Raw genomic sequence first — 55635 nt, 5'->3', positions numbered from 1 at the left:
GTGAGTACCTCGTCGATGTCGCCGACCGCTACTACCAGCTCCACGAGGGTCGGGACTCGACGCGGGAGGAGATCGAGCAGGCGCACGCGGAGATGCCCAGCGACGATCTCGCCCCGCCGGGTGGGGTGTTCCTGCTGGCGCACCACGACGGCGAACTCGTCGGTTGTGCGGGGCTGCGGCTGCTGGACGCGCGTACGGCGGAGCTGAAGCGGGTGTTCGTACGGCCCGCCAAGCGGGGGCTGGGCGGGGGCGCCGCCCTGCTCGCGGCCGTCGAGGCGGCGGCGGGCGCGCTGGGCGCCGGGCGGATCGTGCTCGATACCCGGCGCGATCTGGTCGAGGCGCGTGCGTTGTACGCGCGGCACGGGTATCGGGAGGTTCCGGCCTTTACGGAGGGGCCGTATGCCGAGGTGTGGATGGGCAAGGAGTTGGGCTGAGGCGGGTATGCGCCGGGGGCGCCGGGCGTGGGGGTGCGGTGTGTGTTGGGGTGCTGTGCGTCGGAGTGCTGTGTTCGGTTGGGTGCGGCTTTCGTCTCGCGCCTTCGGCGCATTTGAGCATGGGCCCGGGGGCGACGGCATCCGTTCGTCTCCGGGCGACGGGCTCGTGGGCTGACGGGCCGGTGGTCGGTGGGTCGGTCCGCCGGCGGGCGCGTGGGCCCGGGGGTCTGGGTACCCCTTCGTAAAAATGCTTGATGTGGCGCAACTACCTCATCAAGGGTCTACGGCCCGAAGCGCCCTACGTTCGCGGTGGGGGCGGGCGGCGGTGGTCGGGGCGGGGGCTGCCCTCTCTGGGTTGTTCCGCGTCGGAGCCGCACAGCTCGTGTGTCAGCTCGTTCACCAGCTTGGTCAGGTCGGTGGGGCGGTCGGGTGACCACCAGTCGCCCAGGAGTTCCGCGAGGGATGCCTCACGGGCCCGGTAGAGCCGGGTCGCGGCGTCGCGGCCGTCGTCGGTGAGGATCAGTTCCAGCCCGTAGCGGCGGCCCAGGCCGCGCTCCTCGATCTGCCGGGCCGCCTCGGTGATCTCCCGCAGCGGTACGGACGAGCGCGCGGCGAGCAGGGCGGGTTCGACCGAGCCGTAGTGGTGGATGCGCAGCAGCATCCAGCTCGCGGCCGGTCTGATGTCGAGGTCGGCGCGCCGGGTGATGTCCACGTAGATCTTCCGGCGGCCCTCCCGGCTGCCGAGCAGGGACAGCGCCCGCGCGCATTCGTCGCGCGAGGTGCGTTGGACGGGGTTGCTGGCCAGTATCTCGCTGCCGTCCGGCGCGGTGACGCTGCCGCGCAGCGGCTCCTCCCGGAGGTACCAGGCGAGGAGGAAGGCGACCAGCACGACCGGCACCGCGTACAGGAAGACATCGGTGATGGAGACGGAGAACGCGTGCCGCACCGCCGCTTGGTCCGCCGGGGGCAGCCGGCCGAGGGTCCGGGGGTCGGAGGTGAGGGAGCCGGGCGTGATCCCGGCCGGCAGACGCCGCCCGGCGAGCGCGGTGGCGATCTGCGGGCCGAGGTTGTTGGCGAAGATCGTGCCGAAGACGGAGACGCCGAACGAGGCGCCGATCGAGCGGAAGAAGGTCGCGCCGGAGGTGGCGACGCCCAGGTCCTGATAGCGGACGGAGTTCTGCACGATCAGCACCAGCACCTGGATGACCAGGCCGAGACCGCAGCCGAAGACGAAGAAGTACGCGCTCATCTCCACCAGCCCGCTGGACTCCCGCAGCTGGTGCAGGAGCAGCAGGCCGACGGCGGTGACCGCGGTGCCCAGGACCGGGAAGACCTTGTACCGACCGGTGCGGCTGACCAGGTGGCCGGAGACGGTGGAGGCGAGCAGGGTGCCGAAGACCAGCGGCAGCAGATGGAGGCCGGACATGGTCGGCGAGACGCCCTGCACGATCTGGAGGAAGGTCGGCAGATAGGTCATGCTGCCGAACATCGCGAACCCGACTATGAAGCCGATGACCGCGCAGATCGTGAAGGTGCGGCTGCGGAAGAGCGCGAGCGGCAGCACCGGCTCGGCCGCGCGGGTCTCCACCCGTACGAAGGCCGCCAGCAGCAGCAGGCCGACCACCGCGAGCCCGACGATCTGCCAGGAGCCCCAGCCGAAGGTGACTCCGCCCAGGGAGGTCATCAGCACCAGGGCGGCGGCGACCACGGCGATCAGGAAGGTGCCGAAGTAGTCGATGGTGTGCGGGGCGCGGCGCACCGGGATGTGCAGCACGGAGGCGACGACGAGGAGGGCGACGATGCCGATCGGCAGATTGACGTAGAAGACCCAGCGCCAGCTGAGATGGTCCACGAACACCCCGCCCAGCAGCGGCCCCAGCACACTGGCGGCGCTGAAGACGGCGCCGAAGAGGCCCTGGTAGCGGCCGCGCTCACGGGGCGGGACGATATCGCCGACGATGGCCATCGACAGCACGATGAGGCCGCCGCCGCCCAGCCCCTGCACCGCGCGGAAGGCGATGAGTTCCGCCATGTTCCTGGACAGCCCGCACAGCGCGGAGCCGATCAGGAAGAGGACGATCGCGGTCTGGAAGAGCTTCTTACGGCCGTACTGGTCGCCGAGCTTGCCCCACAGCGGGGTGGCGGCGGTCGAGGCGAGGAGATACGCGGTGACGACCCAGGACAGATGCTCCAGACCGCCGAGGTCGCTGACGATCGTGGGCAGCGCGGTGGAGACGATCGTCTGATCGAGCGCGGCGAGCAGCATGCCGAGCAGCAGCGCGCCGATGGCCACCAGGACCGAGCGCTGCGGCCCACCCTCTCCTGGGCCGCGGGTCACGGCGCCGGGGGCTCCGGGGGGCGGAGCCGGGCTGCCGGCGTCCCGCGCCATGGCTGTTCCTCCTCGATCCTCCGTCCCCTCCTCATCCTCACCCCATCCTCACCTTTATGCCCTGTTACGGCCCGCCGGGCCGGTCCGCACGGCGGGCGAACACCTGCGCGGAAGGGGATCGCCTGCGCATAATCGCAGCGACTCCAGGGAGGGAAAGTTCCGTGACGGCAGAGTCCTGCCCGCACTGCTTCGCACCGGCGCGCGCCAATGGCCGCCCCGGTTGTACGTGCGCCGAACGCGCCGCCGCGTCCGTCGCGACGGCAGGCGAGACCGATGACCAGACCCATACGCAACCCATCGCGACGCTCTCGGAGGAGCGCCCGGACGGACCGGATCCACGTGATCTGCGGCTGTTCGAGGAGGCCGAGAGGGCGGAGCGGGAGAAGGCGGAGAAGGGGGGCACCGAGGAGACGCGGATGATCGACCGCGTCGAGGAGAGACCCCGCGGGGACGAGGGCGGGGACGAGGACGAGGAGGCGGCCGGCGACGCCGACGGGCACGCCCCCGGCCACGCCCGTCACCGCAAGAGCAAGCGCAAGGTCGTGGCGACCGTGCTGGCGGGGGCTGCGGCCGTGGCCGTGGCCGGTTCGCTGGCGATCGGCACCGGGCTGCTCGGCGGTGACCAGAAGGACGACGGCGGCAGCGGCGGGAGCGACCACACGCTGGCCGACAGCACCGTCAGCCCTCCGGCCGAGGAGGAGCTTCCGGCCGAGGAGGCGGGCGCGCCGTCCGGCACCCCCTCGCCGAGTGCGACGCCCCTCCCCTCCGTGTCCGGCTCGGCGCGGGCGAGCGCGAGCCCCCGCGAGGACGGCCCCCCGGCCACCGCCCGCTCCTCGGCGTCGGCCTCCGCGACCAGCGAGGCGACCAAGCCCGGACCGAGCGCGTCCGGCGGCCCGACGGCCGACCCGTCCGAATCGCCCGAGCCGCCCGGCCCGCCGGTGCTGCATGAGGGCGACAGCGGGCCCGAGGTGGCCGAACTCCAGAAGCGGCTGACCCAGCTGCTGCTCTATATCGGCGTGGCGGACGGGGAGTACGACGCGGGGCTGCGGAGGGTGGTCTCCAGCTACCAGAACCAGCACGACATCACGGATGATCCGGACGGCGTCTACGGCGAGAACACCCGCCGCGACCTCGAATCCAGAACCGACGAGCCGTAGAGGGGCCCCGCCCCCACTGGCGCAGATGGGCCACGCTTTGTATCGTGAAGGAACAAAGTGGTTCCGCCCGCTCTCCCTGACCGGCGGGCGGAGCCGCTTGTCTCCTCGCTCATCCCGCGCCCGCGACCAGGAGTCTCGATGTCCCTCACCGCCCGCGCACTCCTCCTCGACATGGACGGCACCCTCGTCAACTCCGACGCCGTGGTCGAGCGCTACTGGCGGCGGTGGGCGGCCGAGCAGGGGCTGGACGCGGAGCGCGTACTCGCGATCGCCCACGGGCGGCAGGCCCACGCGACGATCGCGGCGCTGCTCCCCGACCGGCCGGTCGAGCAGAACCTGGCCGACAACCAGCGGATGCTGGAGGCGGAGACCACCGACCTCAACGGCGTCGTGCCGGTGCCCGGCGCGCCCGCGTTCATTGCCTCGCTGACCGGTCTGCCCCACGCCCTGGTGACCTCCGCCGACGAGGCACTCGCCCGCGCCCGCATGGGCGCCGCCGGGCTGCCGCTGCCGGAGATCCGGGTCACCGCGGAACACGTCGGCGCGAGCAAGCCGGACCCGGAGGGCTTCCTCAAGGGCGCGGCCGAACTGGGCTTCGCCCCCGCCGACTGCATCGCCTTCGAGGACTCGGAAGCCGGCATCGCGGCGGGCCGGGCAGCCGGAATGCGCGTGATCGGCGTGGGCCCACGCGCCGCGGCACACGCCCCGGACGTACACGTCCAGGACCTGGAGCAGGTGCGCGTCGAGGCACTCCCGGACGGCATGCTGCGAGTCCACGTCCAGGACTGACCCTCGGACCGCCACACCCCACGCCCGCGGGGGGCGCCGCCCCCGGGCACCGGAACGCACCGGACGCACGGCCGTCCGTACACCCCGGGCGTACGGACACCCCGGGCGCACGGACACCCCGGGCGCGCGGTCGCGCAACCGCCCGGACACGCGAACCCCGGACGCCGGACACCCAGGACCCGAGGTGTGCGGAAGCCCGGCCTTCGAACGCCACCCGGAAGCCCTTACGCCCAACACCCCGGGCACACGACCCGCAGATGACCCGGGACACCCGGGCCCGCGGGGGCGCCCCGCAGTCGCCGACCGCACGGACATCCGGACACCCCAGACGCACGGAATCTCGGGCACGTCGGAAACCCGGACGCCCGGAACCCCCGGACGCGCGAGCACGCGGACGCCGCACGGACACCCGGGATACCCAGGCCCGCGGACACCCATCCCGCCCGGGACACCCCGGACCTCCGGCCGTGCGGAGCCCCGGACACTCCTCACACCCGAGCGCCCGGACACCCCGGGACTCGCGGACACCGGGACCTCGGACGCACGGACATCCAGACACCCCGGACCTCCAGACACCCCGGACGCCCGGCCGCCCGGCCGCCGCGCCGCCGCGCCGCCGGGGCACCGGGCCACCGGGGCACCGGGCCACCGGACCGCCGGGCCACCGGACCACCGGGCCACCGGACCACCGGGGCACCGGGCCACCGGGCCACCGGGCCACCGGGCCACCGGGCCGCCACCGGGCCACCGGGCCACCGGGGTGCCGGGGTGCCGGGCCACCGGGCCACCGGGGTGCCGGGCCACCGGACCGCCGGGCCACCGGACCGCCCCGGGGTGCGGAGACTTCGGCACGCCGCCCCCACGCTCGGACGCACGGAACCCGGACGCCTCGGAAACCCGGACGCCCAGACACCCCGGAGACCCGGGCGGGCAGATCCCGTGCAGGCGCCCGGGGCACCCGGGCCCACGGAAACCCGCCCGCCGAGACGCTCCCAGGCGCCCCGGACGGCCACGCGCCCGGATATCCAGACGGCGCGAACCCCACCGAAGCTCGAAGGCCCGCGTGCCCCGTGGTGCCCGGGGCACGCGGGCGTGTAGCCGCCGTACGGGCACCCGGGGCACCCGACCGCGGAAACCTATCCGTGGGGACTCCCCGCGTGCCCCGGACAGCCACGCGCGGGTGCCCAGGCGCGAGGAAACCCCACCGGGCGCCCAAACGCCCGGCCAGCCCGGCGCCCGGGGGGCTCGCAGACGCCCCACGCCCCCGGATGCGCAGAAACCCCGCCCGGCGTCCGGGGCGCTGGGGTGTCCGGACACCCCAGCGCCCCGGACGCCCCCCCGAAACCAAGCCACCGTGGGCGCTCAGGCCGCGATGGCCTCGTACAGGCTGAAGGCGCCCAGGGCCAGCATCACCAGGGCCGCGATCTTGGTGATCAGTCGCAGGGGGACGTATCGCATCAGGGTGCGGCCGCCCAGGATGCCCAGTCCGGCGACGGCCCACAGGGCCAGCAGGGCGCCCACGCCCACGGACAGCGGGTCGTCGTAGCGGGCGGCGAGGTTCGCGGTCATGATCTGGGTCAGATCGCCGAACTCGGCCACCAGGATCAGCATGAAGCCCGCCCCGGAGACCTTCCAGAAGCTCTGGTCGGCGGGCTTGCGGACCTCCTCCTCGCCGTCGTCCTTCTTGAGGAGCAGCACCGCCGCTCCCCCGAGGAAGAGCGCCCCCACGATCGCCTCCAGCAGCCGGTGCGGCAGCAGGGTGAGCACACTGCCCGCCGCGATCGCGAGCCCGACGTGGATGGCGAAGGCGGCGGCCACGCCGACGAAGACGTACGACGCGCGGTAGCGGGTGCCGAGCATCAGCCCGGCCAGGGCGGTCTTGTCGGGCAGCTCGGCGAGGAAGACGACGCCGAAGACCACGGCGGCGACGGTGATGCTGAACACGGAATGGATACCTCGTAGATCGGGCCGCACCAAGGGCCCCGGGGAGGGATCGCTTCGGCACGGCAGCGTCGGACACTGCGGCCGAAGGTCTCGCTGGCGCACGACCTCCGCGTCCCGCGGTGGTTCCGTACGCTCCGGGCGCCGGCCCGCACCTCGAGGGGCGGGCAGTATGTCGACGGTCCGGCGAGGAGCTACTCCCCTTCTGCTGCCGACAAGGATACGGGAACCCTCCGGCGCGACGGCCCCCGGTCCACCGGAACCGGCCCACCCCCGCCGGGAAGTGTGACCAGTCCCACAGTCCGGGCGGGGCTCGCGGCCGGATCGCCGGGCCGGGCCGTAGATCGCCCGCCCGGTGGCCCGGGGCGCGCTGCCGCCGGGGCCCGGCAGTGACTCCACTCCGCCGTGGCGCGGCCCGCCGCCGGAAACGCCATCAGCGCCCACGCGCCCGGGGCCGGATCGCAAGGGTGGCCCCAACCGCCCTTTGAACCGTTCCTGGGCAGTGAGCGGGAGTGAGTCCGCTCACTGGCACGCCCCGAACGGTTTTGGGCGTACTGGTCGTCCGCTTTCGCGTCCCGGGCGGCGACACGGATCGCGTCCGTGGTCCGAGCCGGGTGGGCGGAGTCCCTCACGACCTGGCCATGTGGGTGCGGCCAGAGGCGACGGGGAGGCCCTGAACCATCTCTCTGGTGGAGCAGGGGCCCCGCACGCTGGCACCGCACCCGGCGTCCCAGATCGCACAGCCACGCTAACCCAACCCGCCTGTGGCGCCGCAAGGCCAGAAGCCGACCATCACACGATCGAGGTAAATAGCCTTATGCGCACTCCTGGTGAGCAGTTGTCAACCCCTTGCGTTGACATGACCGCGTCGTCACCCTGTTACCTGACGCCCACCCCACAGCAACCCGGCGTCGCCACCATGGCCGGGCACCAGCGGCCAACGACCCCCCACCCTCAAGGGAGTTCGCATGTCAGACATGCAGTGTCATCCCACTCGCCGTCGCGTCTACGCGCGTCGCGCCTCCGTCTTCGGCGGGTTCGTCGCCCTGCTGGGCACGCTCGTCCTGAGCGGGCCCACCGCCCAGGCGTCTCCGCCCGCCCCGCCCAGCGCCGCCACCGCCCGCACCCAGCTGGCCTCGCTGACCGTCAAGGCCGAAGGCTCGTCGGACGGTTACAGCCGCGACAAGTTCCCGCACTGGATCACCCAGAGCGGCTCCTGCAACACCCGCGAGGAAGTCCTCAAGCGGGACGGCGAGAACGTCCAGACCGACTCCAGCTGCGCGGCCACCAGCGGCACCTGGTACTCCGAGTACGACGGCGAGACCTGGTCCGCCTCCTCCGACGTGGACATCGACCACGTCGTGCCGCTCTCCGAGGCGTGGAAGTCCGGCGCGAACAGCTGGACCACCGCCCAGCGCCAGGCGTTCGCCAACGACCTGACCCACTCCCAGCTGATAGCCGTGACGGACAACGTCAACCAGTCCAAGGGCGACCAGGACCCCGCCGAGTGGCTGCCGCCCCGGAGCGCCTACCACTGCATGTACGCCCGTATGTGGGTCTCGGTGAAGTACACCTACGAGCTCACCCTCGACTCGGCCGAGAAGTCCGCGCTCAGCGGCATCCTCAACGGCTGCTGAGACCGCACACCGAACCGCACACCAACCGCACACCAACGGCGCACCGCCCGGTGGAACCGCCGCACCTCCTCCGTCGTTCCGTACCGTACGCATGACGTGCACATCGAAGAACGACGGAGGAGGTCCGGATGGCCGGGCTGCGCCTGGGACCACTGCTGCGCCATGTCGACTGGGAGACCGGCACCGGCGCGACCGTCTGGGTCGAGGCCGACCGCCCCTGTGAGGCCGAGGTGCGGTGCGCCGACGGTGCCGGCGGCACCGCCCGCACCTGGCGGATCGCGGGCCATCACTACGCGCTGATCCCGGTCGCCGGGCTGCGGCCCGGCGGGGAGACCGCGTACCGGGTGCTGCTGGACGGTGAGCAGGTCTGGCCGCTGCCCGACTCCCCCTTCCCGGACAGCACCATCCGCACCCCCGCCCCGGGTACGGACTCCCCCGGCCCCGCGCCCGTGCGCGTGGCCTTCGGCTCCTGCCGCTGGGCCGCGCCGCCCTCCGACGCCTCGCACGACCCGGTGGGGCCCGACGCGCTCGACACCCTGGCGCAGGCGCTGGCCCGCGCCCCGGAGCTGCCGCGCCCCGATGTGCTGGTGCTGCTGGGCGACCAGGTGTACGCGGACGAGACCTCCGCCGAGACCCGTGCCTGGCTGGCCGAGCGCCGCGATCTGAGCGAGCCGCCGGGCGAGCAGGTCGCGGACTACGAGGAGTACACCCGCCTCTATTACGAGTCCTGGCTGGACCCCGAGGTGCGCTGGCTCCTCTCCACCGTCCCCAGCTGCATGATCTTCGACGACCACGATGTCATCGACGACTGGAACACCAGCGAGGCGTGGCAGCGCCGGATGCGCGCGACCCCGTGGTGGCGGGAGCGGATACTGAGCGGGCTGATGTCCTACTGGGTCCATCAGCACCTGGGCAACCTCTCCCCCGCCGAACTGGCCGCCGACCCGCTCTACGCGGAGGTGCGCGCGGCGGAGGACGGCACCGAGGCGCTGCGGGAGTTCGCCGCCCGCGCCGACGCCGATCCGGCGTACACCCGCTGGAGCTACCGCCGCGACTTCGGCCGCACCCGGCTGCTGATGGTCGACACCCGCGCGGCGCGGGTGCTGGAGGAGGGCCGGCGGGCGATGCTCACCGACAAGGAGCTCATCTGGGTGCGGGAGCAGGCCATGGACGGGCTGGGCGGCGCGTCCGGCTTCCCCGGTCCGGGTCCGGAAGGGCCCGGGGCCCCCGGTCCGGAGGAGCCCGGGGTCCGCGGCGGCTATGACCATCTGCTGCTCGGCACCTCGCTGCCCTGGCTGCTGCCGCATTTCGTCCACGACGTGGAGGCGTGGAACGCCTCGGTGTGCGGCGGCAGACGCGGTGGGCGCTGGGCTCGGATCGGCGAGGACCTGCGGCAGCGTGGCGACTTGGAGCACTGGGCCGCGTTCCCCGAGTCGTTCGACGCGCTCACCGACACCATCGCCGCGGTGGGCGGCGCACCGGGGGCACCGGCCACGATCAATGTGCTCTCCGGCGATGTGCACCACGCCTATGTGGCCACCCCGGACTGGTCGCGGTGGCCGTCCCGGCCGCCCCGCAGCCAGGTGCGGCAGTTGACCTGCTCCCCGGTCCACAACAGCATCTACGCCTCGATCCGGCTCGGCTTCCGCTTCGGCTGGAGCGCGGCGGGCCGCGCCCTGGGCCGTGTCTTCAAGCGCCATGGGCGGGTGCCCCACTCCCCCTTGAGCTGGCACAAGACGGGCGGGCCCTGGTTCGGCAACCAGCTGATGACGCTGACCCTCCAGGGCCGCAGCGCCCATCTGCGGCTGGACCAGGCGCAGTCGGACCCGGCGGGCGGCGGGGCCCGGCTGGTGGCGGCTCTGGAGACGGACTGGGCGGGGTAGTCGGCCCCTTTGGGTGCCATTCCGTGGCATATGCCACGTGATACAGGCCACAACGGAGCGCTACGTTCCGGAGACCGGCTCGAATCGTGTCGAGCGAACGGCATGATGGGCGCGCATCCTTGCCTACACGCGTCACATCTGCCCCGGGAGACACAACCTTGGCCGGAGATCTCCACGCGATAGCCGTCGTCGGCGCCGGGCCGCGCGGCACCAGCGTGCTGGAGCGCCTGTGCGCCTCGGCCCCGGAACTGGCGTCCGGCACCCCGCTGACCGTGCATATGGTGGACCCCTCCCCGCCCGGCGCGGGACGGGTCTGGCGCACCGCCCAGCCGGACGAGCTGCTGATGAACACCGTGGCCTCGCAGGTGACCCTGTTCACCGATGCGAGCGTCGAATGCGGCGGACCGGTGCGGACCGGGCCGAGCCTGTACGAATGGGTCACGGCGCGCGGTCTGGCGCCCGGTCTCGGTCCGGACGACTACCCCAGCCGCGCGCTCTACGGCCGCTATCTGGAGTGGGTGTTCGGCGAGGTGGTGCGGGGCGCGCCGGACACCGTGACGGTCCGCACACACCGGGCCCGCGCCGTACGGCTGGAGGAGCGGGCCGACGGCGAGCAGGTGCTGACGCTGGACGACGGAAGCCGTCTGGCGAGACTGCGCGCCGTCGTCCTGGCGCAGGGCCATCTGCCGGCGGCCGCCGACCCCACGGAGCGGCGGTACGCGGCCCACGCGGAGCGGCACGGGCTGCGCTACTACCCGCCCGCCAACCCCGCCGATATCGACTTGTCGCCCATCGCCCCGGGCGAACCGGTGCTGTTGCGCGGTCTCGGCCTCAACTTCTTCGACCATATGGCGCTGTTGACGGCGGGCCGGGGCGGCACCTTCGCACCGAACGGCCAGGGCGGTCTGGTCTACCGGCCCTCGGGCCGCGAACCACGGCTGTACGCGGGGTCGCGGCGCGGCATCCCGTACCACGCGCGGGGCGACAACGCGAAGGGGCCGTGCGGCCGGCACACCCCGCTACTGCTGACCCCCGATGTGCTCGACCACTTCCGCAAGCGCGCGGACTCCGGCGATCCGCCGGACTTCCTCACCGAGATCTGGCCGCTGGTGGCCAAGGAGGCCGAGACGGTCTACTACGAGGCGCTGCTGGCCCTCCGCGCGCCCGACACCCACGCCCCGGCCGCCCCAGAAGCCCCCGAAGCCCCCGGGCCCGGCTCCGGCACCCCCGTCTCGTTCACCCCAGCACGCTTCAGGGGTCACTTTTTGGCCACCGGCCACGGCAGCCCCGAAGAGGCCACGGTGCTCTCGGAGTACGGCATTCCGGAAGCCGAGCGCTGGTCCTGGGACGCGGTGGCCCAGCCGCTGCGCGGACGCAGGTTCACGGGGCGTGACGACTTCCGGCGCTGGCTGCTGGCCTACGCCCACCAGGACGTGGCGCACGCCCGGCTGGGCAATGTCGAAGGCCCGGTCAAGGCGGCCCTCGACGTTCTGCGCGACGTCCGCAACGAGGTGCGGCTGATCGTCGACCACGGCGGGCTGACGGGGGCGTCCCGCCGTGCGCATCTGGACCGCTGGTACACCCCGCTCAACGCCTTTCTCTCGATCGGCCCGCCGCGCCGCCGGATCGAGGAGATGGCCGCGCTGATCGAGGCGGGCGTCCTGGACGTCCTCGGCCCACGGCTTGAAGTGACCTTGGAAAGTCCAGACCAAGGGGCCGCCATGGCTGGATTCGCCGCGCGGTCGGCCGAGGTGCCGGGTGCACCGGTGGCGGCCACGACCCTGATCGAGGCGCGGCTGCCGGAGCCCGATGTGCGCCGGACCGCCGATGAGTTGCTGAACCATCTGCTGGAGACCGGGCAGTGCCGTCCGCATCGGGTGGAGGGCTATGAGACCGGCGGCCTCGACGTCACCACCGCCCCCTACCGGCTGGTGGACGCCCACGGCCGCCCGCATCCGCGGCGGTTCGCCATCGGGGTGCCGACCGAGGGGGTCCACTGGGTGACCGCCGCGGGCGCGCGGCCGGGCGTGAACTCGGTCACCCTCTGCGACACGGACGCGGTGGCACGGGCGGTGCTCCGCGTGGTGACCACCGGGGAACCCCGTCAGGAAGGTGCCCCGATGTGCGCTGTGGGGCTCTGAGGAGCGGCTTCCAGGGCGGGACAAAAGGTGCTCCGGGGCCTCCACTTTGGCAGGAACTTGAACTTGCAACAAAAGGTGAGGGGTACCTAACCTGGCGGTTCCGCTGTTCTCCGTCCCCGGAGCAAGGAGCTCCCCACTCATGCCTTCTTCCACCCCCCGCAACCTCGGCGAGGCGCTCGACAACGCCAAGCCGTACGTCCTGTCCCTCTTCCGCATCGTGGTCGGACTGCTGTTCTTCTGCCACGGCGCCTCATCGCTGCTCGGCTGGTTCGGCGGCATCATGGGCACCGGCAAGACCATCGACGCCGGCACCTGGCCGGGCTGGTACGCGGCCGTGATCCAGCTCATCGGCGGCGCGCTGGTGATGCTCGGCCTCGGCAGCCGCAGCGCGGCCTTCATCTCCTCGGGCTCGATGGCCTACGCGTACTTCCATGAACACCAGCCCGAGAAGCTGTGGCCCATCCAGAACGGCGGCGAGCCCGCCGCGATGTTCTGCTGGACCCTGCTGCTGCTCGTCTTCACCGGCCCCGGCCCCTGGGCGCTGGACCGAATATTCGGCTCGGGCCCGGCTCGCGAGAGCGAGGCGGCGCCCGAAGCGCGGCGCGAGCCGTCCGTCGTCCGATAGATTCCGGTTCGCCGTATTCGGTATTCGGATCCGGCGTCACATCACCCATCGCGCCATGCGGGGCCGAACGCCCCGCATGGCGTGATTCGAACAACATCATCACAACCCTTACCGTTATCCTCTTCAGTCACAGGCGTACGCTGTATGGCTGTTACAGGCTGACGCCTGCCGCTTCCCGGCGACATGCGCAGCGGGGGGACCGGGATCGGGAGTCGAACGTTGTTGGAACATTTGGGGTCACTGACCAACACCCCATGGATTTACGCGGTGATCGGGGCATCCGTCCTGCTCGATGTCTTTCTGCCCGTTCTGCCCAGCGGAGTTCTGGTCATCACCGCCGCCACCGCGGCCGCCGGCACCACCGTTGACGCCGTCGGCGTGGTGCGCCAGGCGGGCGCGGCCGACTTCCCCGCCATGTTCGGGCTGATGCTGTGCGCCGCGACCGCCTCCGTCCTCGGGGACATGGTCGCCTACCGGCTGGCCTGGCGCGGCAGCGACCGGCTCGACCGCGCCATCGCCCGCTCCCGCAGACTCACCTCCGCCCAGGAGAAGTTGGGCACCGCGCTGGTGCGCGGCGGCGGTCCGCTCGTGGTGATAGCCCGCTTCGCGCCCGCGGGCCGCTCGGTCGTCAGCCTGAGCGCGGGCGCGGCCCACCGGAGGGTGAAGGAATTCCTGCCGTGGTCGGCGGTGGCCGGGCTCGCCTGGGCGGCCTACAGCGTGACCCTCGGCTATGTCGGCGGCCAGTGGCTCGGCGCCACCTGGCTGGGCACCGCGGTCTCGGTGCTGGCGCTGTTCGCGGCGGGCGCCGGTGCGGCGTATGTGATGAAGCGCCCGGCCGAGGGCGGGTCCGGCCCGCTCCCCGCGGCCCCCGCCGGGCCGCCCATGCCCCCGGCCCACCAGGCACGATAGGACCGTGTCGGCGACCGATTACGGATCGGCCCGCGATACCGGCTACGGTCCCTGCATGCGTACCCCCTCCGTGCCGGTTCCGGCATGCTGACCCGCGCCGCCGGGATGGCCGCGGCCTTCGTCGCCGGCCTCGCGCTGGTCGTCGCCGCGGTTCTGGTCGTACGGCATATCACCGAGCCCTCGGAACCGGAGCTGCCGGTGGTCCCCGACACCCGGCGCCCCGTGCTGGAGGCGGCGGTCCGCGGCGCCTGCTCCCCGCTGAGCGTGCCGCTGCTGGCCGCCCAGATCGACGCGGAGAGCGGCTGGCAGCCGGACGCGGACTCCGGGCACGCCCAGGGCATTTCGCAGTTCTCCCCGGTCACCTGGAAGGAGTGGGGCAAGGACGGCAGCGGCGACGGCAAGGCCGATGTCTGGGAGCCCCGCGACGCCATCCCCTCACAGGCCCGCTACATGTGCCATCTCTACGAGGTTGTCAAGGCGGTCCCGGGCAGCGGGACCAGGCTCGGCTCGACCCGGCTCGCGCTCGCCGCGTACAACGCGGGGCCGAACGCGGTGCTCCGGGCGCGCGGCATCCCCAAGATCCTCGAGACCCAGGAATATGTCGACAAGATCTTGACGGATCTGCTGCCCAAGTACGAGGAGAGCGAGGAGAGGTACCAACGGAGCGAGGCGAAGCACCGGCGCACCGACCGCGCCTCCGCCGCACCGTCCGCCCCGTCCGCCCCATCCTCACCCTCGCCCTCCACCGATCCGTCCGCGACCGCCTCCGGCGTCTCACCGTCGGCTACGCGTCAGCCGTGATGAAGTCCTCCACGGCCCGCACCAGTTCCTGTGGTGTCTCATCGGCCGGGTAGTGCCCGGCGTACTCCAGCTCCACCAGCTCGGCGTTGACATACCAGCGCAGCCAGGTCTGCCGCATCACCTCGGCCGTGAGCGCCGGGTCATGGGCGCCGACCACGATCCGCACCGGCACCTGGGCGCCGGCTATGTCCTCGTGGAAGTCCTCCAGCGCCCAGGAGTCCAGCCATGCGCGGAGCGCCTTGGGGTCGCTGTGTTCCAGTGAGTGGCGCACCATCAGGTCCAGCCAGGCGGCCGGGTGGCGGCCGCCGGTGGTGCGGTCGATGATCGCCCGGCGGTTCTCCGGGCGGTCGGGGGCGGCCGCGAACAGCTGCCACTGCTCGCCCTCCATCGGCACCCCGCTGGCCGGCACCGGCGCGACCCCGACCAGCCGGCGGACCCGGTGCGGGGCGGCCGCCACCACGCGCTGCACGACGGCCCCGCCCATCGAGTGGCCGATGAGCGAGAATCGCTCCCAGCCGAGGTGATCGGCGAGCGCGAGGAGGTCGCCCCCGGCCTCGCCGGTGGTGTACGAGCCGGGGATGTCGCGGGCCTCGCCGTAGCCGCGCAGATCGGGCAGTACATAGGTGAATCCGCGCCGGTCGACATGCGGCAGCATCGCGGCGTACGCGGCCCGGTCCGAGAACCAGCCGTGCACCGCCATCACCCGGTGCGGCCCGTCGCCGACGGTCTCATACGGTGGAACGAGGGGTGGAACGATCGGTCCCATGGCACCTCCGATCCCAGTCGAATACGGGCGCGCGGCGCGTGCCCGTGGGGGTCAACGGTGACGTCTCCCGCAGAGGTGGGCAAGCCCGGTGCGCATATGCGTGCCCGCGATACGCCCCGGGAAGGGGCCGTATCGCGGGCACGGGGTCGTCCGTTGGGCGGGGGCCTCTACGGATAGTTCACGAGGTTCGCCACCTTGCTGCCGGAATTGGAGGGCCCGCCCGTGTTGTTGATGACATGGCTGATGGTGCCCGTGCCGCCGAGCGACACGGTGACCATGTGGTGGAAGCGGACGCCCGGGGTATCGGGGACCTCGGCCACCTGGAAGGACTGGGCGGCGCTGCCGTTGCAGGTGTACTGCTGGAGCCGCACCCCGTCCTGGGTGGAGGCACCGGGCACATCGAGGCACTTGCCGCTGTTCCGGTTGACGAAGTGATACGCCCCGCCGCCCTCGTCCACGGCGCGCCACTGCTGGTTGGCGCCGCCAACGGCGCGACGGCCCTGACGGCGCTGCTTCTGTCGGCGATCATCGCCGAACGGAACGCCACCCGCCGCCAGATCGAACGCGTCTGCGCCCAACTGACCGGAGTGGTCTTCCGCCTGACCCCGGACGAGCGGCGGCCACCGGAGGGCGAGCGCAAGTCCACGGACCGGAGGTAGCGGGCTCGCCGGACGAGGGGGCCGGCCCGCGCTGTTGGGTCCGGCCCCCGTCGTGTCCGAGTACGCAAGCAGCCCAGCAAGCGTGAATAAGGACAGCCATACGGTAGGGCCCGGCACCGACAACGGGGGTTTCTGATCCGGTTTGCCATGTTTTGGGGCGTGGAGTCGGTCACAAGTGGGCCGTACGCGGGCCTGCGCGGCGGGGCGCCGCAGGGCCCGCATGGCCGGACGCGGCCGGGCCCGCGCGGCCGGGGGACCGGGCCCGCGCGGCCAAGCGGGCCGTACGCGGTCGGGCTTGCCAGGACACGTAAGCCGAGCCCGTCCGGGCTGCCGGGCCGCGTACTCCGTATCCGGCGCACGCGGCCGGGTCTGCGCCACCCGGCCGCACCCGAACGCTTGAGCGATTCGCCAAGGGCAGAACGTTGTCCCCTTCCCGTCGGGCGCGGCGCTCCTACCCTGAGGGGGTGAGCAGCCACGCGTCGAACCGAGCCCGCGTCATTCCCCTGCGTCCGGCCACCGCGGACCCGGCGCCCCGGTCGGGAGCCACCGCCGGGGCCGAAGCCCCCGCGGCCGCCCCCGCCCCGGCGGCCCCCGCCGGTCCGCGCGTTCCGGCCGTCCCGGCCGGGCGGGAGCAGCCCGGCCGGGAGCCGGTGAAGGAGCCCCTGTGGCGGGACCTCGTCGGCGGTGTGCTGCGGCGCGAGCGGCTCGCCCAGCAACGCACGCTCAAGGACGTGGCCGAGGCGGCCCGTATCTCGATGCCGTACCTCTCCGAACTCGAACGCGGCCGCAAAGAGGCGTCGTCCGAGGTCCTCGCGGCCGCCGCCCGCGCGCTCGGTCTCGGTCTGGCCGACCTCCTCGCCATGGCGCAGGGCGAGCTGATCCGTCTTGCCTCCGGTCCGCGGCGGCGCGACGGCGCGGCGATGTCCGTCGCGTCCCTCACGTCCGTCGCGTCCACCACATCCGTCACCTCCGTCGCGTCCACCACATCCGTCGCGGACCGTGGGCCGTCCCGGCACGCCGGACGGCAGGGCGACGTACGCCTGGCCGCCTGAGGCACCGACCCCCGCCCCCGTCCTCCCTCGGGGACGGGGTGTCAGAAAGCCCCGGCCCTCCTGTCAGAAAGCCCCCGCCGTCCGCCGGCTCAGCACCTCGTCGGCGAGCCCGTACGCCACCGCCTCCGGCGCCGTGAAGACCTTGTCGCGGTCCATGTCGGCGCGGAGCGTGGCGGCGTCGTGGGGCGTATGGCGCGCGAGCACCTCCTCGACCTGCGCGCGGATCCGCAGCATCTCCTTGGCCTGGAGGCTGAGGTCCGAGACCGTCCCCTGCTGACCGCCGCTCACCGGCTGCCCCAGCAGCACCCGGGAGTGCTCCAGCACGAACCGCCGCCCGGGGTCTCCCCCGGCCAGCAGCACCGCCGCGGTCGAGGCCGCCTGCCCCACGCAGAACGTCGAGATGGGCGCGGTCACGAACGTCATCGTGTCGTAGATCGCCATCAGCGAGGTGAAGGAGCCGCCCGGCGAGTTGATGTAGATCGCGATCTCCTGCTCGGGGCTCGACGATTCGAGGTGGAGGAGTTGCGCGATGACGACGTTGGCCACGCCGTCGTCGATCTCGGTGCCGAGGAAGATGATCCGCTCGGACAGCAGCCGGCTGTAGATGTCGTACGCCCGCTCCCCCTGCGTGGTGCGCTCGACGACCGTCGGAATCGTGTACTGCCCCATGTCAGATCCCCATCCTGCGCCGCGTACCGGCCGGCCGTACGTCCGCGAGCGACTCCACGACCCGGTCGACCATTCCGTACTCCTTCGCCTGCTCCGGGGTGAACCACCGGTCGCGGTCGCCGTCGCGCGAAATGGTCTCCACGCTCTGTCCGGTGTGCTCCGCCGTGATCCGCTCGATCGACCGCTTCATGAATTCGAGATTCTCGGCCTGAATCGCGATATCGGCCGTGCTCCCTCCGATACCGGCGGACGGCTGGTGCATCATGATGCGGGAATTCGGCAGTGCGTAGCGCTTTCCGGTCGTTCCCACGGTGAGCAGAAACTGCCCCATGCTCGCGGCGAATCCCATGACGAGCGTGGACACGTCGTTGGGAATCAGCCGCATCGTGTCGTAGATCGCCAGGCCCGCCGTCACCGAACCGCCCGGACTGTTGACGTAGAGGCTGATGTCCGACCGCGGGTCCTCCGCCGACAGCAGCAGCATCTGCGCACACACCCGGTTCGCGGACACCTCGTCCACCTGCGTGCCGAGAAAGACGATGCGCTGGGTCAGCAGTTGCGCGGCCAGATGATCGTCGAACCGCGTGGGAGCCGTCTCCCCCTCCGCGGCTCGTGGACTCCTTGCCGGCTCCCAGCCGGTGGCGAATGTTCCCATCGGACCTCCTCGTGAGTGCCGCGGCCCACACCGCCGCGGTCCTTTCACCATCGGCCCAATTCGCTTGTCCGGTAAGGAATCTCGGCCCGCAGCAGATTCGCCCACGGCAGACCCGATCCATAAGGCGGCGTCCATAAGGGGCCCGAAAGGCGCTCTTGCGGGGGCGGCCCGCCACTCCCGAAACTGCCGGGAAGAAGCCGACAGGGGGGCGCGATGGCTGTGCGACGGCGACGTGGAGCGGCGTTACGGCGGGCGAAGGCGCGGCTGCGCCGCACGGCCTGGACCGGCGGTGCCGTGGCGGTCCTCGCACTGGCCCTGACCTGGCAGACGGTGTGGCCGTACGTCGTCGGGGTGGTCCTCGTGGGCCTGCTCGGCGGCGTCGGCTGGTGGCTGTGGCGAACCCATCTGCGGACCATGGCGGAACACCGGGCCTGGCGGGCCGAGGAGGAGAACGCCGCACGTGAGCGCTCCATGGCCGAGATCGACACCATGACCTGGCAGCGGTTCGAGCGGTACGTCGCGGAGCTGTGCCGCCGGGACGGCTGCACCCACGTCATCGTCTCGGGGAAGTCGGGCGACCTGGGCGCCGATGTCGTCGGCCGGATGCCGGACGGGCGCCGGCTGGTGATCCAGTGCAAGCACTACGCACCCCACCGGACCGTGCCGAGCGGCGATATGCAGAAGTTCCTCGGCACCGCGAAGGCCGAACACGGCGCGGATGTCGCGGTGTTCGTCGCCACCTGCGACTTCACCCGGGCCGCGGAGAGGCTCGCGGTGAAACATGAGATCCTCGCCATGCACCGGAACCTCCTCGGCGCCTGGGTGCGGGGCGCCACCTTGGAGTCCTTGATCCCGCTCAACGGCACGGGCAACGGCGGCCGGCCCCGAAGCCGATAGCGGCTCTCGATCGGCCGCAGGATGGGCGGATATCGCGCCCTGTGACACCCGGCGCACCCTCGCGGTAGCGGCGTAGACCCGCGGTTCTGCTGTCCCAGGCCGTCCGGGACATGTCCCGGACGGCGAATCCGTGGACGTCGGCACGCGCTGCCCACACGATCGGGGTGTTCCTCCGCACGTCGACCGCCTCTGGTCCGCGTGTCACCGCGTCACACATCACCCAGGAGACACCCATGCTCAAGAAGTACCTCGCGACGGCCATCGCCGGCGCAGGGCTGTTGGCCGCGTTTCCCTTCTCGGCTGCCCACGCCGCAACGCCCACCAGCGCATCCTCGGTCCAGGTCCCCGGATGTCCGCACAACTGGACCGTCTCGAGCGCGGAGGGCGTTGCCTCCGGCCAGTGGTGCTACAACAAGAACCTCGCCATCGGCACCGTCACGGACACCAAGGCCGACGGCCGGTGCCCCTACGTGCGTGGGTACACCTCGTACGGCCGGACCGTCGACAGCGACTGGGCCGGGCCAAAGGGCGACTCGTCCCCCGTGTACCTGGATGCCGGGACCGGTGACCCGTTCGTACGGCTCGCCATGAAATACGTCAACTGCTGAACGGGCGACGGCCGCCCGCGCCCCGTCGGCACGTACGCCGGACTCGTGCCGACGGGGCACACCACATCCTTTCGCCGCCGCCGACCGCCGCCCCGCCACGCGGCCGCCGTGATCGCCCTGAGCCCCTTCCTCGACGCGCCCCTGACCGCCCCGCTCGTTACGCTTGTGCGGGGGCGTCAGAGGCAATGGGACCGGCCCATCACTCCGGGGAAACGAGACCCGGAAGCGTTCGGCCAGCGCGTCTTGAGTGAGGTCCAGCTGCTCCCTTATGAGCCGTAGGACATAGCCGGAAACGACGCCTCGGCGGGCTCGATCGGCCTTGCCCCGACCCGTGGTCAGGGTAGGCGGCTGACGATTCGCCATGAGTCCCCCAAGCTCGGTCGTGGATCCGTCATCATCCCGTACTCGCGGTCGGTTCATACCCAATGCGCTGATTCATAACGTGATGAGCAGGGACGTCCGCTGAGTAGGTCAGCGGGTTAACGACCCAACCACGGACGATGTAACACGCCGCTACGGAGACACCTGATGATGACCAGAACCCTGCCATGGACTCCGCCGCCCGCCATGGATGTCGAGGCGTTACCCGCAGGCGATCGGTGGGACGCCGTCCGCGCGGCCCAGGCCATCGGCGAGCGCGCTCTGAAGACACTCGGCGACGCCACCGGCGCCGTGATCCAAGACAGACACGGCACCCTGTACTGGCTCGTCGAGGTGGGCTCCGCTACGAGTTGGCACCTGCGGCAGGTCCGTGTCCTCACCGAGCTGGCCGATGAGAGCACGTACCTCGGCGTACCGCCCATCTCCTGGACGGAGGGCCCCAGCGCCCACTGGCGCGTCCCTCTCTCGGCCGACCATTACCTGACCGACGCGGGGAAGTTGTGGGAAGCGCTGGCCGAGGCCGATCGCGCCGAGTTCGGCCCCACCCTCCAGGGCCGACAGACGTGCCATCGTTGTGAACTCCCCACCGATGAGCCGGTCACCGTCGACATCCAGCACGGCGGCAGCGGCGCCGGCCGCACCGTCTACGCCTGCCCCGTCACGCCCGGACCTACCAACGTGACGCAGTCACCGAGGCTGCCGCCATGCGCCGCGTCATCGATCGGGGCAGGACCCGATGACGGCCGTCGAGCAGACCTCCGAGGAGACCAGGGCCCCGTTCACCGACGAGTGGCGCGCGGCCATCGAACACGCCGCAGGCTGCCTGGCCTGCCGCACGCCCGGCACCGTCTGCCGGGAAGGGCAGCAGCTTTTGCGCGCCTATGAGGAGGTCGCGAGGCAGACGCGGTCAGGAGGTGACGAGTGAGGCATCGTCGCCAGGCCCCCGCCACACGAGCCACGTTGCTCGCCGTTCGCGCCTAGCCCGGCTGGGCCACTGGGCTCAGCCACCCCACCGGAGCGGCGGTGTCAGCGGCCCGCCCTCCCGGACACCCTGCGGTCGGCGCAGCCAGGCACGGCCGCCGATCGCGGGGCAAGGACTCCGGCCCCGACATTGGACCGCGGGGCCGGAGTCCCCTCACAGAAGATCCGCACACGGCGGACTCAGCGGACCGTCGGGCCCGGCGGCGTGACCGTCTCGCGCAGTTCGGCGGCGGCCTGGGCGACGAGTTCGGAGAGCGCCGCGTCCGGCTCGGCGAGCCAGCGGGATGTGGCGCGCCGGGAGATCGCTATCGCCACGTCGATGATGAAGCGTGCCTTGCCGGGCTCGACGCCGCGGCGTTCGAGTGCCCGCGCCAGCGCGTCGGCGATGTCGGCGAGCTTGATCAGATCACGCTCGGCCAGTGCCGGGTTGGCGGCGATCACCTTGATGCGGCGCAGCAGAAAATCGCGCGGATGAAAGACCTCGTCCGCGGTTCCCAGCGCGGTCAGCAGCGCCTCGATCGGCCTGAGGCTTGGGTCGGCCGCCTCGACCTGGGCGACGAGGTGAGCCTCCAGCTCGTTGTCGGCGAAGAGGACTTCCCGCTTGTCGGGGAAGTAGCGGTAGAAGGAACGCTCGGTCAGACCGGCGGTACGCGCGATCTGCGCGACCGAGGTGCGCTCGAACCCCTGCGTCTCAAATAGTTCGAGCGCCGCCCGCTCGAGTCGGCCCTGTGCGTCGGATTCCCATCGTGGCATGCCCACCAGGATATGACAGCAGATGCTGTCGTCATGGGTGTTAGGGTCGATGACAGCAGATGCTGTCATCACACAGGGAGATCGTCATGAAGGCTCTTCAGTTCGACCGGTTCGGATCCCCGGACGTGATCGTGCTCCGCGACGTCCCGAAGCCGGAGCCGGGCCCCGGTCAGATCCGGATCGCCGTGCGGGCGTGTGGTCTGACCCCGTCCGATTGGGCGGTGATCGACGGCCTCTTGGCCGACCGTCTGCCGCCGCTGCCGCGCGGGATCGGCTTCGAGATCGCGGGCACCGTCGACGCGCTCGGGGAGGGCACCACCGGCGTGGAGATCGGCGACCGCGTGTTCGGCCCGGCGGCCTTCGACGGCCCGACGGCCGGCGCCGCCGAGTATGCGCTGATGGCGGCCTGGGCGCGGATTCCCGAGGGCGTCACCGCCGAGCAGGCCGCCGCGCTGCCGATGGCGGCCGAGACGGCGTGGCATGCGCTCGACGACCTCGGCGTCCAGCCGGGTGAGGTGCTGCTCGTCCACGGCGCGGGCTCCACTGTGGGTGAGGCGGCGGTGCGCCTCGCGCTGCACCGGGGTGTCCGGGTGATCGCCACCGCCGGGCCGGCGCGGGCCGCCGCCCTGGAAGAGATCGGCGCCCGGGTGACCGGCTACGGCGACGGCATGGCCGACCGCGTCGCCGCACTGGCCGGAGGCCGCCTCGACCGCGCCCTGGACACGGCTCCGACCGGCGGCCGGATCGACCGTGCCGACCAGGCCGCCCCGGCCGGCGGCTCGCTGCCGACCCTGATCGGGCTCACCGGCGACTCCGACCGCGTCCTCACCGTCTCGGACTTCGCCGCCGCGGCCGAGCTGGGCGCCAGGATCACCCAAATCGACCTGCGCTACGACCGGATGGACGAGTTCGCGCGGCTGGCCGGTGAAGGCGTCCTGGTCGTATCGGTGGCCCGCGCCTACGCGCTCGACCATATCCAGGAGGCGGCCGAACTCAGCCGGTCCCGCCGACCCGGCGGCAAGCTCATACTCGTCCCGTGATCGCCTCGCCGGCCTGATCGGACAAGACCCCTGTTGCGGCTACTCCCCCTCGGGCTCGAAGTCCTCCACGAAGTAGCTGTCGTGCCGGATGCGAAACCGCTCGAGTTCCTCCCCGCCGCGCCGCGTCATCTCCGCGACCCGCTCGAAGTATTCCTCGCGTGGGGCGCCCGGGGAGAAGAGCAAGAGCATGGACATGGGTTCGTCGGTTTCGTTCCTGAAGGCGTGCAGGCCGCCGACCGGTACATACAGAAAATCGCCCTCACGGCCGGTGACCCACCTCTCGCCGTTGTAGAGCTCCAGTTCACCGGAGAGGATGTAGAAGGACTCCGACATGGCCTTGTGGAAGTGGGTCTTCGCTCCGGCGGACCGGGCGCCCAACTCCATCTTGTACAGGCCGAATTCCCCACCCGTCGATTCATTGGTGGCGAGGTAGTGGGTAGAACCGCCGGGCGAGGAGATGTCGGGTGGGGTATTGGCCGGGCGGAAGGCCGCGTTCACTTCGCCCGTGTCGCCGTGGTAGCGGGGCTCCGGGTACTCGAGGAATTCCGGATATGACATGACGCGCTCCTCTTCGCAGGTCTCCACCAGCATGGTGGCTCCCGCCGGCGGAAGGAGGCATCGGGCTTGCGAATGATCGTGTGTCGGCCGGAGCCGAGGACCGGGGACCTGGTACCGCAGTGCTGGTCGGTGGGCCGGCGGATGCCGGCCGGTTGCCGCGAGCGGTCCCACGGGCGACGGCCGAGTTGTGGATCTCGGGCCGCTGCCGACAGCTGTACGAGTGCCGGATGTCCGGAGCGGCCACCCCGACCGTCGGGTCCGATGGAGGAGCCGGGGCGACCCGCACGGCCGCGCGCCCTCGAAATCCAACTGCGCCGAGGCCGCCGGAGCCCATAGGGTCCACCCCATGGTGATGGCGACCGTCCGCGAGTGGAGCGACGAGGAAGGGTGGGGCGTGCTCGATTCCCCCGAGACCCCCGGCGGCTGCTTCGGCCACTTCTCCAACATCCAGGCGACCGGCTTCCGCACACTCTCGCCCGGACAGCGGGTCGACCTCGTATGGGAAGCCCCCGGCTTCGAACAGGACGGGTACGACTACCGTGCGGTGAGCATCGTGCCGCTGCCGCCGGACCAGACCTTGTGACCCGATATCAGCGATATCGGCACAGTTCAATTGAAGGCACCGGTAAGCACATACACGGGACCATGAGGCCCCAACAGTGGGACATTCCCCACAAGGTCATCGCTCCCGCGCAATTCGCACAGCACCTGCTCGAGAAGTACCTGGCCTCCCGCCTTGACTACCCACAGTTATGTTCAGTGAAGTTGGATGTCAAGGAACCGCCGCGGAGGCAGACTCCAATAAGTGCAACTCTTGATCCGACCGCATGTATGGCATGACCATCTGAGGGGCAACAAGCACCTTGCAAGCAGTGCGGGAGGCCACGCGGAGGCTCTGTGCGTGTACGGGGGACGCGACCAGTGGGAGCACAATCATGCAGTCGAACCCCCCAAACCATCTGTGTTTCAAAATTCTCGGCGCGCTGGAGGCATGGGACGGTGACAGGCGATTAAATCTCGATGGCCCTGTCAACGAGCGCGTCCTCGGGTTGCTGCTCCTCGAGTCGGGATGGGTGGTGCCGATTCCCCGACTGGTCGAAGCGGTATGGGGCGAAGACCCCCCTTCCACGGCGACCCAGCAGATCCGCAAGGCCGTCGCCCGGCTGCGACACCAGATCCCGTCCGGCCAGGAGATCATCCTCACCGAGCGCCATGGGTACCGCCTGGTGGTCGACGACGACAGCCTGGATCTGCGGCTCTTCGACCTCTGGACGCATCGTGCGCAGGCCGCCCACGCGGAGGGGCGCCTCAAGGACGCGGTCGCCGATTTGACTGCCGCATTGGGGCTGTGGCGCGGTTCCATACTCGTCGGAGCGGGCGGACCGTTGATCGACACCCTGCGGCCCGCCTGGGAAGAACGTCATATCGCCGCGATCGAGCACTGCTTCGACCTACGGCTGGACCTGGGTGAGACGAGCGAACTCATCGCCGACCTCCGGGAGTCCGTCGTCGCCCACCCCTTCCGGGAAACCCTGATGCGTCAACTCATGCTCGCCCTGTACCGGGCGGGCCGGCAGGCCGAGGCGGTGGAGGAATACGCCAGGATACGGTCACTGCTGGCGGGGGAGCTGGGCATCGACCCCAGCCCCGAGCTGACGGAGCTGCACGAGGCGATCCTGCGCGGCGAAGCCTGGCTGACCGCGGGCCGGGACCAGAAGCCTCCCGCAGAAGAGCCTTCGATCGTGGCCGCTCCACGCTCGATCCCGCGCGACCTCGCCGATTTCACCGGACGCCAGGACGAGTTACGCCGGCTGACGACGATGGCGCACCCCGTGGCCGAGCAGACGGGCCCCCGGATCGTGGTCGTCGAGGGAATGGGGGGAAGCGGCAAGACGGCCCTCGCCATGCATGTCGCACATCGGCTGGCGGGCGACTACCCGGACGGCCAGCTCTATCTCGACCTGCGCGGCTTCGCCTCGGCAGAGGAACCGCTCTCCCCCGAGCGGGGTCTCGGCGATCTGCTGCGGGCCCTGGGAGTGGCGGACGAATGCGTCGCCGATGACAACGACTGCCGTCTGACCAAGTGGCGGATGACCAGTGCGAAACGGCGGATACTGCTGATCCTGGACGATGCGTGGGATGTCGCCCAGGTGAGACCGCTGTTGCCCACCGCGGCGGGAAGTCTCGTGCTCATCACCAGCCGCGTCCGGCTGCCGGAGCTGGAAGGTGCCGAGGAGCTCTCGCTCGCCGTGCTGGGCGAGGAGGACGGTGTGGAGCTGATGCGCCGGCTCCTGGGCCACGAGCGGGTGGCCGCGGAACCGAAGGCGACCGCCCGCCTGGTCAGCCTCTGTGGGGGCCTTCCGCTGGCGCTGCGGATCTGCGCGGCCCGATTGCGCAAGCGGCCGCACTGGAGCGTGCGTCATCTGACGGACCGGCTCGAAGACGACACCCACGCCCTGAGGGAGTTGGAGTCGGGCGACCGTAGCGTCGCCGGGGTTCTGCGCACGTCCTACCGGGTGATGGAGCCGGCCCATCAGGACGCCTTCCGGCTGCTGACTCTGCACCCGGGCGCCGATTTCGACGTGTCCGCGGCCGCCGCCCTGCTGGGCACGGGTCCGGACAGCGCGGAGCGGATCCTGGAGTACCTGCTGGATGTGAACCTTCTTCAGCAGTTCGAGTTCGGCAGGTACTCCTTCCATAGCCTCGTCCACAGTTTCGCCCGCTCCCTGCCCGCCCCGAACTCCGCCGAGGAGACCGAGGCCGTCGGGCGGTTGGCCGCCCAGACCGTGACACGCGTGGAGAGTGCCTGTGATGTGTTGCTGACCGGCCAGGTGCGTTACCGCCCGGCCTGGTCGATCGGCAACGGCAGCGCGTCGCCGCCGCACGGCGGCCCGGACCACGCCCTGCGGTGGTTGGACCGCGAGCGGAGCAACATCCTCGCCATCATCAGCCAGGCCCGCCAGTGGGGTCTGAGCCATCACGCGGCCAAGCTCAGCAGAGCCATGGCCCTCTGCCAACAGGCGCAGAACCCTTCGGCCGACAGTGCGTCGCCCGCTCGGCCAGGACGGGCGGTAAAGGGCGGCTGATGGGCGGCTGACGGGGAGCTGAGGTGTCAGAAGTCCGGGGCGGTGTGCCTACGAGCGGGGGCTCCGGGCTTCTCCCACAGCAGCGAGTAGCGCCACATGAGACGGCGGCGCCATCGCGAGCCCGGGAGCAGAAGGTGAGCGGTGTGGCGGACCTGGGACCAGGTCATATCGGGCTCGGCCACGGGAAGGCCGTCCTGTGCGCGCTTCCCGCCGTGCCGCTTGGCCTCGCGGCGGATGGCGAGGAGAGCGGGAACGAGCGCCAGCCAGTCGACGGCGGAGCGGGGCGCGGCCAGGCCGACCACGACGAGCCGCCCACCGGGCGCCAGGAGCGAGGCGGCCGTCCGGATCGCGCGGTCCGTACCCAGGTGGTGGGCGACGGCGACCATGGTGATCACGTCGTAGTGCTCATGCGGCAGGGCCGTGCCGGCCAGGTCGAAGACGTCGCCCTCCACGAAGTCGGCGTTCGCGATGTCCCGGTTGGCGGAGCGTGCGTGCTCGACCATGGCGGCCGATGAGTCGAGGCCGGTGACATGCCGCACCCGATCTGCCAGGGCCCGGACCAGGCGACCGTCGCCGCAGCCGATGTCGAGTGCTTCACGGGGGTGGTCGCCGATGCTGTCGAGGATCCACGGGTGGTAGTGCACATTGGGGTTCCAGTAGTCGATCTCCATGATCCATACCTTCGGAGGAACGGTCGGAGCGGCCCGCGTCCCACGGTGCTTCCGGCATCCGCGTCATCGCACCGTGTCGCCGGTGTCCGGCGTCTCGGCCAGCCGGAAGCCCATGGCGTAGATGAGCCGGTGGTGATAGCCGTGTCTGCGGGTGCAGCGGGCGAGGTCGTCATAGCGGGTGTGGCTGCCGCCCCTGCTGACCCGGTAGGTGTCCACACCGCTGCCGAGGTCGTCGTCGATGGACCGGCCACCGGGGTAGGGCCGGTAGTCGTCGGCCACGTACTCCTCCACGTTGCCCGCCATGTCGTCGGCGCCGAACGGCCCGCGCCCCGCGGGATACATCCCCACGGGTGTGGTGGACAGCGGCCCCGTCTCCACGGTGTTGGCATGGTCCTCGTTCGGTGCGTCGCCCCAGGGGTGGTCACGGCCGTCACCACCGCTCGCCGCGTACTCCCACTCCGCTTCCGTGGGCAGCCGGAACGCCCTGCCGGTGCGGCGCGCGAGCCAGGCGGCGTAGGCGTCGGCGTCCCGGGGTGCGACGGTCCACACCGGGTGGTTGGACAGGTGGGCCGGATACACCCCGAACGTCCATGACGTGGGGAGCGAGGCGTCCGGGTTCTCGCCGAGGAAGTCCCGGTACTCCTGGTTGGTCACGGGATAGCGGGCGATGCGGAACGCGCCGATGTCCGCCTCGTACCTGGGGGTCTCCTTCTCGATCCAATCGCGCACCACACCGACGTGGCCCCATTTCCGCACGACCGCGTCGACGTCCGCCAAGTCGAGTCCGAGCCATACGCGGGCCGCCGGTACGTCGACCATGGCCGGGTCGAAGGTGTCGATACGCGGATCCCCGAGCAGGCCGAGCAGTCTGCCCGCGGTGAGCCGGCTCGTCGGGGTCCGGGCCGGGTCCTGGACGAGACGTACCAGTGTCGTCGGCGATTCACACGCCAGACGGCGTGTGTGGGCGGTGAGTCCCGCGTGGTCGGTGCGGTCCACGAAGGAGTCGGGCAGTCCCATGGCGGCCCGGTCGGAGAGGTCGTTCGGATTGACGACGGATACGGTGGTGCTCATCCGGCCGCCCCGACCGGTGCGAGGTCGACGGGGTGGACGGATCCGTCGTACGACGAGGCGAGGAAGCGGGCTCCCACCGCGTCCCAGTGGAGGGAGGAGATGCCCGCTGTCGTCGGGCGGCCGATGAACGGCCACGCGCCGGTGCGGAGGTCGTGGACGGCGATGGCGCCCGCGTACGAGCCCGTCGCGACGAGACGGCCGTCGGGAGATGCCGCGACGCACTTGACCGAGTGGTCGTGGGGCGTGGGAATGGTGTCGCACTTCTCCTGCTGCCAGGTGCGCAGCGTCAGGTCGCGGGAAACGCTGACGAACACGCCGCCGGGCAGGGCCGCACAGCCGTTGGCGATCCGCCGGTGGGCGTCGTCCAGGCGGCCGGTCTCGGTCAGGGTGTCCAGCGAGAACCAGGAGACCGAGGTGTCCGCGCACACCGCGAACAGGGTGTTCCCGGAGACGGCGACGCCCTTGACCGCGTTGGTGTGCAGCGGCAGCGTGGCGACGAGCTCGAAGGTTCCCCCCTCGGTGAGCTGGAAGACCAGACCCTCGCCCGTGTAGGCGCCGATCACCACGTGCGGCCTGCCGTCCCTGGTGAAGGCGGCACCGCAGTTCAGCGGCGACCTGTGCTGATGGATGACATGGCCGTCGGCCGCGTCGAACACCTGGCCGAGCTGACCGCCCGTCAGCATCCGACCACCGGCCTCGACGAGGAAGTTGCACAGGCTGCCGGGGCGCGAGACCTCTGCGCCGTCCCGCCACACGATCCCCGCGTCACCGACCGTCCACACGCGCCCCGCCGCATCGGCGACCACGGAGTTGACACAGGCGGTGGGCATGACGCCGGACAGGTCCCACCGCTGATCGGTGAGGTGGTAGGTGGCGTAGGTGGAGCCGAACGTGGCGAAGACGAGTGTGGTGTCGTCCAGGAAGTCACAGGAGCGGGCCCACACCTCGGCCGGATACTCGCTGGTGTGCAGGAGGTTGAGCTCGCCCCCGGGGCCCGAGGTGTCCCAGACCCGCAGCGTCCTGTCGTAGCTGAGGCTGACCAGCGACCGCGACGAGGCGTTGTGCACGAGGCGCTTGATCCCCGCCTCGTGCGCGGGGGTGGCGTTGGCGGTCCCGTCGGCGATGATGACGATCTCGCCATCGTCGTTGCCTGCGTACACGGTGCCGGTCGGGGTGATGGCGATGGTGTCGGTCTCCGCCCCGCCCAGGTCGACCTCGGAGACGAGTCCGCCGGCATCGAGCGACCAGCGCTTGACGGTCCCGTCGTCGCTCGAGGTCAGCAGTTCCCTGCTGTCCCCCGCCCAGGCGACGGAGATCACGTCGGCGGTGTGCCCCTCGAAGGAGGCCGTCAGCCTGCCGGAGAAGTCGAACACCCGCACTCCGTGGTCGCGGGAGGCGGTGGCGACCAGTTCGAGGGTGGGGTGGAAGGCCGACATCTCCACGTCGTCCTTGTGGTCGCTGAGGACGGCGATGAGCTTGAGGTCGGGCACGGACCACAGCCGTGCCGTGTAGTCGCTCGACGAGGTCACCAGATGGCGCCCGTCCGGGCTGAAGGCGGCCTGGTTGGCGAGGTGGTCGTGGTGGACGCGGCTGATCGAGGTGCGGGTCGCGGCGTCCCAGAGGATGACCTGGTTGTCGTAGCCCGCGGTGGCGATGAGGTTCCCACCGTGGGCGGCCACGCCGCTGATGGGTCCGAGATGACGGATCATGCTGACTCCTCGAGCCGAATGGTGTGCGCGGTGCGGGCGACCTTCGCGGTCAGATACCCCCTGTTGTGGGGGTTGGCGTACACGCCGGTGGACACGGTGTGCCGCACCGCGATGCCGTAGTGGCGCAGTTGTTCGCGCTTGTCGGGGTTGTTGGTGAGCAGGTCGATCTCGACCTCGCCGAGCGCTCGCAGCATCTGCGCGGCCACCCCGTAGTCCCGCAGGTCGTCGTCGAGGCCGAGCGCCCGGTTGGCGCTGAAGGTGTCCAGGCCCTGGTCCTGGAGGCTGTAGGCGTCCAGCTTGTTGTACAGACCGATGCCGCGGCCCTCCTGCCGCAGGTACAGCAGGGTGCCACCGGCGGTATTGATCAGGCGCATCGCCTCCCGCAGCTGCGGCCCGCAGTCGCAGCGCGCCGAACCGAGCACCTCACCGGTGAGGCACTCCGAGTGGACCCGTACCAGGGGCACTTCGGGGTGCCTGGGCCCGAGCCGCAGCGCGAGGTGCTCGCGTCCGTCCAGGAGCCCGCCGAAGGTCATCACGTCGGCTGCGATGGGTTCCGCCGAGCCGTGGTGCAGCGGGATGCGCACCTTGCGGCGGATCCGTGCGGCGGGCAGCGCGCCGGTGTCGCCGTCCAGCAGGCTCACAGACGGCTCGGCCTCGGCCTGCGGATGGGCGTCGTCGCGTGGCTCGATCATGGTTCGTTCGTCCTCCTTGCCGGTTCTTGCGGCCTCGGCACGGGCCGCCACGCGGCACGCGTGAGTCGAAGGTGCAGCAGCACCGTCGTAGTGGCGATCCCGAGCACCAGGAAGGTGGGGGGCGTGCCCACGACATCGTCAAGTGCGGACACGAACACGGGGGACAGCAGGGCCGCACCGCCGGTCAGGAGCCAGATGAGACCGGAAGCACGGCCCAGGACACCGGGCGGGAGGTACCGGACGCGTGCCATGACCACCGTCGCCATCACGGCGCCCTGTCCCAGGGCCCCGAGCACGACCGCGAACATGAAGACAGGCCATATCGGCACGATCATCAGAATCAGCGCGACGGACCGCGCGGCCACACCGAGCGTCATCGGTGTCCATGGCCGCAGTCGGCGGCGCTGGGAGACCAGCAGGTTGCCGACCAATGACGCCACGTTCATCCCCGCGATCGCGAGGCCGGCCTGCTGGCCCGAAAGGGCCCACCCATGCCGCAGGTGGTAGACGATGAGCGAGGTCAGCCCGGTGCCGCACACCGCGCTGAGCACCATGTCCGCCACGAGCATGACGCTGATGCGCTTGTCCTGCCTGATGGCGTCCCAGCCGTCGCGGATACGTGACGGTGGCGCCTCGGCCCCGGCCCGCGCCTGGGCCCCGGCCGCCCGCCGCTTCACCCACCGCGGTGCCGTACGCCGGGGCCCGCCCTCGGTCCGGCCGCCTTCGTGCGAGGGCGCGGGGGCGGTCTTGTCCGGGGATACGGGAGCGGTTTCGTCCGGGGATACGGGAGCGGTTTCGTCCGGGGATACGGGGGCGGTTTTGTGCGGGGACGCGGGGGCGGAGCGTGCGGGCCTGACCCCCACGGCCCAGACCACCAGCGGGGCGAAGAACGTGGGCAGGTTGAGCCACAGCAGCCCTTGGTACCCCACCCAGGGCAGCAGCGCGGCCACGAGCAGCGGGCCCGCCAGAGTGGTCGCCAGGAAGAGGCTGTTGAGCGTGCCTCTGGCCCGTACGGGACAGTCGGGGAACTGGGCGGGGACCCCGGTCATCCAGCCGGTGCGGTAGGCCAGCCCCCCGGTCTCCAGCACCACCGCGCACAGGAACAGCAGCCACGGTGCCGAATGACCGCCGAGCAGCAGCAGGTTCATGGCGAGCGCCGCGCCGGCCTGCGCCAGCAGGCCCTGGACGATCAGGCCGCGCACGCCCCGCCGGTCCGCCCACGCCCCGAGGGCGGGGGCGAACAGGTCGCTCACGGGGACGGCGGCGGCCAGCCAGGCCATCACCACCAAGGAATCGGTGAGTTGGTAGGCCAGCAGGGGCAGGGCCGTGGCGTACAGGGCTTCGCCGACGTTGTTGGCCGCGTTGCCCGCGGCGAAGACGAGGAACCTGCGGTCGGCGAGCGGGTTGGGTTCCACGGACTCGTCGGCCGCGTGCGCGCCCGCTCCGTCCGGTGTCACGGAGCCCGCTTCCTCCGCGGTCCCTGCGTCGGTCATCGTACGGCGGCCTCCTCACCGGTGGCACCGGCGGAACCGGCGGCACCGGCGGCACCGGCGGCTCCCGCCGAACCGGTGGCACCCGCCGAACCGGTCGTACCGGCGGAGGACACCGGCCGGTCCGAGAGCGGCAGCCACAGGTCGCGCAGCGGAGTGAGGACTCGGCCACGGCCCGTGCGCTCCATCAGATACAGCCGCAGGAATCCGCCGCGGCCACCGACCACGACATACGCACGGCCGTCCGGGCCGTGCAGTGCGGCCATGCCCTTGCCGAAGTCGGGCAAGTCCTCGTGGAAGTCGAGCAGTTCGGCGGTGTCGTAGTCGAACGCGGCGACCTGCATGCCGTACGTGACGACGCAGAGCACCCCGTCGATCAGGGCGCAGTTCTCGGCGGTGTTGTCGAGCAGTTCGGTGAACTGGCGGGTGGGCTTGTCCTCGCCCACCACGATCTCCTTGACGCCGCCGCCCCCGGTGATCCGCACCCGGTCGCCGTCGGTGATGAGCCGCTTGGGGTAGCTGTTCAGCTCGGCGTACCAGGATGGTTCGGCCTGGTCACCGTAGGCGGTGAGCTGTCCGTTGCGCGTGGCCAGCAGCCGGCGGCCGTCGTCCAGGTAGGCGCAGGCCCACGCGCTGGCGGGCAGGTCCTCGACCTGCCAGGTCGGCTCGCCGGTCGCGGCGTCGAACTCGTATCCGCCGGCGTTGCAGGCGGCCAGCACCCGGCCGCCGTCCGGCGACACGGCCACGGTGTGGATGATGCCGGGAAGCTGTGCCTCCCACACCGTGGTGTCCGCGGTGGTGAACCGGCGCAGTCGCGATGGCCAGAACGCCCCCACCAGGTCGTCGGAGGCGGCGCGGATCCGGCGGGAGAAACCGAGCCCGGTGCGGTGGCGGCCCGTCACCTCGAGCGAGGCGTGGCCCGCGGGCGAGGTGCGCATACGGGCCTCGAAGGCACCGTCGTCGGTGGCCACGACGAGCGCCCCGGGCTCCGCCGGGTGCGGCTGGATGTCCCATACGCACTGGCGGGGATGGCCGAGCCGGGTGAGGACCTTGCCCTGCGGGGAGAGGGCCGTCACCTCACCGTCCTGGGTGAGGGTGTAGATCCTGCCGTCCTCGTCGACGGTGACATCGATGATCTGGTGGCTGAAGCCGCGGATGCGCTGTTCGATCCTCAGTCGCGGCGTGGAGTTGTCGAAGACGACCAGTTCCCCGTCGAAGCCGCCGATGTAGGCCCGGGAGAAGTCGGGCGAGAAGACGAGACCTTCCACGTCGTTGCGCGCGATGTCCATGCGCTGGTCGATCTCGCCGTCCAGGCCCAGGGTGACCACGCCGTTGCTGATGTTGCGCGTGGGGCCGAGCCCCGCGTCGCAGATGGCCCAGTACCTGTCGTGGCGCTCGTCGTAGACCACGCGGTGCACATTGGAGGTGTCGACCTGCACCACCGTTGGGAAGTCCAGGTCGGGCAGGGAGCCGAGATGGATATGGCCGCTGCGGTCGGAGACCGCGTGCACACCGGGCGCGTCCGTGCAGAACCACTCCAGCATGTCGTAGCCGTGCGGCCACAGGGAGATGCGGTCGACGGTGAACGACTCGACGTCCAGGACGACGACCTGGAAGTACCCGTTGTTGAGGTACGCCTTGCCCTGCCACACGCCGATGCCGCGCAGCATGGTGGGCGACGGCTGCTCGCCCTCCAGCAGATGTTCGGTGTTGGCGGTGGACGCCGCATCGAGCCGATCGCTCAGACGGAGCGTCTCGGTGTCCCAGCGGCAGATGTTGCCGGCCTTGTCCCGGGTGATGATCCAGTCGCCGACGACCTTCACCGCGTAGACGGGGTCCCCGGAGGGGGCCTGGGCAGTCGCCGGGAGGGGGGACGAGACGCGGATGTTGAGGTTGCGGTCGAGCCAGTGCAGCCCACCCCGGACGTCACAGGCCAACAGTCCGTGTCCGGGTTGACTGACGATGCGGGTGATCCGTTCAAGCGCGCCCATGAGACCGGACTCCTCCCTGTCTGGACGGCTACGATGCGATGCGCCCCCGGGGGGAGGTGACCTCCCCCCGGGGGCAAGACCCTCGACAAGGTGCGTCAGGGCTCAGGGCGGGTCAATCACGTGGCCGAGCAGCCTGGCTGTCGGCGGCGTGTCCTGTTCCCGCAGTACGGGTCCGGTGGAACCGGATCCCTTCTTCAGATGGCGGCGCGAGTCACGCGGCGGACGAGCTTGGTCATCTGAATTCACCTCCTTCGCCGAATCGAGGGGCGCTTTTGTGAACCCACACACCAGGGCTTGATCCGGGTTACGGATCGTCACCCACGAACATTCCGTGAAAACGGATGGGGCGGGTTGCACGCCCGGAGCCCAACGGCGAAACAAAACGCGTTGTGACGCCGCGAACTTCAGGCAGGGACTAGATTGCCCACCGGGGCTACCAGTCCGATTCCTTATCGGTACCAGTTCCATACCACCGCTCTCACCAGGGAGTTCTCCGCGAATCACGGCCGAACCCCCATCACCCTCGACGAATCCCGGCGCCCTTCTCACTGCATTTGTGGCAGAGCGACCGATTCCGGGTGAAGTATGTTTCCTGTTTTATTTACACGGCCGGTGTCAACAATGAGTGAGTCGGCGTTGCATGATGGAGAGGACCCCTGCTCGCCGTACTCCCGGAAAACCAAGGAGAGAGCAGCATGACCAGGATCGTTCTCATTTCGGGCAGCCTTCGTCACGACTCGCTCAACACCATGGCGATCGCGACCATCGAACGAATGCTCACCGGTCGCCCCGAACCGGCGGCGGCCGTACGGCTCGCCATCGAGGAACTGCCCTACTACCACCAGAGCGATGACGAGAGCGGCAAGCGACACGAGGCCGTACATGCCGCACGCCACCTGGTGACGGCCTCCGACGCCGTCCTGATCTCCACACCGTCCTACAACGGGCTGGTGTCCGGGGTGCTGAAGAACGCGCTGGACTGGCTCTCCCGGCCCTGGGGGGACAGCGCCCTGACGGACAAGCCGGTCGCCATGCTCAGCGCGAGTACGAGTGCCCGCGGCGCGATGGAGGCCCAGTCGGGACTGCGGACGGTGCTGGAGCGCTCGGGCGCGGTGCTCATCGCCGCGCCACAAATCGCCCTCGCACGCGCCGACGCGATCGCCGCCGAGGACGGCCGGTTCACCGAACCGGCCACCGTCGCGGCCCTGGAAGCGCTCGTAGAGGCGCTGCTCGCCCACCTGAGTCCGGAGCCGGCGGTCATCCATGGCATATCGAGCCTTTGAGCCGCGGTCAGCCGGGTACGTCCAGGCGCTGTATGCCGATCACCGACAGCAGCCGCAGAGCCTCCTCCGCCGGGGAGCCGGGATCGGCCGTGTAGATCACGACCCGCTGATCCCGGTCGGCGATGTCCAGGACATCGCAGTTGAGCGTGATGGGACCGATCAGGGGGTGCCGAAAGGTCTTCTGCGGGGCGGGTTCCACCGACATGTCGTAGGCGGCCCACAGCCGGGCGAACTCCGCGCTGCCGGCGAGCAGGTCCTTCACCAGCGCGGCGACTTCGGGGTCGTCGGGGTACCGGGCAGCGGCGGCCCGCAGGTGCCGGGCCGCGGTGCGGCCGAAGATCTCCATACCGGAACGGCTGTACCACTGCCGCTCCCCCGCCGAAGAATCGAGGAACGTGCGGCGCAGGAAGTTGCGCTCGTGCCGGGGCAGGGCGGAGAAGTCCTCCAGGAGGGCGGCCGCCAGGTCGTTGTGCGCGATCACCTCATAGGCCGCGGACAGTACGAGCGCCGCGGCGTGCGGTAACCGCCGCAGCAGGTCCAGGATGCTCGGGCGCACCTCGCGGGAGGGCCCTGGCGGTGGGGCGGGCGGGGCACCGGCGAGGTAGTGCAGATGGGCGCGCTCGGCGTCCGACAGGCGCAGGGCACGGGTCAGTCCGGCCAGCACCTCGCGCGAGGGGCGCGGGCCGCGGGCCTGCTCGAGCCGCGTGTAGTACTCGGTGGAGATGAACGCCAGCTGCGCCACCTCCTCGCGCCGCAGCCCCGGGGTACGGCGCCTCGGCCCGGCGGGCAGCCCCACATCGGCGGGGGTGATCCGCTCGCGCCTGCTGCGCAGGAAACCGGCCAGCTCTCGCCTGTCCATGTCCCCCAGTGTCAGCGGGCCGACGAAGCCGATCCAGGTACCGCCGGTGCCTGGATGCAGGTACGCGGCCGGGCCCAGGCTCATCGGCATGGACAACACCCACACCACCGACACCTCCGCCCCCGCCGCTCCGGGTCTGCTGGCGGGCAAGGTCGCCTTCATCAGCGGAGCCGGCCGCGGCATCGGCGCCGCCGCGGCGCGCCTCTTCGCCCGGGAAGGCGCCCGGGTACTGCTCGCGGCCCGTACCGAGGACCAGCTCGAAGCGGTGACCGAACAGATCCGGGCGGCGGGCGGCACCGCGGAGTACGCGGTGTGCGACCTGGCCGACGCGACCAGCGTGCGCGCCGCCGTCGACCGCACGGTGGAGGCGTACGGCCGACTCGACGTCGCCTTCAACAACGGGGCGATCGGCACGCGGCGGCCCGGCCCGATGGACCAGGTGCCGGAGGCGGACTTCGACGAGCAGTACGGCGTCAACCTCAAGGGCGTCTGGCTGGCCCTGGCCGCTCAGATCGCCGCGATCAGGGCGACCGCCGGCACGGGCGCCATCGTCAACACCTCGTCCGTCGGCGGCTGGAAGGGCAACCCCGTACTGCCCGCGTACAGCGCGATGAAGCGAGGTGTCCACAGCCTCACCGAGTCGGCCGCCGTCGCCTACGGCCCGGAGGGCATCCGCGTCAACGCCATCGCCCCCGGCACCACGCTGACCGAGATGATGCGCCACTGGGAAGCGGAGTCGCCTGGCATCGTCGACCAACTCAACGCGCGCACCCCACTGCGCCGCGCGGCCCAGCCCGAGGAAGTCGCCGAGGCCGCCGCCTGGCTACTGAGCGACCGCGCCTCCTACGTCACCGGAGTGGTCCTCTCCGTCGACGGCGGCATGCGGGCGTCGTGAACCGAGGCGAGGCGCCGACGGGCCAATGTTCCTCACCGGAAAATGAACAACGGAGTTCCCCTGCTACGGTGCGCCGATGTCATCGATCAAGCAGTTCCAGGTCACTTTCGACTGCGCGGAACCCGAGCGCGTCGCTCGCTTTTGGTGCGAGGTGTTGGGGTACGCCGTACCGCCGCCACCGGAGGGGTTCGCTACATGGGACGATTTCGATCGATCTCTGCCGCCTGAGCGGCAGGGTTCGGCGTTCGCCTGCGGTGATCCCTCAGGCGTGGGCCCGCGACTGTACTTTCAGCGCGTCCCCGAAGGCAAGGTCGTCAAGAATCGGCTGCATCTTGACGTACGAGTCGGCACCGGGCTCGTGGGGGAACAGCGCCTCGCCACGCTCGAAGCCGAGTGCGCACGACTGGTCGCGCTCGGCGCGATACGCGTGCGGCTGCTGCTTGCCGATGACCACAATGAGTCGTGCATCGTGATGCAGGACATCGAGGGCAACGAGTTCTGCCTCGACTGAGCACGGGCCGGTAACCATTGCTTGAACCAGCATGGTCTCGGCACGCTGCTCCTGGCTGAGCTCCGCATCCCCGATGAGCCGCTCTGCGGCTGGGTAGCGGGAGAACTCGAGCGGCTGATCGAAGTGGGCTCGCAGATGGGAGGACGTCGTCTCCCACGACTTGACGAACGTTCGGCTGACGTATTGCTGTCGTCGCGCCACTCCGGCGGCTGGCTGGCGATCAGGTTGCGGCGAGGAACTCCACGGCCCGCTCATCCAGATCAGCCGCACAGCGCACACCGCGGGCGCGGAAGCGAGCGAGCCCACTGCGCATCCCCGTCACAGCCTTGCGGGTACGGACGGACCGCACACCGTCCATGTGGTCCATCGCCCTGTTCCAGGTGGCACACGCCTGCTCGATGCTGCCACCCTTGAGCTGCATCTCCGCGCTCGCCACCAGGTCGAGGGCGACGATTCGCGCATAGCTTGCCGGGCGGGATGCGGCGGCCCGCGCGTACTGCTCCGCTGCGTTCCTTCGATCGCCCAACGTCTCGTAGACCTTCGCGTTGCGCGAGTAGACCGACGCGGCAGGCGGGCCCCAAGCGAGAGCCCAGAACGGCATCTCGCCCCCACAGTCGGCGGCGAGGAGAGTACGCGCCCGCTCGGCCTCAACGACGGCCGCCTGCCTCTGCCCGGACTTGGCCAGGGTGTGGGCGTGCACGACACGGAAAAGGGATTCGGTCTGCACGTCCACCTTGCCCTTGGCGCGGTTCAACCCGGTCTCAGCAAGGGCCTGGCAGTGCTCGGGCCGGTGCAGCTTGAGCCCTTGCATGGCCATCGTGCGCATCACGAACCCATCGTGCCCGGGAACACCGGACTCGACGGCGAGTGCGTAGGACTGAAGGTAATAGCGCTGGGCCAGGCCCTGCTGTCCTGCGTCGTAGGACTTCCAACCGAGCAGATGCACACCGCGGCTGGCGGGGGAGAGCATCTGCTGCCGGATCTCGTCGGTTCCCCGCCCCACACTCGGCGGCTACGGCGCGCACCTCCTTGGCCAGGGCCTCGTACGTCAGCCCGGACTCGGCGACCAGGTTCCTCAGCTGGTGATTCGGCGTGCACTTGGTCATGAGTACCTGCCCCGTATACCCGATATACCGCTTTGCCTGCCCGACACCGTACCGCCGAAGCCGCAACCTGAGTTGACTGGTTGTCAGGGCCAGCGGCCGGGGACATTACGGCTTTCCCGACCCCGGCCGCGTGGCGAGGTACGACGTCCACAGCGCGCCCATTCCCGGGCGCGAGGGACGGAACACCATGAAGGCAGGAATCATGAACACGCAGACCGCCGCTCCCGTGTACACCGCTCCGGTCGTCCTGGACGCCGGTGACGTCGTCAAGGTGACGCTGGGCACGAACAACTTCGACACCGCCGACGACACCCAGTACAAGAACGCCTGATCCATCGGCTGCCTGGGGCCGGGCGGATGTGCGCCGCAGCCCGGCCCCAGGCGGACTTGAACGGGCGCCGGGGCTTCGGAGAGGACCGTGTTGGGGCACGGCCGCCAGCAGCCCGGCGCCCGTTCCGTTTCGACCACCAAGAACGAGAGCGACGAGAGCGGGCTGCTGATGCGGTGGAGCACAGGATGGTACGGAGCGAGCCGACACGATCGGCTACCGAGGAACAGAAAGCCCGTACCGGGCCTGGCCGCGGCATGGACCGTGGGCTGGGCCACCGGCCAAGTACGATCGGCAGGCTCCGGCCCGCTGGCACTGGCGGTCATCGGTGACTGCGGCGCCGACGACCAGCAGCTGCACCAGGCACTGACAACCGTGCGGGCAAGAAACTGGGCGGCGCTGACTCGCTGGCCCGGCTCGTATCAGGCACGAACGTCGCCGAATTCGGCACCGGGTCCGGCTACTCCGGCGCCCTACTCGCACAACTCGTCGGGCCCACCGGCCAGGTGACCAGCCTCGACATCGACCACTACCTGACCCGCTGGGCCAACCTCATCCACCACGATCGGGGCCTGCGCAACGTCCGCTGCTACACCGCCGACGGCACGGCCGGCTTCCCCAGCCGGGCCCCGTTCGACAGGGTGGTGGCGTGGTGCACGCCACCACTACTGCCTGAGGCATGGGTGAGCCAAATGGTCGACGGCGGGCTCGTGGTGGCTCCGCTGCCGATTGCGGCTGTGCCCAACATGACAGTCGTTGCCAGGATCCGGGTCCGTAACGGCCAGCCGGACGTTGAGGCGATCTTCACGGGCGGATACATCGAGGCGACCGCCTCGCCGAAGGGGGATCTCGATCTGCCGGGACGGTGGGTGGACTGGGAGAACCGTGTACCCGCGCCTTCCTGGATCTCTGTCGCTTGGCGCGGCAAGGACAATTGGCGGAACAGCGGTGCCCGCGCCACGCTGGATCGGCTGGTGAAAGACGCGCACATCGAGCCGTACGACGGACCTGAAGTGGACTGGCCATCCTGGCGTACTTTCGTCGCGGCCAAGGGCAACCCGTACGTGACCATGACTGGTCTGAGCCCGGACCTGTGGGCCCTGGGGCACTCGACCCCGACCACGGCAGCTGTGATTCAGCAGGACGGCATGATCGTTGCCGACTGCTCCGACTCCCCGTCTCTGGCAGTGCTGCGCGGGTGGCTATCCGAATGGGAAGCGGCCGGCCGCCCAGCCCCCGACGTCCACACCCCGATCCTGGTCCGGCGCGACAGCGGGCAAGGCCCAAGTGGCTGGGACCTGCGACTCATCGACACCTCCGGGACGCGCAGCTTGCGCAGGTAGGCGTTGGAGAGTGGCAGGCACTTGTGGCGTCGGCCGGTGGCGGGGTCGACGCGGCCGGCGACCGTGATCTTCCCTCTGGGATGGCGCTGACCCCGTTGGAGCGAATGCTGCCGCGCTGGCAGCGCGTGGACTGGGTGTTCGCCATGGCTGCGGAACCCATTCATGGTCAATGCGATGGCTACGGTGGTGTCTGCTCGACCCGCCAGGACCAACTTGGCGTGCGTCTCCCGGTCGGCGCATGTGAACGTCTCGGAGACGAGGGGCAGGCGGACACGCACTCGTAGCCGGAACGCCGTAGATGAGCGGCTCAGGGTGTAGGTCGGAGGCCGTCCATCAGAATATTCAGCAGCCGTCTTGCCCTGGCCTCGTGCTCGGGCGAGGGGGCCACAGTGAAGATGCCGATGAGGCTGGCAGCGATGTCTTCGGCGGTGACATCGGCACGCAGCTCGCCCGTCGCGCGGCCGGCGTCGAGGATGTCGTCGATGGCCGCGAGCAGTTCGGTCTGGGTCCGGGCATGGGCGATCTCGCCCGATTCGATCATCGCGAGCAGCGTGTCGAGCATGCCGTTCTTCGTCGCGATCCATTCGCCGAACAGATCCATCCAGCGTCGCAGCGCCGCGGGCGGGGGCAGCTGAGCGAGTAGTTCGCGGGCACCGGCGGTGAGCCGCGCGACCTGATCGCGATAGACCGCGTCAACCAGGGACTCGCGGTTGGGGAAGTGCCGGTAGAGCGTGGCGATGCCGACCCCGGCTTCGCGTGCGATCGCGCGCATCGACGGCTCGGTGTCGGCAGACACGAACATGCGGGTTGCCACTTCGAGGAGTTGGTTGCGGTTGCGAGTCGCGTCCGCTCGAAGTTCGCGAGTCTGCAACTCTTCCAAAACGGATCACGCTCCGATTGCGCTAGGGTGTCGCTTGTAAACGGAGCATAGTCCACTTTTCTTTCGCTCCTCTCGTTCGTCCCTGAGGGAAACAAGTGAGCATGCAAGAACCGAGCGTCAACACGTCGGCGACCACCAGCAGAGCGGTCCGGCTCGAGTCATTCGGCGGTCCTGAGGTCCTGAACATCCGCGAAGTACCCGCGCCGCAGGCCGGCTCGGGGCAGATCCGCGTGCGAGTCACCGCGGCTGGACTGAACCCGATGGACTGGTTCATGACCTCTGACGCGGACACCGCCACCCGCTTCGGCTTGAGCCTGCCGTCCGGGTTCGGAACCGACTATGCCGGGGTCGTGGACCAGGTCGGTAACGGCGTGACCGAGTTCGCGGCCGGCGACCGAGTGTTCGGCGGCGCCCTCTCCCGCGCGGTCGCCGACTACGTAGTCATCGACGTGGCAGGGACCATTGCGGCGGGCGGCGACGCACACCACACCCCCGACGGCGTCGACGACCGCACCGCCGCCACCCTTGCCATAGCGGGGTGCACGGCCGCCGCCGCCCTCGCCGTCGTCAACCCCGGCCCGGGCGACACGCTGCTCATCGGCGGCGCGGGAGGCGGGGTCGGCGTGTTCGCCGTCCAGCTCGCTCGGCTCGCGGGCGCCCGAGTGATCGGGACGGGATCGGCGACATCGGCCGATGCCCTGCGCGCCCTCGGGGCCGAGCCGGTCGCCTATGGCGACGGCCTGGCCGACCGGCTCCGCGCCCTGGCCCCCACCGGCGTCACCGCGGCCATCGACCTCTTCGGGACGGACACGGTGCGGGCAGCACGAGAACTCGGCGTTCCGGACGAGCGCATCACCACCATCGCCGCACAGGTCGACGGGATCACACCGGCAAACGGCGCCAACGCCGCCCCCGGCGCCATAGAGGAGATTGCCCGCCTGGTCGCGGCGGGCCGACTCCGTGTGCCCATTGCGGCGAGCTTCCCGGTGGAGCAGATCCGCGCGGCAGTCGAGCTGCAAGCCGGCCGACATGTGCACGGCAAGGTCGTCATCGACCTCTAGCCGTACTGACCATGGACGTTACGCGCGGCGCGTCGCGCGCCGAACTCGTCGAGGACGAGGCGACCGAACAATGCAACGATCTTTACGCCGAGCGCGCGGGCGATCAGCATGAGACTGCCCCCAACTCAGCCGAGTTGGGGGGGCAGCTACCGCCTCTTACCTGCGGTCAATCGCTGTGGGCGCAGACGGGTTCGAACCGCCGACATCTGCCTTGTAAGTTCGGCTCGCGGTCCGTCCGGCGCCTGTTCAGCGGCACCTGTCTGGGGTCGTCGTGGTCGCCCTGAGTCGCCGTTGTGTGCCGACATCTGTGCTTGTTGATGTCAGATGTGGATGTCAGCCGGAGCCTGCCCGCGCGGGTGGTGGGAGAGAGTTTGAGGTCTGGTGATCTGCGGGGCGAGAGCATGAAAGGGGGCCATTACACTTGTACCAATGGAGAGGGATGGAATCCCTCACCGCTCTTGTGGTCACTCGGCCCCCTTTCTTGCTCTCGGAGGGGCCCCGCTGATCAGCAGACCTTAAAGTCTCTCTCAGCGCCCGCCCCAGCCATCCATGCACCCCACCACCCACTTACCTCGACCTCCCCTTGCCGCCTTCGGGTTCTCGGTGGGCGTGGTGTCGCCTCCCGGGCCTGTGTGCGTCTGGACTGCGCCTCTCGTGGCTGGGTGCTGCCGGTGGGTTCGGCTGTGTCGGTGGGGTGTCTGAGGTGGTGGGGTGACTGCTCGGTCCGGCGCCGTTCTGAGGCGGACAAAGTGTGAGGGTCACCCCGTGGCGACTTCAGGTGGCGCGGGGCCGGGGGCCGGGCGAAGCGGGCCGGAGGCAGGAGCGGCGCCCGAGTCCCCGTGCCCGCGCTGGCCCGTGTGACGGGCCAGTGGGGTGTGATCCGTAGCGGCGGCTGTCAGGCCGTTGGCCAGCGCGCCGGATGCCCAGGGGGCAAGAGCACCCGCCGACCGAGGAGCGGCCCCGTGCCGACAACGCGACGGCCCGTCCGCGCGCTTCCCTCGCACACGGACGGGCCTGTTGGTCCTCGCGCTTTCACACTGTCCTGGCCTGGCTTTCAACGATCATCCCGACCAGGGTCCGACTGGTTCCGCAAGAAGCGGCCCTCCTGTTCACGCGGGAGTCCCCGGAGGGTCTTCCCCACCCCCTCCCCCGCCCGAAGGGTGGGGGCTTGATGAGGTAGAGAAATCTGTAACAGCCCATCAGGGCAGGTCGTACTCCGCCGACAGTTGGCGGCCGACTCCGAAGAAGTCGGTGGCGTACTCGGTCATCGATCCGTGCTGGTCCCAGTAGAAGTTGCTCATCGTCAAGGCTTGCGTGCCCGCCTCTATACCGAGCAACTCGGCCGCGTCTTCGGGCACGGGGCGTAGCTCCACAAGGTCCCGCCTCCGCACGGCGCGTCGTCCAGTGCGCTCCTCCACCAGACCGAACGTCATCTTCGGTAGCGGCCCCGCCTCGATCAGTTCTGGCGCAGTCTCAGCGAAGTTGCCGGGTAGCCACGACGTTGACAGGGCAACGGTCCCCTGATCGTCCAGGTATCTCCGCTGTCGGCGGATGACTTGGGCCCCGCTTTCCATGCCCAGCGTGTCAGCGACTTCCGTAGGTGCAGGTACTAGCCCAGCACTCACGATCTCCACTCGCTCTCCAGGGCGGAAGCCGCTTCCGCCTACGCGGAGCATCTGGAGTCGATCGGGGCCGGTGGTCTGCCTCTGTCCGAGGTCCACGAACGTCCCCTGTGTGGAGGATCGGACGTACCCCTCCGCTTGAAGCTGCTTGATCGCCTTCGCGGCGGTCGCCGTGGCGACTCCCCACTCATTGGCGATCTCAGCAATCGGCGGCAGCTTCGCGTCTTGGGCTAGCACCCCGTCGTTGATCTGCTGCCGAAAGTGGTCTGTGATCTGCACAAACGGCGGCGGTTCTCGCCGTACTCGTGGTGCCATCTCTCCCTCCCATCATCGTCTGCTAGTTCACATACAGGTTACCCCCGAAACGACTTGACGCACGTGTACTAGCACGCGCATACTCGACGTGAGCTAGTACACGACTCCGAGCAAAGGGAGTGGCATCAATGCCGTCCTTCAAGATCGACACTTCGACCGCCGTGGTGTTCGTCGCGACCGCGCCGACGCACAAGATGAAGAACAAGAAGACTGGCGAGATCGCCGTTGACGCTGAGACCGGCGCCAACATGATGACCGTGGGTCTGCTGATCTCCGATGAGGGTGAGGGCAACCTGTACCAGGTGTCCGTGCCCGAGACGGGTATCCCGGAGGGGCTGACCCCGGGTACCCCGGTGTCGGTGGTGGGGCTGAGGGCCCGGGACTGGGAGAACGAGATCAACGGCCAGAAGCGTCACGGCATCGCGTTCCGCGCCGCCTCGGTCGTGGCGGGGGTCTGAGTCGTGTCGGACCTGGTGACGCTGCTGGAGATCGGCACCCCGCTGGCTGGGACTGCCGGGGGCCTCGGGTACGCCCGTGTCAAGGCCCCTGCGGTCTACTGGTCACTCGTGGGCATGCCGATCGTCCGCACCCGGTTCGCCTTCACCTACCGCACCACGATGGACGTGTGTGGCCTGACGGTCGCCCCGTCCCGCCTCCGCGCCTTCCTCTCCCGCACGGTCACCCGCAGCCGTGAGGCACAGCCCGTGCCGCCGAAGGTCCGCCGCGTCCGCTCGACCTCGACTGGGCTGCGGGTGACGCTGCGACTGCCCGCCGGGATGGAACCGGCCGACATCGCCGCCGCCTCCAACCGGCTGCGCCACGCCTGGGGTGTCCACGCTGTGCACGTGGTGGAGGGCAAGCCCGGCACGGTCGAGTTGCGGATGACCGGGTATGACGTGCTGCGCCGGGTGAAGATGCCGCGCCGGGTATCGCGTCGGCCGATGGTCATCCCGGTGGCGCGTCGGGAGGACGGGACCGCGTTCGTCCGGGACTACCGGGCCATCCCGCACGGGCTGACCCTCGGAGCCAACCAGTCGGGCAAGTCCATGTACCAACGCAACCTGATCAAGGGCTTGGCCGAACACCGGATCGCGCTGGCGGGGATCGACTGCAAACGCGGCGTCGAACAGGCCCCGTACGCCCCGCGCCTGTCGGCCCTGGCCACGAACCCGGAGGAAGCATCGGGTCTGGTGGATGCCCTGGTCGGCTTGATGGACGACCGCTTCGACCTGCTCAAGGAACACCAGGGCCTCACCGCCAGCACCCCGGACGCGGAGATCACCTCCGACATCTGGGGACTCCCGGCCGACAAGCGGCCGGTCCCGATCGTGGTCCTGATCGATGAGGTGGCCGAGCTGTTCATGGTCGCCACCAAGAAGGACGAAGAGCGCCGGGACCGCATGGTCACCCAGTTGATCCGCATGGCCCAGCTCTCCCGGGCGGTCGGCATCTACCTGGAGATCTGCGGGCAGCGCTTCGGCTCCGAGCTGGGCAGGGGCGCCACCATGCTCCGCGCGCAGCTCACCGGCCGTGTGGTCCACCGCGTCAACGACAAGCAGACAGCAGAGATGGGCCTTGGCGACATCGCGCCGGAAGCGGTGTCGGTCGCGACCACGATCCCGCCGGACCGCCCCGGCGTGGCCGTGGCCGGTGACACCTCCGGCGGCTGGTCCCGCATCCGCACCCCGCAGATCAGCATCAGCGAAGTGGCTGCCGTCTGCCGCCAGTTCGCACACCTGACCCCCGACGTCCCCGCGATCGCCGCATGGCGCCCCATCGCCCCGGCCATCTCCAACCCGGCCGAGGGTCCGTCGCTGGTCAAGCCCAAGCCCGTTACCGAGTAACACCCCTCGCACCACGGTCGGCGCGACCGCTTCGCGCCGGGTCCCTACCACCGCCATGCCTGAAACACGGGAGTGATCGCCATGGCCGCACGGAAGACCACCACCACCCGACGCACCACGAAGAAGACCACCGCCCCGGCCAAGTGCCCCACCTGCAAGGGATCTGGTGAGACCGCCACCGAGGTCCGTGTCGGCCGTGGTGGCCGGAAGACCGGACACCACCAGACCGGACTCTGCCTCGATTGCTTCGGTTCCGGTCTCGCCTCGTCCTGAAGTACCGCCCCTGGTGCCGGGCGATAGGCCACGGTCTCTCGCCCGGCCCCGGCCGACACCTCAAAGGAGGTGACCACCATGACCCGCTCACTCCGACCCGACCCCGTACTGATCCAAGCTCTCATCGCGGGCGCGCTGTCCTTCGCTCACCTGCATGATCTGGCCGAAGCCGCTGGACAACACGGCTGGAAAGCCTGGGCCTACCCCATCTCGGTTGATCTGCTGCTCGTCGCCGCATGGCGCCGGATGCGCGCGCTACGGGCCGTTGGTGCCGACTCGGCCAGCGCCGCCTGGTTCTGGTTCATCATCGCGCTCACCGCATCTCTCGGTGCCAACATCGCCACCGCCGGACTGCTGGACATGAACCACATCCCGGCCGTGCTGCGCATCATCGTCGCCGGATGGCCCGCACTGGCCTTCCTCGGCGGCACCCTCCTGGCCCACACCCCCGCACCCGTCGGCACTCCGGAGCCTGCCCCCGCCCCCACGGCGGTGCCGCCCGCCCCGGAACCGGCCCCTGACATCACGGTGGACCGCACCCCGGAACCCGCCCCCGAACTGCCCGCACCCGCCCCGAAAGCGCCCGCGCCCGCCATGCAGGTGCCCCCGGCCCTGGTCGAGCACGCCCGCAAGATCGCCGACGCCCACCGCGCCACCACCGGCGCCCCGATCGACACCGACACCTTGCGCGCCCGCCTGGGCGTCCCGCCCCAGATGGCCGAGGCCATCGCCGCTCAACTCACCTGACCCGAAAGGAAAAAGCCTTGCGTGCTTCGATCCGCTCCGCGTTGGAACAGTCCGCCGAACTGACCCGTCAGGGCCGTCTGGTCGATGGCCTGGCCGTTGGCGAAGCGGCAATCAACCAGTCCACCGACGACGAACAGTCCGAGATCCGGCAGTGGCTCAACAACCACGCCGACGACTTCACCGGCCAGGTGAGCTGAACCGATGCTGCGCCCGCACCGCTTCCGCGACGTGATCCGTATCGGCCCCGTCCGGGTCGGCACCTACAACGACCACCGAGGACGCGTGAAGCACACCGCCGCCTGCACCGCCCCCGGCTGTGGCTTCTCGGCTGACTACCGCGACCGCACCGCCGCCGAACTCGCCGCCCGCACCCACCGCTGCACCTGACCACCAGAAAGGAGGTGACCCCCGATGCGGCACCCCGACGCACAGCTCAGGGCCGGGCACCGCCCCGCGCACCTGATCCCGCCCGGCGTCGATCCGCGCAACGTGGTCGTCGTCCAGGCCCCCGCCCGCTCCTACACCGGACCGATCCTGCTCACCATCACGATCACCAGCGGCATCGTCGTCATCATCATCGTCGCCGCCATCACCTTCCAGATGGCCATGGCCGCCGCCGCTGCCGCCGTCCCCACCGTGGGCGGCGCGGGCGTCACGATCCGCCTCGCCAAGAAGGGCCGATAAGCCATGGGAATCCGCGACCTGTTCTCCAGCAAGAAGGAAGAGCCCCCGGCCAACCCCGCCATGGCCGAGCTGGGCCGGGAGTACGCCAACGCCAAACGGCACGGCGACCGCAAGACCGTGCGCCGGATCGCCCGGCAGTTCGCTGAGCAGTCCAACGGCGACACCGACGCCGCCTCCTTCGAGCACGGCAAGAGCACGTACGAGGCCATCCCGCCCGGCTACTCCAAGCCCCGGCGCGGACGCCGCCGCTAACAGCCCCCGGGACGGCCCTGTCGCCAAACACCGCCGCCCCGGGCGCCTCAACCACCTTCCAGATCCACCGGACCCGAAAGGGAACCACCATCATGCAGCACACCCATGCCCACACGCGCCCCTGCCCGGCCTGTGGCGGCTTCCCCGTCGCCGCCGTCACCACCGGTGCCCGCCACCGCGACGGCTCCCGCGTCACCATCCGCGTCACCTGCCCGGCCTGCCACGGGCGCGGCTACGCCCTCGTCCAGGTCGCCGACTCCACCCCGGTCGGGAAGTGACCGCCGTGACTGACCTGACCCCCACCCCGAACACCCCGGGCCTGCACGTCAGCAAGCCCTCCCCGTCAGCCCCCGCCCGAGGATCGGCTATCTGCCATTGCGGCGCCACCGCCACCGCCACGGGCGACGCCCAGGTGCGCGCCCTGGTCGAGGGCTACACCGCCAACCACGGACCCGCTCACCACAAGGAGCAGGGCCGCTCATGACCGAATCCGCCACCCTGGCGGGCCTGGACCCGACCACCCTGGGAGACCTCTTCCGGGTGGCCGGGTCCCCGGGCCTTGACCGCTGGATGGACCAGACGCGCCGCAACGGCGGCTGCGCCGACCCGATCCACCTCACCGGCTCCACCAAGACCCTCGACCCCACCACCGGCACGGTCCTGCACCACTACAGCACCGACGTCGAACCAGGCGGACGACTCCGCGTCGCCTGCGGAAACCGCCGCGCCTCCCGCTGCCCCTCCTGCGCCTGGACCTACGCCGGGGACACCTACCACCTCATCCGCGCCGGACTCGTCGGCGACACCGCCAAAGGCACCCCCGACACCGTGCGCGACCACCCCCGCGTCTTCGCCACCTTCACCGCACCCAGCTTCGGCCCCGTCCACAACCGCCCCACCTCCGGACGCTGCCGCTGCGGCACCCCACACCCCGAAGGAGCCCCCGAACTGGGCACACCACTGAACCCCCAGACATACGACTACGCCTCGGCGGTCCTGTGGAACAACCACGCCTCGGACCTGTGGCGCTACGTGACCATCTACCTCCCGCGTGAACTCGCCGCCCGCGTCGGCATCACCCAGCGTGAACTACGCCAGCAACTCCGCATCTCCTACGGCAAAGTCGCCGAATACCAGCGCCGGGGCGCCATCCACTTCCACGCCGTGATCCGCCTCGACGGCCCAGACGGCCCCGACACACCCCCACCCGCCTGGGCCACCTTCGACCTGCTCTCTGACGCCCTTCGAGCGGCCACCGCCCGAGCCAAGGTGACCGTCCCCGGCACCGAAGACAGCGACATCCCCGGCCGGGTGCTGCGCTGGGGCGAGCAGCTCGACATCCGGCCCATCGGCGCCTTCGGAACCGGTGAGCTGACCGAACAGGCCGTGGCCTCCTACGTCGCGAAGTACGCCACCAAAGCGGCCGAGACCACCGGCACCGTAGACCGCCGGATCGGCGAACTCGCCGAACTCGACAAGCTCCCCGACCTGCCCGACCACACCCGCCGACTCATCCGCGCCTGCTGGGACCTGGACGAGCACTACCCCGACCGCAAGCTCTGGCAATGGGCTCACATGCTCGGCTTCCGGGGCCACTTCTCCACCAAATCCCGCCGCTACTCCACCACCCTCGGAGCACTCCGACAGGCCCGCGCCGACTACCGCGCCGCCCAAGAACGACGCGAACACGGTCTGCCCGACCCTGACGACCATCCCGAGGCAACCACCCTCGTCATCGCCCACTGGGCCTACGCGGGGCACGGCCACACCCCCGGCGAATCCTGGCTCGCCGCCAACATCCGCCGCGACATCGCCGACGCCCGCGAAACCGCCCGACAAGCCCTGTGTGACCTACAAGCCCAGGAGGGGGACACCGTATGACCGCCGACACCGAAGACCTGCTCACCGTGCCCGAAGTGATGATCCGCCTCCGGCTCGGCCGCTCGAAGGTCTACGACCTGATCCGCTCCCGTCGCCTCCCCTCGATCACCATCGATCGCGCCCGGCGCATCCCCGTTAGCGCCGTCCGCGACTTCATCGCGGACAGGCTTGGGGAGGCCGCCTGATGGCCGCCCAGCGCAAGCGCAACCCCAACGGGGCCGGAACCATCACCAAGCGCAAGGACGGCCGGTATCAGGCTGCTGTGTACGTGCTCCAGCCGGACGGTACCCGGGCCCGCAAGTTCGCCTACGGCAAGACCTGGGCCGAGTGCGACGCCAAGCGCCGTGTGCTGCTGGCCAAGGTAGACAGTGGCATCGCTGTGCCGACACGGTCGGCCAAGCTGAGTGAGTGGCTGCCGTACTGGCTGGAGCACATCATCAAGCCTCGCCGCTCACGGACCACTTGGGCGAAGTATGAGACCCATGTCCGGCGCTATCTGGTGCCCCAGCTCGGGAAGAAGAGCCTGGAACGGCTGAGCGTGCGGGACGTGCGGACGGCCCTGAAGATGATCGCTACCGCGTCCTCGTCGGCCACCGCCAAGGAGTCGCACAAGGTACTGCGGTCGGCGTTGTCGGCGGCGTGCCGCGAAGAGCTGATCACCCGCAACGTGGTGACGCTGGTGGAGGCGCCCAAGGTGGACCCCTACGAGGGCCAGTTGTGGACGCTGGAAGAGACGCTCGCGTTCATCCTCACCGCACGCCGTGACCCGCTCTACGCGGCCTTCATGCTGGCTATCGGCCTCGGGCTGCGACGCGGGGAACTCGTCGGCCTGCGGTGGCAGGACATCGACTTCGACGGCCGGACACTCACAGTGCGCAAGCAGCGTCAGCGAGTCCGGGGCGAGAACTACGAAGCCGACACCAAGAACCGCCGCAAGAGGACGCTCCCCCTGCCCGTGCTGTGCATCGCGCCGCTTCGGTGGCAGCGCATGAGGCAGCACGCCATGCGGGTCAAGGCAGGGGCCGACTGGTACGAGACGGACCTCGTGTTCACCACCCGGACGGGACGCTCCATCGAGGGGAGCAACGTCCTTCGGTCGTTCCACCGTCTGAGTGCCAAGGCTGGTGTCCCCCGCATCCGGGTGCACGACGCTCGCCACGGTGCCGCTACCCTGCTCGCAACGGGCAACGTGCACCCCCGCGTCGCGATGGAGATCCTGGGTCACAGCAAGATCAGTGTCACGATGGATGTCTACACCCACGTACCCGACGCGCTGAAGCGGGAAGCGATCGCCCACATGGATCGGATGCTCGGCCGCCGCCGACGTTGATGTCATCTGTGGATGTCAAAGACCCCCAACCATGACCGGCTGGGGGTCTTTCCGCTGGTGGGCGCAGACGGGTTCGAACCGCCGACATCTGCCTTGTAAGGGCAGCGCTCTACCGCTGAGCTATGCGCCCCAGGGGAGCTGTCAGCCTACAGGGTTCCCGGGGCGGGGCCGCAATCGTGCGGTCGGTGGGGAGGGCCTGGGACGGGGCGGGGTTGGGGTCGGGGGTCGGGGGTCGGGTTCGGGTGGGAGAAGTCCGCAGATCGCGAACCGAACCGAGCACTGTGTTCGTCAGTGTCGGGTGGGAGAATGACATTCGGACCTGGGCGATCCATCGGGAGCGGGTAGTGGCGGCGACATCTGGACACTCTGCGCGTCCATCGCGCCGTCCGCACCGTCCACTCCGTCCGGCCGGCGACCGCGTGCGCCGTGCGCGGCGTCCCTCCGTGCTCGGGCTGGTGCTGCTGCCGGTCCCGTTGTTGGCGGTGGTGGGGGCGTTGTCGTTCGCCGGTGGAAGCGGGGGGCGGCGGTGGTTCGGGGGGCGCGGGGAGAGTCAGCGGGCGGAGGCGCAGGCGGCCAAGGACGCCGCGGCGGCGGCGTTCTATGAGCTGGACACCGCGCAGCGGGATCTGCGGATCTCCATCGAGACGATCACCGCCGTGGACGATTCGCCCGCCGCGCGCCGGACGGCGGCCGACTTCTCGGCGCTGGGGCAGCGGATCGACCAGGTCAGCCGGGACTACATCACGGCGGTGGACGCCCATGATCTGGACCGGGACGATCTGGACGGGGCCACGGCCTCCCGCGCCCGCGCCGATCTGACCAGGGCGAAGGACGCGCTGGAGCGCACCAAGGCGGATCTGGACCGGTTCGCGCAAGGGCTCGGGCCGCTGCTCGAGCAGGCCGAGACGCGGCTGGCGCGGCTGGCGCCGGCGGTGGAGCGGGCACGGCAGGCGCTGCTCGCGGCCAGTAACGCGCTGGACGCGGTGCGTGCCTCGGGGCTGCGGGCGGACGATCTGGCGGCCCGGCTGGCGGCGCTGTCGCCCGAGCTGACCAAGCTCAACCAGGGGGCCGGGCAGCACGGTGTGCAGGAGACCCTGCGGCGCGCCGACGATGTGCTGCGCAGGGCGGAGGCGGTGCGCGGGGAGGCCGAGCGGCTGCCGGAGCGGGCGGCGGAGATCGACAAGCGGCTGGTGTCGCTGCGCACCCGCGCCCAGGCGATCACCACCCGGGCCGCCGGGGTCGAGCCCGTCCTCAGCGAGCTGCGCCGCCGCTACAGCGCGGCCTGCTGGCAGGATCTCCAGCCGGTCCCCGCGCAGGCCGCGCGGGATGTGGCACAGGCCGAGGAGAAGCTCAAGGAGGCGCAGGCGGCGCGCGAGGGGCAGCGCTGGCCGGACGCCACCGCGCTGCTGGCCACCGTACGGGCGCTGCTCAACAGCACGGACGAGGCCGTTTCGGCGGCCGGGGACCGGCTGCGGCGGCTGGACGAGGTGTCGTACGACCAGCAGAAGGAGATCGAGCGCACCCGGTTCGCGATCCGCGACGCGCAGCGGCTGGCCATGGCCGGGCGCAGCACCCCCGATCCGCGCCACGCGCGCCCGCTGGACGACGCCGTGGAGCGCCTGGACCGGGCCATCGCGGGGCTCGAGGGGCGGCATCCGGACTGGTGGCACTTCCTCTCCGAGACCGAGGCTGTGCGGCAGACCGTCGCCCGGGTCGTCCAGGAGATCCGGGAGGAGCGGGGCGGGCCCCATTGAGCCCCCGCCGCGTTGGGCCGCCCGGCCGCGTTGGGTCCTCGCCGCGTTGGGTCCTCGCCGCGTTGGCCCGGCCGCGTTGAGCCCCCACCACATTGAGCCCCGGCCACGGTGGGCCCGGCCGCATTGCCCCGGCCACGTTGAGCCCTCGCCGCATTGGGCCCCGGCCGCGTTGGCCCGGCCACGTTGAGCCCGGCCGCATTGAGCCCCCGAAGCTCCGGGCCCCGAAGCTCCCGGCCCCGAAGTCCCTCAGCCCCCAGTCCTTCAGGCCCCGTCCGGGGGCCGCAGGGCTCAGGGGTGGGCTGTCCGGGGGCTGAGCCGCGTTTCGGTGGTTATCCTCCTGCCATGCCTCGCTATGAGTACCGCTGCCGCGCCTGCGGAACCACCTTTGAGCTGAGTCGGCCTATGGCCGAGTCCTCCGCTCCCGCGTCCTGCCCGGACGGGCACGACGACACGGTGAAGCTGCTGTCCACCGTGGCCGTCACCAGCGCCTCGTCCTCGTCCTCTTCCTCCGCCGCCTCCTCCGCCCGGCCCCCGTCCGGCGGCGGTGACGGTGGCGGTGGCGGCTGCTGCGGGGGCGGCTGCTGCGGCTGAGGCCGGGACGGGATGGGGCCGAGATCGGGCCGAGGTTGAGGCTCGGGGGGCGCGGGCGGATGCTGGGAGGTACGTACCCGTGCCGCGCCCCCGGACGTACGCGACGCCGCCGGATGTGCGCGTGTACCTCGTGTACGCGACGGTGACGTGGCCACCGCGAGTACGGCCTCGACCGCGAAGAGCGCGAAGCCGAGGTCCGGCGCCAGCAGAAGGAGGCCGCAGATGGCTACGGGCCGCCCCTCCCCCATCGGTCCCCACCCCGCCGGAGTCGCACGGCACTGGCCGGAGCGGATCGGCGGGCACACCACCCTCGATGAGCACCTGCCGATCGATCACCGGCTCAGCAAGTTCTATCGCGTCGGCGCCGGGCTCATGGGGCTGGTGCTCGTCGCCTTCGGCATCCTGGGCCTGATCGACCGGGTCGGCTTCTTCGACATCGGCGGTGCCACGGTCGCCGGACTGAACACCAACGGCACGCTGAGCGTGCTCTCCATCGCCATCGGGCTGCTGCTCTTCATCGGCATGCTCATCGGCGGCAACTTCGCCTCCACGCTCAACCTCGTGCTCGGGCTGCTCTTCCTGCTGAGCGGGTTCGTCAATCTGGCACTGCTGGAGACCTCGTTCAACTTCCTGGCGTTCCGGTTGCAGAACGTGCTGTTCAGCTTTGTGGTGGGGCTGTTGCTGATGTGGTTCGGGATGTACGGACGGGTCAGCGGCGGGCTACCGCATGACAATCCGTACTGGCGGACCCGCCACCCCGAGCAGGCCGAGCGCGAGGCCGCCCACGCGCGTGAGCTGATCGCCGCGCGTGAGTTCGCCGCCGAACAGGCCGGTGCGGCCGTCCCGCCCGGCACCCCGCTCACACCGGGCGCCCCGCTCATGCCCGGCGCCGCGACCGCACCCGGCGCCCCGGGCAGCCCGCGTGGGCCCGGGGAGGAGCCCGGCGAACGGCCCGCTCGGCCGCCCGGTAAGTGGGGCGAGCTGGACCGGCCCGGCGGGGCCGAGCACGCCGCACAGCCGCCCCCCGCCGAACGAAACGAGCCGGCCGAAGAGGCCAGGCGGGCCGAACGAATCGAGTCTGCCGAGCAGGCCAGGCGGGCCGAACGAACCGAACCGGCCGAACGGACCAAGCCGACCGAACGGACCGAACCCGCCGGCGGGCCCGGGAAGCCCCACCGCTGGACGCGGCCGGCCCCCCGGCGCTGGGCCCGGGTCTGGCGGCGCGTCCGTCCCCGGCGGCTCAGCCCCCGATGCCTCCACGCCCGGCGGCTCAGCCCTCGGAGGCTCCGCGCCCGCCGCCACGGCCGAGCCGACGCGCGAGCGTCAGGCCGTCGGCGACGGTGAGCATGACCGCCTCCATCCGGGCGTCCGCCGCCACATGGTCGTTGAACGCCTGGATCGCGGCGCCCGCGGACGGCGGCGCCGCCTCCGTGACCTGCCCGTGGTAGAACACGTTGTCCGCGACGATCAGACCGCCGGGGTTCAGCCGCGGGACCAGCTCCTCCCAGTACGGGATGTAGTTCTGCTTGTCCGCGTCGAGGTAAGCGAGATCGATATGGGGCTCGGCGGGCATCGCGCGCAGGGTGTCGAGCGCGGGCGCGATCCGCAGGTCGATACGGTCCTCGACGCCCGCCTTGGCCC

General features: G+C 70.6%; 56 protein-coding genes, 1 tRNA gene and 2 pseudogenes (2 of these 59 running past the window's edge). 39 read left to right on the top strand and 20 right to left on the bottom strand.

Going from position 1 to position 55635, the window contains the following annotated elements:
• Positions 1–434, top strand: partial view of a GNAT family N-acetyltransferase gene (locus NQU54_RS16245; RefSeq protein WP_257631684.1) — the 3' portion only. It extends 142 nt beyond the left edge of the window; the window shows 434 of its 576 coding nt (coding positions 143–576); its start codon lies beyond the left edge, outside the window; the stop codon is at positions 432–434.
• 298 nt (positions 435–732) lie between these two features.
• Here NQU54_RS16245 and NQU54_RS16240 read toward each other — a convergent pair whose 3' ends face one another.
• Complete coding sequence (locus NQU54_RS16240) at positions 733–2823, bottom strand: MFS transporter (RefSeq protein WP_257631683.1); 2091 nt, start codon at positions 2821–2823, stop codon at positions 733–735.
• Positions 2824–2984: 161 nt separating this feature from the next.
• Here NQU54_RS16240 and NQU54_RS16235 point away from each other — a divergent pair, with 161 nt between their 5' ends.
• Together NQU54_RS16235 and NQU54_RS16230 are read left to right on the top strand one after the other, a co-directional pair.
• On the top strand, positions 2985–3980 hold the full coding sequence (locus NQU54_RS16235) for a peptidoglycan-binding domain-containing protein (protein WP_257631682.1): 996 nt from the start codon (positions 2985–2987) through the stop codon (positions 3978–3980).
• A 138-nt stretch (positions 3981–4118) separates the two neighbouring features.
• Complete coding sequence (locus tag NQU54_RS16230; RefSeq protein WP_257631681.1) at positions 4119–4769, top strand: HAD-IA family hydrolase; 651 nt, start codon at positions 4119–4121, stop codon at positions 4767–4769.
• A gap of 1362 nt (positions 4770–6131) precedes the next feature.
• On the opposite strand, the gene NQU54_RS16225 is transcribed toward NQU54_RS16230, so the two are convergent.
• Positions 6132–6713, bottom strand: coding sequence for a TMEM165/GDT1 family protein (locus NQU54_RS16225; protein ID WP_257631680.1), 582 nt, complete (start codon positions 6711–6713; stop codon positions 6132–6134).
• A gap of 965 nt (positions 6714–7678) precedes the next feature.
• Here NQU54_RS16225 and NQU54_RS16220 point away from each other — a divergent pair.
• The 6 genes from NQU54_RS16220 (at position 7679) to NQU54_RS16195 (ending at position 14706) form a co-directional block, all read left to right on the top strand.
• A complete protein-coding gene (locus tag NQU54_RS16220) occupies positions 7679–8347 on the top strand; it encodes an HNH endonuclease family protein (protein ID WP_257631679.1) in 669 nt (222 codons plus the stop codon).
• A gap of 128 nt (positions 8348–8475) precedes the next feature.
• Positions 8476–10230, top strand: coding sequence for an alkaline phosphatase D family protein (locus NQU54_RS16215; RefSeq protein ID WP_257631678.1), 1755 nt, complete (start codon positions 8476–8478; stop codon positions 10228–10230).
• 158 nt (positions 10231–10388) lie between these two features.
• The gene (locus tag NQU54_RS16210) at positions 10389–12371 is read left to right on the top strand and encodes an FAD/NAD(P)-binding protein (RefSeq protein WP_257631677.1); all 1983 of its coding nucleotides are present in this window, start codon (positions 10389–10391) and stop codon (positions 12369–12371) included.
• 139 nt (positions 12372–12510) lie between these two features.
• Positions 12511–12996, top strand: a complete 486-nt coding sequence (locus tag NQU54_RS16205; RefSeq protein ID WP_257631676.1) for a DoxX family protein — start codon at positions 12511–12513, stop codon at positions 12994–12996.
• A gap of 219 nt (positions 12997–13215) precedes the next feature.
• Positions 13216–13905, top strand: a complete 690-nt coding sequence (locus NQU54_RS16200) for a DedA family protein (RefSeq protein ID WP_257631675.1) — start codon at positions 13216–13218, stop codon at positions 13903–13905.
• 84 nt (positions 13906–13989) lie between these two features.
• The gene (locus NQU54_RS16195; protein ID WP_257631674.1) at positions 13990–14706 is read left to right on the top strand and encodes a lytic transglycosylase domain-containing protein; all 717 of its coding nucleotides are present in this window, start codon (positions 13990–13992) and stop codon (positions 14704–14706) included.
• On the opposite strand, the gene NQU54_RS16190 is transcribed toward NQU54_RS16195, so the two are convergent.
• Together NQU54_RS16190 and NQU54_RS50095 are read right to left on the bottom strand one after the other, a co-directional pair.
• The gene (locus NQU54_RS16190) at positions 14690–15472 is read right to left on the bottom strand and encodes an alpha/beta fold hydrolase (RefSeq protein WP_257631673.1); all 783 of its coding nucleotides are present in this window, start codon (positions 15470–15472) and stop codon (positions 14690–14692) included. The two genes, NQU54_RS16195 and NQU54_RS16190, sit on opposite strands and share 17 nt — an antisense overlap.
• A 296-nt stretch (positions 15473–15768) precedes the next feature.
• Positions 15769–15957 (bottom strand): annotated as a pseudogene (locus NQU54_RS50095) (RICIN domain-containing protein); the annotation flags it as partial.
• On the opposite strand from NQU54_RS50095, the gene NQU54_RS16180 reads away from it, so the two are divergent.
• A complete protein-coding gene (locus tag NQU54_RS16180; protein WP_257631725.1) occupies positions 15904–16131 on the top strand; it encodes a hypothetical protein in 228 nt (75 codons plus the stop codon). The pseudogene NQU54_RS50095 and the gene NQU54_RS16180 overlap by 54 nt on opposite strands.
• A 464-nt stretch (positions 16132–16595) precedes the next feature.
• The gene (locus tag NQU54_RS16175) at positions 16596–17183 is read left to right on the top strand and encodes a helix-turn-helix domain-containing protein (RefSeq protein ID WP_257631672.1); all 588 of its coding nucleotides are present in this window, start codon (positions 16596–16598) and stop codon (positions 17181–17183) included.
• 63 nt (positions 17184–17246) lie between these two features.
• On the opposite strand, the gene NQU54_RS16170 is transcribed toward NQU54_RS16175, so the two are convergent.
• The gene (locus tag NQU54_RS16170; RefSeq protein ID WP_069869146.1) at positions 17247–17852 is read right to left on the bottom strand and encodes a ClpP family protease; all 606 of its coding nucleotides are present in this window, start codon (positions 17850–17852) and stop codon (positions 17247–17249) included.
• Between the two features lies 1 nt (position 17853).
• Positions 17854–18507, bottom strand: a complete 654-nt coding sequence (locus tag NQU54_RS16165; protein WP_093701128.1) for an ATP-dependent Clp protease proteolytic subunit — start codon at positions 18505–18507, stop codon at positions 17854–17856.
• Between the two features lie 213 nt (positions 18508–18720).
• On the opposite strand from NQU54_RS16165, the gene NQU54_RS16160 reads away from it, so the two are divergent.
• From NQU54_RS16160 to NQU54_RS16150, 3 genes are all read left to right on the top strand, one after another.
• On the top strand, positions 18721–19404 hold the full coding sequence (locus NQU54_RS16160; protein WP_257631671.1) for a restriction endonuclease: 684 nt from the start codon (positions 18721–18723) through the stop codon (positions 19402–19404).
• A 233-nt stretch (positions 19405–19637) separates the two neighbouring features.
• Positions 19638–20012: a hypothetical protein gene (locus NQU54_RS16155; protein WP_257631670.1), complete on the top strand. Its 375-nt coding sequence runs from the start codon at positions 19638–19640 to the stop codon at positions 20010–20012.
• 528 nt (positions 20013–20540) lie between these two features.
• Positions 20541–21278, top strand: coding sequence for a hypothetical protein (locus NQU54_RS16150; protein WP_306278759.1), 738 nt, complete (start codon positions 20541–20543; stop codon positions 21276–21278).
• 276 nt (positions 21279–21554) lie between these two features.
• Here the strand turns inward: NQU54_RS16150 and NQU54_RS16140 are convergent, their stop codons facing one another.
• Positions 21555–22127: a TetR/AcrR family transcriptional regulator gene (locus NQU54_RS16140; protein WP_257631668.1), complete on the bottom strand. Its 573-nt coding sequence runs from the start codon at positions 22125–22127 to the stop codon at positions 21555–21557.
• Positions 22128–22213: 86 nt separating this feature from the next.
• Here NQU54_RS16140 and NQU54_RS16135 point away from each other — a divergent pair, with 86 nt between their 5' ends.
• Entirely contained in the window at positions 22214–23167 is a 954-nt protein-coding gene (locus NQU54_RS16135; protein ID WP_257631667.1) for an NADP-dependent oxidoreductase, read from the top strand.
• Between the two features lie 39 nt (positions 23168–23206).
• On the opposite strand, the gene NQU54_RS16130 is transcribed toward NQU54_RS16135, so the two are convergent.
• Positions 23207–23725, bottom strand: a complete 519-nt coding sequence (locus NQU54_RS16130) for a cupin domain-containing protein (protein ID WP_257631666.1) — start codon at positions 23723–23725, stop codon at positions 23207–23209.
• 346 nt (positions 23726–24071) lie between these two features.
• Here NQU54_RS16130 and NQU54_RS16125 point away from each other — a divergent pair, with 346 nt between their 5' ends.
• Both NQU54_RS16125 and NQU54_RS16120 read left to right on the top strand, forming a co-directional pair.
• Complete coding sequence (locus NQU54_RS16125; protein WP_257631665.1) at positions 24072–24308, top strand: cold-shock protein; 237 nt, start codon at positions 24072–24074, stop codon at positions 24306–24308.
• A 352-nt stretch (positions 24309–24660) separates the two neighbouring features.
• A complete protein-coding gene (locus NQU54_RS16120) occupies positions 24661–26811 on the top strand; it encodes an AfsR/SARP family transcriptional regulator (RefSeq protein ID WP_257631664.1) in 2151 nt (716 codons plus the stop codon).
• A 26-nt stretch (positions 26812–26837) separates the two neighbouring features.
• Here the strand turns inward: NQU54_RS16120 and NQU54_RS16115 are convergent, their stop codons facing one another.
• The 6 genes from NQU54_RS16115 to NQU54_RS16090 all read right to left on the bottom strand — a co-directional run bounded on the left by NQU54_RS16115 (position 26838) and on the right by NQU54_RS16090 (position 34435).
• Positions 26838–27482: a class I SAM-dependent methyltransferase gene (locus NQU54_RS16115; RefSeq protein ID WP_257631663.1), complete on the bottom strand. Its 645-nt coding sequence runs from the start codon at positions 27480–27482 to the stop codon at positions 26838–26840.
• Between the two features lie 63 nt (positions 27483–27545).
• Positions 27546–28553, bottom strand: coding sequence for a formylglycine-generating enzyme family protein (locus NQU54_RS16110; RefSeq protein ID WP_257631662.1), 1008 nt, complete (start codon positions 28551–28553; stop codon positions 27546–27548).
• The gene (locus tag NQU54_RS16105) at positions 28550–30262 is read right to left on the bottom strand and encodes a WD40 repeat domain-containing protein (RefSeq protein WP_257631661.1); all 1713 of its coding nucleotides are present in this window, start codon (positions 30260–30262) and stop codon (positions 28550–28552) included. The genes NQU54_RS16110 and NQU54_RS16105 overlap by 4 nt, the downstream gene beginning before the upstream one ends.
• Complete coding sequence (locus NQU54_RS16100) at positions 30259–30954, bottom strand: GTP cyclohydrolase II (RefSeq protein ID WP_079153428.1); 696 nt, start codon at positions 30952–30954, stop codon at positions 30259–30261. The genes NQU54_RS16105 and NQU54_RS16100 overlap by 4 nt, the downstream gene beginning before the upstream one ends.
• On the bottom strand, positions 30951–32447 hold the full coding sequence (locus NQU54_RS16095) for an MFS transporter (protein WP_257631660.1): 1497 nt from the start codon (positions 32445–32447) through the stop codon (positions 30951–30953). The genes NQU54_RS16100 and NQU54_RS16095 overlap by 4 nt, the downstream gene beginning before the upstream one ends.
• Complete coding sequence (locus NQU54_RS16090; protein WP_257631659.1) at positions 32444–34435, bottom strand: outer membrane protein assembly factor BamB family protein; 1992 nt, start codon at positions 34433–34435, stop codon at positions 32444–32446. Before NQU54_RS16090 ends, NQU54_RS16095 begins: the two co-directional genes overlap by 4 nt.
• Before the next feature lie 695 nt (positions 34436–35130).
• Here NQU54_RS16090 and NQU54_RS16085 point away from each other — a divergent pair.
• Positions 35131–35718 (top strand): NADPH-dependent FMN reductase, encoded by a 588-nt coding sequence (locus NQU54_RS16085; RefSeq protein ID WP_257631658.1) that lies wholly within the window; start codon positions 35131–35133, stop codon positions 35716–35718.
• A gap of 7 nt (positions 35719–35725) precedes the next feature.
• Here the strand turns inward: NQU54_RS16085 and NQU54_RS16080 are convergent, their stop codons facing one another.
• Positions 35726–36577: a helix-turn-helix transcriptional regulator gene (locus NQU54_RS16080; protein ID WP_257631721.1), complete on the bottom strand. Its 852-nt coding sequence runs from the start codon at positions 36575–36577 to the stop codon at positions 35726–35728.
• A gap of 88 nt (positions 36578–36665) precedes the next feature.
• Between NQU54_RS16080 and NQU54_RS16075 the strand changes: the two genes are divergently transcribed.
• Complete coding sequence (locus NQU54_RS16075) at positions 36666–37472, top strand: SDR family NAD(P)-dependent oxidoreductase (RefSeq protein WP_257631657.1); 807 nt, start codon at positions 36666–36668, stop codon at positions 37470–37472.
• 76 nt (positions 37473–37548) lie between these two features.
• The gene (locus NQU54_RS16070) at positions 37549–37983 is read left to right on the top strand and encodes a VOC family protein (RefSeq protein ID WP_257631656.1); all 435 of its coding nucleotides are present in this window, start codon (positions 37549–37551) and stop codon (positions 37981–37983) included.
• Positions 37984–38203: 220 nt separating this feature from the next.
• Here NQU54_RS16070 and NQU54_RS16065 read toward each other — a convergent pair whose 3' ends face one another.
• Complete coding sequence (locus tag NQU54_RS16065; RefSeq protein WP_257631655.1) at positions 38204–38986, bottom strand: NsdA family TPR-like regulatory protein; 783 nt, start codon at positions 38984–38986, stop codon at positions 38204–38206.
• Between the two features lie 305 nt (positions 38987–39291).
• Here NQU54_RS16065 and NQU54_RS16060 point away from each other — a divergent pair, with 305 nt between their 5' ends.
• Together NQU54_RS16060 and NQU54_RS16055 are read left to right on the top strand one after the other, a co-directional pair.
• Positions 39292–39420 carry a lasso RiPP family leader peptide-containing protein gene (locus NQU54_RS16060; RefSeq protein ID WP_142881440.1) on the top strand — a complete coding sequence of 43 codons (129 nt, stop codon included), beginning with the start codon at positions 39292–39294 and terminating at the stop codon, positions 39418–39420.
• 329 nt (positions 39421–39749) lie between these two features.
• Entirely contained in the window at positions 39750–40760 is a 1011-nt protein-coding gene (locus NQU54_RS16055; RefSeq protein WP_306278772.1) for a protein-L-isoaspartate O-methyltransferase family protein, read from the top strand.
• A gap of 307 nt (positions 40761–41067) precedes the next feature.
• Here the strand turns inward: NQU54_RS16055 and NQU54_RS16050 are convergent, their stop codons facing one another.
• Positions 41068–41640: a TetR/AcrR family transcriptional regulator gene (locus tag NQU54_RS16050; protein ID WP_257631654.1), complete on the bottom strand. Its 573-nt coding sequence runs from the start codon at positions 41638–41640 to the stop codon at positions 41068–41070.
• 101 nt (positions 41641–41741) lie between these two features.
• On the opposite strand from NQU54_RS16050, the gene NQU54_RS16045 reads away from it, so the two are divergent.
• Positions 41742–42701 (top strand): NADP-dependent oxidoreductase, encoded by a 960-nt coding sequence (locus NQU54_RS16045; RefSeq protein WP_257631653.1) that lies wholly within the window; start codon positions 41742–41744, stop codon positions 42699–42701.
• Positions 42702–43900: 1199 nt separating this feature from the next.
• Here the strand turns inward: NQU54_RS16045 and NQU54_RS16040 are convergent.
• On the bottom strand, positions 43901–44602 hold the full coding sequence (locus NQU54_RS16040) for a GntR family transcriptional regulator (RefSeq protein ID WP_257631652.1): 702 nt from the start codon (positions 44600–44602) through the stop codon (positions 43901–43903).
• A 164-nt stretch (positions 44603–44766) separates the two neighbouring features.
• On the opposite strand from NQU54_RS16040, the gene NQU54_RS16035 reads away from it, so the two are divergent.
• The 13 genes from NQU54_RS16035 (at position 44767) to NQU54_RS15975 (ending at position 51649) form a co-directional block, all read left to right on the top strand.
• Positions 44767–45096, top strand: coding sequence for an SCO3933 family regulatory protein (locus NQU54_RS16035; RefSeq protein ID WP_257631651.1), 330 nt, complete (start codon positions 44767–44769; stop codon positions 45094–45096).
• A gap of 3 nt (positions 45097–45099) precedes the next feature.
• On the top strand, positions 45100–46482 hold the full coding sequence (locus tag NQU54_RS16030) for an FtsK/SpoIIIE domain-containing protein (RefSeq protein WP_257631650.1): 1383 nt from the start codon (positions 45100–45102) through the stop codon (positions 46480–46482).
• 81 nt (positions 46483–46563) lie between these two features.
• On the top strand, positions 46564–46755 hold the full coding sequence (locus NQU54_RS16025; protein ID WP_257631649.1) for a hypothetical protein: 192 nt from the start codon (positions 46564–46566) through the stop codon (positions 46753–46755).
• Between the two features lie 78 nt (positions 46756–46833).
• Positions 46834–47502, top strand: a complete 669-nt coding sequence (locus tag NQU54_RS16020; RefSeq protein ID WP_257631648.1) for a DUF2637 domain-containing protein — start codon at positions 46834–46836, stop codon at positions 47500–47502.
• Between the two features lie 17 nt (positions 47503–47519).
• Positions 47520–47699, top strand: coding sequence for a hypothetical protein (locus tag NQU54_RS16015; protein ID WP_257631647.1), 180 nt, complete (start codon positions 47520–47522; stop codon positions 47697–47699).
• A 4-nt stretch (positions 47700–47703) separates the two neighbouring features.
• Positions 47704–47889 (top strand): mobile element transfer protein, encoded by a 186-nt coding sequence (locus NQU54_RS16010; protein WP_257631646.1) that lies wholly within the window; start codon positions 47704–47706, stop codon positions 47887–47889.
• A gap of 24 nt (positions 47890–47913) precedes the next feature.
• Positions 47914–48186 carry a hypothetical protein gene (locus tag NQU54_RS16005; RefSeq protein ID WP_257631645.1) on the top strand — a complete coding sequence of 91 codons (273 nt, stop codon included), beginning with the start codon at positions 47914–47916 and terminating at the stop codon, positions 48184–48186.
• A gap of 3 nt (positions 48187–48189) precedes the next feature.
• Positions 48190–48438: a hypothetical protein gene (locus tag NQU54_RS16000; protein WP_257631644.1), complete on the top strand. Its 249-nt coding sequence runs from the start codon at positions 48190–48192 to the stop codon at positions 48436–48438.
• 92 nt (positions 48439–48530) lie between these two features.
• Positions 48531–48716, top strand: coding sequence for a hypothetical protein (locus NQU54_RS15995; protein ID WP_257631643.1), 186 nt, complete (start codon positions 48531–48533; stop codon positions 48714–48716).
• A 5-nt stretch (positions 48717–48721) separates the two neighbouring features.
• Complete coding sequence (locus NQU54_RS15990; protein WP_257631642.1) at positions 48722–48922, top strand: hypothetical protein; 201 nt, start codon at positions 48722–48724, stop codon at positions 48920–48922.
• The gene (gene repSA / locus NQU54_RS15985; protein WP_257631641.1) at positions 48919–50319 is read left to right on the top strand and encodes a replication initiator protein RepSA; all 1401 of its coding nucleotides are present in this window, start codon (positions 48919–48921) and stop codon (positions 50317–50319) included. The genes NQU54_RS15990 and repSA overlap by 4 nt, the downstream gene beginning before the upstream one ends.
• Entirely contained in the window at positions 50316–50504 is a 189-nt protein-coding gene (locus NQU54_RS15980) for a helix-turn-helix domain-containing protein (protein ID WP_257631640.1), read from the top strand. The genes repSA and NQU54_RS15980 overlap by 4 nt, the downstream gene beginning before the upstream one ends.
• Positions 50504–51649 (top strand): site-specific integrase, encoded by a 1146-nt coding sequence (locus NQU54_RS15975; protein ID WP_257631639.1) that lies wholly within the window; start codon positions 50504–50506, stop codon positions 51647–51649. The genes NQU54_RS15980 and NQU54_RS15975 overlap by 1 nt, the downstream gene beginning before the upstream one ends.
• A gap of 55 nt (positions 51650–51704) precedes the next feature.
• Here the strand turns inward: NQU54_RS15975 and NQU54_RS15970 are convergent.
• A tRNA-Val gene (locus tag NQU54_RS15970) sits at positions 51705–51779 on the bottom strand.
• A 289-nt stretch (positions 51780–52068) separates the two neighbouring features.
• Between NQU54_RS15970 and NQU54_RS15965 the strand changes: the two genes are divergently transcribed.
• From NQU54_RS15965 to NQU54_RS15955, 3 genes and pseudogenes are all read left to right on the top strand, one after another.
• A complete protein-coding gene (locus NQU54_RS15965) occupies positions 52069–53403 on the top strand; it encodes a coiled-coil domain-containing protein (protein WP_257631638.1) in 1335 nt (444 codons plus the stop codon).
• A 342-nt stretch (positions 53404–53745) separates the two neighbouring features.
• Positions 53746–53994, top strand: coding sequence for an FmdB family zinc ribbon protein (locus NQU54_RS15960; RefSeq protein WP_257631637.1), 249 nt, complete (start codon positions 53746–53748; stop codon positions 53992–53994).
• Between the two features lie 222 nt (positions 53995–54216).
• Positions 54217–54771 (top strand): annotated as a pseudogene (locus NQU54_RS15955) (DUF4383 domain-containing protein); the annotation flags it as partial.
• A gap of 493 nt (positions 54772–55264) precedes the next feature.
• Here NQU54_RS15955 and NQU54_RS15950 read toward each other — a convergent pair.
• Positions 55265–55635, bottom strand: the 3' portion of a protein-coding gene (locus tag NQU54_RS15950) for an O-methyltransferase (RefSeq protein WP_099016907.1). The gene runs 322 nt beyond the window's last position; only the last 371 of its 693 coding nucleotides appear in the window; its start codon lies beyond the right edge, outside the window; it ends in the stop codon at positions 55265–55267.

It is taken from the genome of Streptomyces malaysiensis subsp. samsunensis (assembly GCF_024519315.1).
Taxonomy (GTDB): domain Bacteria; phylum Actinomycetota; class Actinomycetes; order Streptomycetales; family Streptomycetaceae; genus Streptomyces; species Streptomyces malaysiensis.
The sequence above is the reverse complement of the archived record's forward strand: the minus strand, read 5'-3'. Positions and strand labels throughout refer to the sequence as shown.

Coding starts and splice junctions, on each gene's coding strand:
- NQU54_RS16240 (WP_257631683.1), bottom strand. CDS start 2,823: ATGGCGCGGGACGCCGGCAGCCCGGCTCCGCCCCCCGGAGCCCCCGGC.
- NQU54_RS16230 (WP_257631681.1), top strand. CDS start 4,119: ATGTCCCTCACCGCCCGCGCACTCCTCCTCGACATGGACGGCACCCTC.
- NQU54_RS16220 (WP_257631679.1), top strand. CDS start 7,679: ATGTCAGACATGCAGTGTCATCCCACTCGCCGTCGCGTCTACGCGCGT.
- NQU54_RS16215 (WP_257631678.1), top strand. CDS start 8,476: ATGGCCGGGCTGCGCCTGGGACCACTGCTGCGCCATGTCGACTGGGAG.
- NQU54_RS16205 (WP_257631676.1), top strand. CDS start 12,511: ATGCCTTCTTCCACCCCCCGCAACCTCGGCGAGGCGCTCGACAACGCC.
- NQU54_RS16195 (WP_257631674.1), top strand. CDS start 13,990: ATGCTGACCCGCGCCGCCGGGATGGCCGCGGCCTTCGTCGCCGGCCTC.
- NQU54_RS16190 (WP_257631673.1), bottom strand. CDS start 15,472: ATGGGACCGATCGTTCCACCCCTCGTTCCACCGTATGAGACCGTCGGC.
- NQU54_RS16170 (WP_069869146.1), bottom strand. CDS start 17,852: ATGGGGCAGTACACGATTCCGACGGTCGTCGAGCGCACCACGCAGGGG.
- NQU54_RS16165 (WP_093701128.1), bottom strand. CDS start 18,507: ATGGGAACATTCGCCACCGGCTGGGAGCCGGCAAGGAGTCCACGAGCC.
- NQU54_RS16160 (WP_257631671.1), top strand. CDS start 18,721: ATGGCTGTGCGACGGCGACGTGGAGCGGCGTTACGGCGGGCGAAGGCG.
- NQU54_RS16155 (WP_257631670.1), top strand. CDS start 19,638: ATGCTCAAGAAGTACCTCGCGACGGCCATCGCCGGCGCAGGGCTGTTG.
- NQU54_RS16150 (WP_306278759.1), top strand. CDS start 20,541: ATGATGACCAGAACCCTGCCATGGACTCCGCCGCCCGCCATGGATGTC.
- NQU54_RS16140 (WP_257631668.1), bottom strand. CDS start 22,127: ATGCCACGATGGGAATCCGACGCACAGGGCCGACTCGAGCGGGCGGCG.
- NQU54_RS16135 (WP_257631667.1), top strand. CDS start 22,214: ATGAAGGCTCTTCAGTTCGACCGGTTCGGATCCCCGGACGTGATCGTG.
- NQU54_RS16130 (WP_257631666.1), bottom strand. CDS start 23,725: ATGTCATATCCGGAATTCCTCGAGTACCCGGAGCCCCGCTACCACGGC.
- NQU54_RS16125 (WP_257631665.1), top strand. CDS start 24,072: ATGGTGATGGCGACCGTCCGCGAGTGGAGCGACGAGGAAGGGTGGGGC.
- NQU54_RS16120 (WP_257631664.1), top strand. CDS start 24,661: ATGCAGTCGAACCCCCCAAACCATCTGTGTTTCAAAATTCTCGGCGCG.
- NQU54_RS16115 (WP_257631663.1), bottom strand. CDS start 27,482: ATGGAGATCGACTACTGGAACCCCAATGTGCACTACCACCCGTGGATC.
- NQU54_RS16110 (WP_257631662.1), bottom strand. CDS start 28,553: ATGAGCACCACCGTATCCGTCGTCAATCCGAACGACCTCTCCGACCGG.
- NQU54_RS16105 (WP_257631661.1), bottom strand. CDS start 30,262: ATGATCCGTCATCTCGGACCCATCAGCGGCGTGGCCGCCCACGGTGGG.
- NQU54_RS16100 (WP_079153428.1), bottom strand. CDS start 30,954: ATGATCGAGCCACGCGACGACGCCCATCCGCAGGCCGAGGCCGAGCCG.
- NQU54_RS16095 (WP_257631660.1), bottom strand. CDS start 32,447: ATGACCGACGCAGGGACCGCGGAGGAAGCGGGCTCCGTGACACCGGAC.
- NQU54_RS16090 (WP_257631659.1), bottom strand. CDS start 34,435: ATGGGCGCGCTTGAACGGATCACCCGCATCGTCAGTCAACCCGGACAC.
- NQU54_RS16085 (WP_257631658.1), top strand. CDS start 35,131: ATGACCAGGATCGTTCTCATTTCGGGCAGCCTTCGTCACGACTCGCTC.
- NQU54_RS16080 (WP_257631721.1), bottom strand. CDS start 36,577: ATGGACAGGCGAGAGCTGGCCGGTTTCCTGCGCAGCAGGCGCGAGCGG.
- NQU54_RS16075 (WP_257631657.1), top strand. CDS start 36,666: ATGGACAACACCCACACCACCGACACCTCCGCCCCCGCCGCTCCGGGT.
- NQU54_RS16070 (WP_257631656.1), top strand. CDS start 37,549: ATGTCATCGATCAAGCAGTTCCAGGTCACTTTCGACTGCGCGGAACCC.
- NQU54_RS16060 (WP_142881440.1), top strand. CDS start 39,292: ATGAACACGCAGACCGCCGCTCCCGTGTACACCGCTCCGGTCGTCCTG.
- NQU54_RS16045 (WP_257631653.1), top strand. CDS start 41,742: ATGCAAGAACCGAGCGTCAACACGTCGGCGACCACCAGCAGAGCGGTC.
- NQU54_RS16035 (WP_257631651.1), top strand. CDS start 44,767: ATGCCGTCCTTCAAGATCGACACTTCGACCGCCGTGGTGTTCGTCGCG.
- NQU54_RS16025 (WP_257631649.1), top strand. CDS start 46,564: ATGGCCGCACGGAAGACCACCACCACCCGACGCACCACGAAGAAGACC.
- NQU54_RS16020 (WP_257631648.1), top strand. CDS start 46,834: ATGACCCGCTCACTCCGACCCGACCCCGTACTGATCCAAGCTCTCATC.
- NQU54_RS16010 (WP_257631646.1), top strand. CDS start 47,704: ATGCTGCGCCCGCACCGCTTCCGCGACGTGATCCGTATCGGCCCCGTC.
- NQU54_RS16005 (WP_257631645.1), top strand. CDS start 47,914: ATGCGGCACCCCGACGCACAGCTCAGGGCCGGGCACCGCCCCGCGCAC.
- NQU54_RS16000 (WP_257631644.1), top strand. CDS start 48,190: ATGGGAATCCGCGACCTGTTCTCCAGCAAGAAGGAAGAGCCCCCGGCC.
- NQU54_RS15995 (WP_257631643.1), top strand. CDS start 48,531: ATGCAGCACACCCATGCCCACACGCGCCCCTGCCCGGCCTGTGGCGGC.
- repSA (WP_257631641.1), top strand. CDS start 48,919: ATGACCGAATCCGCCACCCTGGCGGGCCTGGACCCGACCACCCTGGGA.
- NQU54_RS15980 (WP_257631640.1), top strand. CDS start 50,316: ATGACCGCCGACACCGAAGACCTGCTCACCGTGCCCGAAGTGATGATC.
- NQU54_RS15975 (WP_257631639.1), top strand. CDS start 50,504: ATGGCCGCCCAGCGCAAGCGCAACCCCAACGGGGCCGGAACCATCACC.
- NQU54_RS15960 (WP_257631637.1), top strand. CDS start 53,746: ATGCCTCGCTATGAGTACCGCTGCCGCGCCTGCGGAACCACCTTTGAG.